The organism is Kribbella sp. NPDC003557, from assembly GCF_040610805.1.
GTDB lineage: Bacteria > Actinomycetota > Actinomycetes > Propionibacteriales > Kribbellaceae > Kribbella.
The window spans coordinates 165870-222217 of record NZ_JBEXMY010000003.1 but is presented as its reverse complement, the minus strand read 5'-3'; the positions used below and the strand labels follow the sequence as shown (position 1 = coordinate 222217).

At 70.3% G+C, this 56348-nt stretch carries 53 protein-coding genes (2 of these 53 cut by a window edge); 29 read left to right on the top strand and 24 right to left on the bottom strand.

Annotation, left to right across the window (positions count from 1 at the left end; translation table 11 throughout):
- The 4 genes from ABZW60_RS12950 to ABZW60_RS12935 all read left to right on the top strand — a co-directional run.
- On the top strand, window positions 1-381 hold the final stretch of the coding sequence (locus ABZW60_RS12950; RefSeq protein WP_355476291.1) for a ricin-type beta-trefoil lectin domain protein. The gene continues 990 nt to the left of window position 1, outside the view; only the last 381 of its 1371 coding nucleotides appear in the window; its start codon lies off the left edge, out of view; the stop codon is at window positions 379-381.
- Window positions 382-512: 131 nt separating this feature from the next.
- Window positions 513-1361 (top strand): MerR family transcriptional regulator, encoded by an 849-nt coding sequence (locus ABZW60_RS12945; RefSeq protein ID WP_355476289.1) that lies wholly within the window; start codon window positions 513-515, stop codon window positions 1359-1361.
- Between the two features lie 3 nt (window positions 1362-1364).
- A complete protein-coding gene (locus tag ABZW60_RS12940; RefSeq protein ID WP_355476287.1) occupies window positions 1365-1715 on the top strand; it encodes a VOC family protein in 351 nt (116 codons plus the stop codon).
- 104 nt (window positions 1716-1819) lie between these two features.
- The gene (locus tag ABZW60_RS12935) at window positions 1820-2443 is read left to right on the top strand and encodes a hypothetical protein (protein WP_355476285.1); all 624 of its coding nucleotides are present in this window, start codon (window positions 1820-1822) and stop codon (window positions 2441-2443) included.
- Between the two features lie 4 nt (window positions 2444-2447).
- Here ABZW60_RS12935 and ABZW60_RS12930 read toward each other — a convergent pair whose 3' ends face one another.
- Complete coding sequence (locus ABZW60_RS12930; RefSeq protein WP_355476284.1) at window positions 2448-3008, bottom strand: helix-turn-helix domain-containing protein; 561 nt, start codon at window positions 3006-3008, stop codon at window positions 2448-2450.
- A 33-nt stretch (window positions 3009-3041) separates the two neighbouring features.
- On the opposite strand from ABZW60_RS12930, the gene ABZW60_RS12925 reads away from it, so the two are divergent.
- Window positions 3042-3785: an SDR family oxidoreductase gene (locus ABZW60_RS12925; RefSeq protein ID WP_355476283.1), complete on the top strand. Its 744-nt coding sequence runs from the start codon at window positions 3042-3044 to the stop codon at window positions 3783-3785.
- On the opposite strand, the gene ABZW60_RS12920 is transcribed toward ABZW60_RS12925, so the two are convergent.
- Window positions 3765-4502 carry a 6-phosphogluconolactonase gene (locus ABZW60_RS12920; RefSeq protein ID WP_355476282.1) on the bottom strand — a complete coding sequence of 246 codons (738 nt, stop codon included), beginning with the start codon at window positions 4500-4502 and terminating at the stop codon, window positions 3765-3767. The genes ABZW60_RS12925 and ABZW60_RS12920 overlap by 21 nt on opposite strands.
- Before the next feature lie 142 nt (window positions 4503-4644).
- Here ABZW60_RS12920 and ABZW60_RS12915 point away from each other — a divergent pair, with 142 nt between their 5' ends.
- The 3 genes from ABZW60_RS12915 (at window position 4645) to ABZW60_RS12905 (ending at window position 6871) form a co-directional block, all read left to right on the top strand.
- A complete protein-coding gene (locus tag ABZW60_RS12915) occupies window positions 4645-5325 on the top strand; it encodes a DedA family protein (RefSeq protein WP_355476281.1) in 681 nt (226 codons plus the stop codon).
- Window positions 5326-5396: 71 nt separating this feature from the next.
- Window positions 5397-6035, top strand: a complete 639-nt coding sequence (locus ABZW60_RS12910) for an NAD(P)H-dependent oxidoreductase (protein ID WP_355476279.1) — start codon at window positions 5397-5399, stop codon at window positions 6033-6035.
- A gap of 47 nt (window positions 6036-6082) precedes the next feature.
- Window positions 6083-6871 carry a class I SAM-dependent methyltransferase gene (locus ABZW60_RS12905; RefSeq protein WP_355476278.1) on the top strand — a complete coding sequence of 263 codons (789 nt, stop codon included), beginning with the start codon at window positions 6083-6085 and terminating at the stop codon, window positions 6869-6871.
- Here ABZW60_RS12905 and ABZW60_RS12900 read toward each other — a convergent pair whose 3' ends face one another.
- From ABZW60_RS12900 to ABZW60_RS12885, 4 genes are all read right to left on the bottom strand, one after another.
- Window positions 6872-7807 (bottom strand): aminoglycoside phosphotransferase family protein, encoded by a 936-nt coding sequence (locus tag ABZW60_RS12900; RefSeq protein ID WP_355476277.1) that lies wholly within the window; start codon window positions 7805-7807, stop codon window positions 6872-6874.
- A gap of 96 nt (window positions 7808-7903) precedes the next feature.
- Complete coding sequence (locus tag ABZW60_RS12895; protein WP_355476275.1) at window positions 7904-10405, bottom strand: ABC transporter permease; 2502 nt, start codon at window positions 10403-10405, stop codon at window positions 7904-7906.
- On the bottom strand, window positions 10402-11187 hold the full coding sequence (locus ABZW60_RS12890) for an ABC transporter ATP-binding protein (RefSeq protein WP_355476273.1): 786 nt from the start codon (window positions 11185-11187) through the stop codon (window positions 10402-10404). Before ABZW60_RS12890 ends, ABZW60_RS12895 begins: the two co-directional genes overlap by 4 nt.
- Before the next feature lie 83 nt (window positions 11188-11270).
- The gene (locus ABZW60_RS12885; RefSeq protein WP_355476271.1) at window positions 11271-11873 is read right to left on the bottom strand and encodes a TetR/AcrR family transcriptional regulator; all 603 of its coding nucleotides are present in this window, start codon (window positions 11871-11873) and stop codon (window positions 11271-11273) included.
- Window positions 11874-11981: 108 nt separating this feature from the next.
- Here ABZW60_RS12885 and ABZW60_RS12880 point away from each other — a divergent pair, with 108 nt between their 5' ends.
- The 5 genes from ABZW60_RS12880 (at window position 11982) to ABZW60_RS12860 (ending at window position 19271) form a co-directional block, all read left to right on the top strand.
- Window positions 11982-12983, top strand: a complete 1002-nt coding sequence (locus tag ABZW60_RS12880) for a hypothetical protein (protein ID WP_355476270.1) — start codon at window positions 11982-11984, stop codon at window positions 12981-12983.
- Between the two features lie 224 nt (window positions 12984-13207).
- The gene (locus ABZW60_RS12875) at window positions 13208-14563 is read left to right on the top strand and encodes an extracellular solute-binding protein (RefSeq protein ID WP_355476268.1); all 1356 of its coding nucleotides are present in this window, start codon (window positions 13208-13210) and stop codon (window positions 14561-14563) included.
- A gap of 22 nt (window positions 14564-14585) precedes the next feature.
- On the top strand, window positions 14586-15527 hold the full coding sequence (locus ABZW60_RS12870; protein WP_355476266.1) for a sugar ABC transporter permease: 942 nt from the start codon (window positions 14586-14588) through the stop codon (window positions 15525-15527).
- Window positions 15524-16351, top strand: a complete 828-nt coding sequence (locus ABZW60_RS12865; protein ID WP_355476265.1) for a carbohydrate ABC transporter permease — start codon at window positions 15524-15526, stop codon at window positions 16349-16351. The genes ABZW60_RS12870 and ABZW60_RS12865 overlap by 4 nt, the downstream gene beginning before the upstream one ends.
- Window positions 16352-17678: 1327 nt before the next feature.
- Window positions 17679-19271, top strand: a complete 1593-nt coding sequence (locus ABZW60_RS12860; protein WP_355476263.1) for a DUF222 domain-containing protein — start codon at window positions 17679-17681, stop codon at window positions 19269-19271.
- Between the two features lie 159 nt (window positions 19272-19430).
- Here ABZW60_RS12860 and ABZW60_RS12855 read toward each other — a convergent pair whose 3' ends face one another.
- The 4 genes from ABZW60_RS12855 to ABZW60_RS12840 form a co-directional block, all read right to left on the bottom strand.
- Window positions 19431-19973, bottom strand: coding sequence for a family 1 glycosylhydrolase (locus ABZW60_RS12855; protein ID WP_355476261.1), 543 nt, complete (start codon window positions 19971-19973; stop codon window positions 19431-19433).
- 612 nt (window positions 19974-20585) lie between these two features.
- On the bottom strand, window positions 20586-21257 hold the full coding sequence (locus ABZW60_RS12850) for a hypothetical protein (protein WP_355476259.1): 672 nt from the start codon (window positions 21255-21257) through the stop codon (window positions 20586-20588).
- Window positions 21258-21359: 102 nt separating this feature from the next.
- Window positions 21360-22571, bottom strand: coding sequence for an MFS transporter (locus tag ABZW60_RS12845; protein ID WP_355476257.1), 1212 nt, complete (start codon window positions 22569-22571; stop codon window positions 21360-21362).
- Window positions 22572-22638: 67 nt separating this feature from the next.
- Window positions 22639-23133 carry a GyrI-like domain-containing protein gene (locus tag ABZW60_RS12840; RefSeq protein ID WP_355476256.1) on the bottom strand — a complete coding sequence of 165 codons (495 nt, stop codon included), beginning with the start codon at window positions 23131-23133 and terminating at the stop codon, window positions 22639-22641.
- An 81-nt stretch (window positions 23134-23214) separates the two neighbouring features.
- On the opposite strand from ABZW60_RS12840, the gene ABZW60_RS12835 reads away from it, so the two are divergent.
- The 3 genes from ABZW60_RS12835 to ABZW60_RS12825 all read left to right on the top strand — a co-directional run bounded on the left by ABZW60_RS12835 (window position 23215) and on the right by ABZW60_RS12825 (window position 25977).
- Window positions 23215-24549 carry a sensor histidine kinase gene (locus tag ABZW60_RS12835; protein WP_355476254.1) on the top strand — a complete coding sequence of 445 codons (1335 nt, stop codon included), beginning with the start codon at window positions 23215-23217 and terminating at the stop codon, window positions 24547-24549.
- Between the two features lie 7 nt (window positions 24550-24556).
- Entirely contained in the window at window positions 24557-25207 is a 651-nt protein-coding gene (locus ABZW60_RS12830; RefSeq protein WP_355476252.1) for a response regulator transcription factor, read from the top strand.
- A gap of 344 nt (window positions 25208-25551) precedes the next feature.
- Complete coding sequence (locus ABZW60_RS12825) at window positions 25552-25977, top strand: CBS domain-containing protein (RefSeq protein ID WP_355476250.1); 426 nt, start codon at window positions 25552-25554, stop codon at window positions 25975-25977.
- A 73-nt stretch (window positions 25978-26050) separates the two neighbouring features.
- Here ABZW60_RS12825 and ABZW60_RS12820 read toward each other — a convergent pair whose 3' ends face one another.
- Window positions 26051-27400: a pitrilysin family protein gene (locus tag ABZW60_RS12820; RefSeq protein ID WP_355476248.1), complete on the bottom strand. Its 1350-nt coding sequence runs from the start codon at window positions 27398-27400 to the stop codon at window positions 26051-26053.
- Window positions 27397-28692 (bottom strand): pitrilysin family protein, encoded by a 1296-nt coding sequence (locus ABZW60_RS12815; protein ID WP_355476246.1) that lies wholly within the window; start codon window positions 28690-28692, stop codon window positions 27397-27399. Before ABZW60_RS12815 ends, ABZW60_RS12820 begins: the two co-directional genes overlap by 4 nt.
- Before the next feature lie 116 nt (window positions 28693-28808).
- Between ABZW60_RS12815 and ABZW60_RS12810 the strand changes: the two genes are divergently transcribed.
- Both ABZW60_RS12810 and ABZW60_RS12805 read left to right on the top strand, forming a co-directional pair.
- Entirely contained in the window at window positions 28809-29156 is a 348-nt protein-coding gene (locus ABZW60_RS12810) for a YciI family protein (protein WP_355476244.1), read from the top strand.
- Window positions 29149-30348: a DUF6596 domain-containing protein gene (locus ABZW60_RS12805; protein WP_355476242.1), complete on the top strand. Its 1200-nt coding sequence runs from the start codon at window positions 29149-29151 to the stop codon at window positions 30346-30348. Before ABZW60_RS12810 ends, ABZW60_RS12805 begins: the two co-directional genes overlap by 8 nt.
- On the opposite strand, the gene hisN is transcribed toward ABZW60_RS12805, so the two are convergent.
- Window positions 30332-31111 (bottom strand): histidinol-phosphatase, encoded by a 780-nt coding sequence (gene hisN / locus ABZW60_RS12800; RefSeq protein WP_355476240.1) that lies wholly within the window; start codon window positions 31109-31111, stop codon window positions 30332-30334. The genes ABZW60_RS12805 and hisN overlap by 17 nt on opposite strands.
- 144 nt (window positions 31112-31255) lie before the next feature.
- On the opposite strand from hisN, the gene ABZW60_RS12795 reads away from it, so the two are divergent.
- Complete coding sequence (locus ABZW60_RS12795) at window positions 31256-31726, top strand: DUF2231 domain-containing protein (RefSeq protein WP_355476238.1); 471 nt, start codon at window positions 31256-31258, stop codon at window positions 31724-31726.
- 14 nt (window positions 31727-31740) lie between these two features.
- Here ABZW60_RS12795 and rsgA read toward each other — a convergent pair whose 3' ends face one another.
- Genes rsgA through ABZW60_RS12775 form a run of 4 tightly spaced genes read right to left on the bottom strand, consistent with a single transcriptional unit; the run spans window position 31741 to window position 35400 of the window.
- Window positions 31741-32718 carry a ribosome small subunit-dependent GTPase A gene (gene rsgA, locus ABZW60_RS12790; protein WP_355476237.1) on the bottom strand — a complete coding sequence of 326 codons (978 nt, stop codon included), beginning with the start codon at window positions 32716-32718 and terminating at the stop codon, window positions 31741-31743.
- A complete protein-coding gene (gene aroA / locus ABZW60_RS12785; RefSeq protein WP_355476235.1) occupies window positions 32718-33986 on the bottom strand; it encodes a 3-phosphoshikimate 1-carboxyvinyltransferase in 1269 nt (422 codons plus the stop codon). The genes rsgA and aroA overlap by 1 nt, the downstream gene beginning before the upstream one ends.
- A 53-nt stretch (window positions 33987-34039) precedes the next feature.
- A complete protein-coding gene (locus ABZW60_RS12780; RefSeq protein ID WP_355476234.1) occupies window positions 34040-34618 on the bottom strand; it encodes a DoxX family membrane protein in 579 nt (192 codons plus the stop codon).
- Window positions 34619-34674: 56 nt separating this feature from the next.
- On the bottom strand, window positions 34675-35400 hold the full coding sequence (locus ABZW60_RS12775; RefSeq protein WP_355476232.1) for a DsbA family oxidoreductase: 726 nt from the start codon (window positions 35398-35400) through the stop codon (window positions 34675-34677).
- A gap of 70 nt (window positions 35401-35470) precedes the next feature.
- On the opposite strand from ABZW60_RS12775, the gene ABZW60_RS12770 reads away from it, so the two are divergent.
- The 5 genes from ABZW60_RS12770 (at window position 35471) to ABZW60_RS12750 (ending at window position 41274) form a co-directional block, all read left to right on the top strand.
- The gene (locus ABZW60_RS12770; RefSeq protein WP_355476230.1) at window positions 35471-36307 is read left to right on the top strand and encodes an aminoglycoside phosphotransferase family protein; all 837 of its coding nucleotides are present in this window, start codon (window positions 35471-35473) and stop codon (window positions 36305-36307) included.
- A gap of 31 nt (window positions 36308-36338) precedes the next feature.
- Complete coding sequence (locus ABZW60_RS12765; protein WP_355476228.1) at window positions 36339-38621, top strand: tetratricopeptide repeat protein; 2283 nt, start codon at window positions 36339-36341, stop codon at window positions 38619-38621.
- Between the two features lie 148 nt (window positions 38622-38769).
- The gene (locus tag ABZW60_RS12760; RefSeq protein ID WP_355476227.1) at window positions 38770-39237 is read left to right on the top strand and encodes a hypothetical protein; all 468 of its coding nucleotides are present in this window, start codon (window positions 38770-38772) and stop codon (window positions 39235-39237) included.
- Window positions 39238-39341: 104 nt separating this feature from the next.
- The gene (locus ABZW60_RS12755; RefSeq protein ID WP_355476226.1) at window positions 39342-40010 is read left to right on the top strand and encodes a DUF4097 family beta strand repeat-containing protein; all 669 of its coding nucleotides are present in this window, start codon (window positions 39342-39344) and stop codon (window positions 40008-40010) included.
- A gap of 31 nt (window positions 40011-40041) precedes the next feature.
- The gene (locus tag ABZW60_RS12750; protein ID WP_355476225.1) at window positions 40042-41274 is read left to right on the top strand and encodes a serine hydrolase domain-containing protein; all 1233 of its coding nucleotides are present in this window, start codon (window positions 40042-40044) and stop codon (window positions 41272-41274) included.
- Window positions 41275-41323: 49 nt separating this feature from the next.
- Here ABZW60_RS12750 and ABZW60_RS12745 read toward each other — a convergent pair whose 3' ends face one another.
- From ABZW60_RS12745 to ABZW60_RS12730, 4 genes are all read right to left on the bottom strand, one after another.
- Window positions 41324-42103 (bottom strand): alpha/beta hydrolase, encoded by a 780-nt coding sequence (locus ABZW60_RS12745; protein ID WP_355476223.1) that lies wholly within the window; start codon window positions 42101-42103, stop codon window positions 41324-41326.
- Window positions 42100-42819 carry an alpha/beta hydrolase gene (locus tag ABZW60_RS12740; protein WP_355476221.1) on the bottom strand — a complete coding sequence of 240 codons (720 nt, stop codon included), beginning with the start codon at window positions 42817-42819 and terminating at the stop codon, window positions 42100-42102. Before ABZW60_RS12740 ends, ABZW60_RS12745 begins: the two co-directional genes overlap by 4 nt.
- A 128-nt stretch (window positions 42820-42947) precedes the next feature.
- Window positions 42948-45494 (bottom strand): BREX system ATP-binding domain-containing protein, encoded by a 2547-nt coding sequence (locus tag ABZW60_RS12735; protein WP_355476219.1) that lies wholly within the window; start codon window positions 45492-45494, stop codon window positions 42948-42950.
- Window positions 45495-45506: 12 nt separating this feature from the next.
- Window positions 45507-46736: a M20/M25/M40 family metallo-hydrolase gene (locus ABZW60_RS12730; protein WP_355476217.1), complete on the bottom strand. Its 1230-nt coding sequence runs from the start codon at window positions 46734-46736 to the stop codon at window positions 45507-45509.
- Window positions 46737-46860: 124 nt separating this feature from the next.
- On the opposite strand from ABZW60_RS12730, the gene ABZW60_RS12725 reads away from it, so the two are divergent.
- The 4 genes from ABZW60_RS12725 to ABZW60_RS12710 all read left to right on the top strand — a co-directional run bounded on the left by ABZW60_RS12725 (window position 46861) and on the right by ABZW60_RS12710 (window position 50673).
- Window positions 46861-47325, top strand: a complete 465-nt coding sequence (locus ABZW60_RS12725; protein WP_355476215.1) for a hypothetical protein — start codon at window positions 46861-46863, stop codon at window positions 47323-47325.
- An 86-nt stretch (window positions 47326-47411) separates the two neighbouring features.
- A complete protein-coding gene (locus ABZW60_RS12720) occupies window positions 47412-48536 on the top strand; it encodes a hypothetical protein (RefSeq protein ID WP_355476213.1) in 1125 nt (374 codons plus the stop codon).
- Window positions 48533-49618 carry a hypothetical protein gene (locus ABZW60_RS12715; protein ID WP_355476211.1) on the top strand — a complete coding sequence of 362 codons (1086 nt, stop codon included), beginning with the start codon at window positions 48533-48535 and terminating at the stop codon, window positions 49616-49618. Before ABZW60_RS12720 ends, ABZW60_RS12715 begins: the two co-directional genes overlap by 4 nt.
- Complete coding sequence (locus tag ABZW60_RS12710; RefSeq protein WP_355476209.1) at window positions 49618-50673, top strand: hypothetical protein; 1056 nt, start codon at window positions 49618-49620, stop codon at window positions 50671-50673. The genes ABZW60_RS12715 and ABZW60_RS12710 overlap by 1 nt, the downstream gene beginning before the upstream one ends.
- 114 nt (window positions 50674-50787) lie before the next feature.
- Here the strand turns inward: ABZW60_RS12710 and ABZW60_RS12705 are convergent, their stop codons facing one another.
- From ABZW60_RS12705 to ABZW60_RS12695, 3 genes are all read right to left on the bottom strand, one after another.
- Window positions 50788-51639: an aminoglycoside phosphotransferase family protein gene (locus ABZW60_RS12705; protein WP_355476208.1), complete on the bottom strand. Its 852-nt coding sequence runs from the start codon at window positions 51637-51639 to the stop codon at window positions 50788-50790.
- A complete protein-coding gene (gene aspS / locus ABZW60_RS12700) occupies window positions 51639-52928 on the bottom strand; it encodes an aspartate--tRNA(Asn) ligase (RefSeq protein WP_355476206.1) in 1290 nt (429 codons plus the stop codon). Before aspS ends, ABZW60_RS12705 begins: the two co-directional genes overlap by 1 nt.
- A 260-nt stretch (window positions 52929-53188) precedes the next feature.
- Window positions 53189-55495 (bottom strand): sigma-70 family RNA polymerase sigma factor, encoded by a 2307-nt coding sequence (locus tag ABZW60_RS12695; protein ID WP_355476204.1) that lies wholly within the window; start codon window positions 55493-55495, stop codon window positions 53189-53191.
- A 282-nt stretch (window positions 55496-55777) separates the two neighbouring features.
- On the opposite strand from ABZW60_RS12695, the gene ABZW60_RS12690 reads away from it, so the two are divergent.
- Window positions 55778-56348, top strand: the 5' portion of a protein-coding gene (locus ABZW60_RS12690) for a hypothetical protein (RefSeq protein ID WP_355476203.1). Its footprint extends 254 nt past the window's final position; the window shows 571 of its 825 coding nt (coding positions 1-571); it begins with the start codon at window positions 55778-55780; its stop codon lies off the right edge, out of view.

The window sequence follows — 56348 nt, the reverse complement described above, 5'->3', positions numbered from 1 at the left end:
TCCGGGCTGAACCTGGACGGCTGGGTGATCATGCCGTTCGACTTCGGTGGCGGGTCGACCAACATGGGCACGCTCACCCGCCAGGCGGCCGACGGGCTGAAGAACCAGGTGAAGGCGGCGTACGGGCTGACCGACGACGCGGCGTACCGCAAGATCGGCATCTCCTCGATGAACGGCATCACCGACGTCGCCGGCGAGCGCGTCAACCTGTCCGACTTCGAGTCGATGCTGTCCTACGCCTCCGAACACCACCTGGCCCGCTTCACCTTCTGGTCGGTCAACCGCGACCGCCCCTGCACCGGCGGCAGCGCCGACAGCTGCTCCGGCATCTCCCAGAACCCCTGGGACTTCACCAAGGTCATCGGCCGCTACCGGGGGTAGCGGATCGCCAGGCCATCACAATCGGCCCGCGACGACGCCCCAGCACGGGCGCTCGTCGCGGGCCGGCGATTGTGATGGCCTGGGCATCCGGGTTTGACCCTCCGGTTACCGGAGGGTGGAAGCTTGGGGACATGACGGCGACGGTGACTGTGGGGGAGTTCTCCCGCTTGACCCATCTCAGCGTGAAAACGCTGCACCACTACCACGACATCGGCCTGCTCGCGCCGGTCTCGATCGACTCCTCCTCGGGGTATCGGCGCTACGGGACGGACCAGGTCGACACCGCACTGCTCATCCGGCGGCTGCGCGAGCTGCGGATGCCGTTGCCGGACGTGCGGGCAGTGGTCGAGGCTTCCGACGGACCGGCGCGCGAGGAAACGCTGCGGGCGCATCTCGAGCGGATGGAGCAGGAGCTCGCCCACACCCGCGAAGTCGTCTCGTCACTGCGTGAGCTGCTCACGCCGGGTCGACCGCTCCTCGACGTGCAGTACCGGTTCATCCCGCCGTTCCGCGCGTACGGCGTGTCCGGGCACGTCGTGCGGGACGAGATCGGGCCCTGGTGCGAGTACGCCTTCGGCCGGCTCGACACGGTCGGCGAGCACATCCGCGCGACCTCCGGCGCGACGTACAGCGACGAGTTCTTCACCGAGGACGCCGGCCAGGTGACCGCGTTCCTGCCGGTCGCGCTCGATCAGCCGCCGGCCGACGGCGTGGAGTTGGTCGACCTCCCCGGCGGGTACTTCGCGATCGCCGTGCACGCCGGGCACATGACCGACTTCGACCGGACGTACGGCGCGCTCGGCAGCCACGTCGCGGAGTTCTGCGAGGTCGCGCCGGGCCCGATCCGTGAGCTGTATCCCATCGGCCCGGGGGACGTCCCCGATCCGGCCGACTACCGAACCGAGGTCTGCTGGCCGATCCAGCGGATCCCTGTGACCGGGCCGGTGGGGCGGGGAAAGAATCCAATACTGAAAGGCTGAATCATGTCTGTATCGCTTGAAAGTATCGCCTTCGACTGTTCCGACGCGGCCGCGCTGGCCGGCTTCTGGGCCGGCGTGTTCTCGACCGACGTCGATGCGGACGGCAACGAGTTCTTCGCAACCGTGAACCGGAACGCCGACGGGCCGACGCTGATGTTCCTGCAGGTCCCGGAGCCGCGCAACGGCAAGAACCGGCTGCACGTCGACCTGGCCGCGACCGACTGGGCCGCGGAGGTCGACCGCCTGGTCGGCCTGGGCGCGAAGCGCGTCGACGAGCACAACGAGTACGGCACGCACTGGATCACGCTCGCCGACCCGGAGGGCAACGTCTTCGACGTCGCCGAGCACGGCTAGGCCCCGGCCCGGCAGGGCATTGCCAGCGCCCTGATCGGGGAGGAGGGTGAGAAGTGTCCGGCGGCGCCGCCGGGGCGCTGCCCTGAGCGTAAGGGGGGTGGATCGTGTACGCGCGTTCCACCACGATCAATGCCGCGCCGGCGTCGGTCGATGCCGGCATCGCGCAGGTGCGTGACGAAGTGATGCCGCGACTGATGGACATGGACGGCTGTATCGGCCTGTCCATGCTCGTCGACCGGGGATCCGGCCGGTGCATCGCGACCAGTGCCTGGCAGTCGGAGGAGAAGATGCGGGCCTCCGACGAGGAGCTCCGGCCGATCCGGGAGCGGATCGCGGAGACGATGGGGGGCGACAGCCCGTCGGTGCAGGAGTGGGAGATCGCCGTTCTGCACCGTGACCACCGGTCGGTCGCCGGTGCGTGCGTCCGGGCGACCTGGGTGAAGATCGATCCGGCGACCATGGAGCGGGCGATCGACGTCTACAAGCTGGCCTCGCTGCCGCGGCTCGAGGACCTGGCCGGGTTCTGCAGCGCGAGCCTGCTGGTCGACCGGGCCTCGGGTGGCGCGGTGTCCTCGGTGACGTACGACAGTCAGGAGGCGATGGACAGTAACCGGGAGGCTGCTGCCTCGATGCGCGCCTCGACCACCAAGGACGCCGGCGCGGAAGTGCTGGACGTCCGCGAGTTCGAGCTCGCGATCGCGCACCTGCGGGTCCCTGAGCTCACCTGACGGTTCAGGGGGCGTGACCGAAGGTGGCGGTGAACGCCTCCCGGAAGAGGTCGGCCAGGTCGGGCTCGCCGTCGTCGGCGGCCCAGCGCAGCAGGGCGGTGTGAGTCACTCCGAGCACGGCGCTCGCGGCGGCGCGGGCGCCGTACTCCTGGCCGGGGCCGATCGCGGTCACGAAGGCCTCCTGCAGCCGGAACTGGCTGTCCAGGTGGCGGGCCTGGAGTGCCGCTGTCGAGATCATCAGCCGCAGACGTGCGAGCAGCAGGTCGTGTTCGTTCGTCGCCACCAGGTCGAGGATGGTCACGACGGTGCGGCCGATCCGGTCGGTGAGTGACCCGGTGGCCGGGAGAGCCGCGATCGTGGCCGCGGTCAGCTGGTCGAAGTCGTCGTACAGGACCAGGTCTTCCTTGGTGGGGAAGTTCCGGTAGACCGTCATCGCCGAGACGCCGGCCGCGTCGGCGACGTCGTTCACCGTGGTCGCGTCGTACCCGCGGTCGGTGAACAGGCGGAGCGCCTGCCGCTGGATGCGTTGCCGGGTGTCGGCGCGCTGGCGGTCCCTCAAGCTCATGTGGTAGATACTAACAACATGATAGTTTCTAACATGAGTGACAGGGTGGCCTTGGTGACCGGGGCGTCGCGCGGCATCGGGCGCGCGATCGCGGAGCGGCTGGCAGCGGCAGGCGCCGAGGTGGCCGTGCACTATCACCGGGACAAGGCCGGTGCGGAGGAGACGCTGGAGCGGATCGGCGGACACGGGTTCGTGATCGGCGCCGAGCTCGGTGTGCCGGGTGATGCGGAGGCCGTCGTCGATCAGTTGACCGCGGGGCTGGCCGGCCGCCGGCTGGACGTGCTGGTGAACAACGCGGCGGCACAGCCCGCGGGTCCGATCGACACCGACACGGAGGCGGCCTTCGACCGGCTGATGGCGGTCAACGTGCGGGCGCCGTACTTCCTGATCCAGCGGCTGCTGCCGACGATGTCGGACGAAGGCCGGATCGTGTCGATCTCGTCGGTCGCCACCCGGATGGCGAACCCGGCTCAGACCTCGTTCGCGATGACCAAGGGTGCGCTCGAGACGATGACGCGCACCTTGGCGCAGCAGCTCGGCGCGCGGGGGATCACGGTGAACGCCGTCGCGCCCGGCGCGACCCGGACCGAGGCGAACGGCGCGTTCTTCGAGGTGCCGGGGCTGACGGAGCTGATCGTCGCCCGGACGGCGCTCGGCCGCCTGGGCGGCGGTGACGATGTCGCCGAGGTGGTCGCGTTCCTCGCTTCGCCCGCCGCGCGCTGGATCACCGGGCAGGTCGTGGACGCGTCCGGAGGGCTACACCTCGGGGTCGGCTGATTCGATGTCGAGGAAGAGCTGTACGTCGGGGTGTGTGCGCAGCGCCGTCCCGGGGTAGTTCGGGTCGATCGGCTGCGTGAGCGTGTCGCGGACGGCTTGGCGTTTGACCGATCCGGGGACCGAGCCGATCAGCGCGTCGGCGTCGAGCAGGCGGGGAATGGTCACGGTGACCGCGTGGGTCGGGACGTCGGCCAGGTCCGCGAAGTTGCCCTCGTCGACCTGCTGGCGGCGGCTGGTCTCGTCCAGTGCGACCAGCCGGACCGCCTCGGCGGCGGTGAAGTCGGCCGGCGGGTCGTTGAACGCCAGGTGGCCGTTCACACCGAGGCCGAACAGGACGAGATCGAACGGCTCGTCACCCATCAGCTGCGCGTAGGCGTCCGGGCCGTCCTCGGGGTCCAGCGGGCGGAATGTTGCCTGCGGCACCTTGTCGAGGAAGTTCCGGCGCAGCCAGTTCCGGAACGACTGCGGCGCGGCGGGGTCGAGTCCGACGTACTCGTCCATGTGGAAGCACTCGACCAGGCTCCAGTCGAGGTCCGGCTCGGCGGCGAGCGCGGTCAGCGTCGCGGTCTGGCTGGGGGCGGCGGCGAGCATGATCCGGGCCCGTCCGTGCGCCGCCGTGGCCTTGCGGATCTGCTCGGCGGCGGCGGTCGCGGCAGCGCGGCCGAGCTCCTCGCGGCTCGGGTGCGTGCTGGTGCGCGGAGCGTGCTCGACGGTCATGGACCCTCCTGGCGGCGTAGGTGCTGGGGAAAGCCTCGCACAACCGGGGGTTTTCCCCCGGTCGGTACGGTGGATGACCAGACCCGAAGACGGCGGCTGGCTCCACTGTGTGGACAGTGTTCACGGACCTAGCGTCGTCCGCATGCTGACGACGACGAATCAGGTGATGATGACCGCGCTGCAGGCGACCCAGGAACCGGCCGGCGGTGTGGCCGGGTGGGCGACCGATCTGATGGAGAAGCTGGGTCCCGTCGGTGCGGGGGCCGCGGTGGCCCTGGAGAACCTGTTTCCGCCGTTGCCGAGTGAGGTGATCCTGCCGCTGGCCGGGTTCGCGGCGGCGCGCGGCGACTTCGGGCTGGTCGCCGCGATCGTTTGCACCACGCTCGGGTCGGTGGTCGGCGCGCTCGCGCTGTACGGCGTGGGCGCGGTGCTGGGCCGCGACCGGATGCGCGCGCTCGCCGGGAAGTTGCCGCTGGTCAAGGTGCGCGACGTCGACAAGGCCGAGGAGTGGTTCCTGCGGCACGGGGCCAAGGCGGTGCTGATCGGGCGGCTGGTTCCGGTGGTGCGCAGCCTGATCTCGGTGCCCGCCGGGGTGGAGCGGATGCGGGTCGCGCTGTTCCTGCCGCTGACCGCGATCGGCAGCCTGCTGTGGAACTCGTTGCTGATCCTGGCCGGGTATCAGCTCGGTGAGCGGTGGCACCTGGTGGAGTCGTCGGTCGGCGTGTTCCAGAAGCTGGTGATCGTGGCCGCGGTGGCGGCGGTCGGGTGGTTCGTCGTGGTGAAGATCCGGGCCCGGCGTTCGGATACTGAGAAAGTGCAGTAGACGGCTCGACTTTGACTACTCTCGGGACTGTTGCCGCACAGTTGCCGCCGAGGTTCCGGGAGATGGGTCAGATGCCGTCAGTCGCGTTCGAGTCGCAGGTCGAGTCGCAGGTCGGGGCCCAGGGTGCCCAGGAGCGGCCGGTCTGGCCGCAGTCGGTGGTCACGGTGGTGGGCAATCCACGGGCCGGGTCGCGGACGGCGGCCGCGGCGGCGTCCGTCGCGGAGCTGCTCGCCTCCGAGCTCGGTACGCCGTACCGGATCGACGAGCTGATCGACCTGGTGACGCTCGCGCCGGCGATCTTCCAGGGTGACGGCGCCGGTGCCGAGGCGCAGTCCGCGCTGGAGAGCGCCATCGAGCTGGTGTCGTCCGCGTCGGTGATCGTCGTCGCGACGCCCGTGTACAAGGGCAGCTACACCGGCCTGCTGAAGAGTTTCCTGGACGTTCTGCGCCCCTCGGCGCTGGCGGGATCCGTGGTCGTACCGGTCACGGTGTCGGCCGCGCCCAGCCACAAACTGCTGGCCGACCACCACCTGCGACCGGTCCTGGCGGAGCTGGGCGCGAGTGTCCCGGTCCCGGGCGTGATCCTGGAAGAACGCGATCTCGAGGACCTACAGATCGTCCTCTCCAGCTGGATCCGCACCAACGCCGGCATCATCCAAGCCACCACCATCGCCCTCCAGCCGATCGCCGAGCCAACACCTGCCCGATAATCCAAAACCCGGCGCGGGCCGGGAGGTCCTGGACCTATCGTCGGCCTATGGACGATCGGGCGCGGATCGAGCGAAACCGGGCGGCCTGGGACCTGCGGGCCGCGGCGCACCTGTCGTCCGGGTTCTACGACGTGGACGGGTTTCGGGCGGGCGGCAGTTCACTGCGGGCGTTCGAGGTCGAGGCGGTGGGGGACGTTCGCGGGAAGCGCCTGCTGCATCTGATGTGTCACTTCGGTTTGGACACGTTGTCGTGGGCGCGGCTGGGGGCAGACGTCACCGGCGTGGACTTCTCCGGGGCTGCGGTCGACGCTGCGCTGGAGTTGGCCGGCGAGGTCGGGTTGGCGGCGCGGTTCGTGCAGGCGGATGTGTACGACGTGGCGGACGTACTGGAGCCGGCGTCGTACGACGTGGTGGTGGCGACGTACGGCGTGCTGGTGTGGCTGCCGGACCTGGACGAGTTCGCGCGGGTGGTGGCGCGGATGCTGCGCCCGGGCGGGACGGTCTTCCTGGCGGAGTTCCATCCGCTGCAGGCGATGGTGGACGAGGAGCTTCGGGTGCGTACGTCGTACTTCCGCACCGATGCTGTGGATCGCGAGGTGACGACCAGCTACACCGGGCAGGACGTGCCGGGGCATGTGCAGAGCACCTGGCCCTGGACTGTCAGCGGATTGGTGAACGCGTTGGCCGGAGCGGGGTTGCGCGTTGACCGTCTCGACGAGCTGCCGGTGGACCTGCGGCAGCGGAGTCCGGCGATGGTGCAGGACGCTGACGGGTTGTGGCGACTGCCCGGCGATCCGCTACCACTGCTGCTGACGTGCCGAGCCGTGAAAGCCTGATCATCGACCCGGCGCGAGGCTGATGCCCAGGGCGGTGAAGCGTGCGGTCAGGTCGTCGACCCAGGCGACAGGTGTGCGGTGGTCCGGCAGTGGGACGCCGGCCTCGCTTCGCCACAGGGCGTCGCCGAGGGTGGTGCGAATGTGCCAGGCCATGACGCGCTCGGGGGAGAGGGTGCGGCCGGTCAGGTGCTGGTAGTGGCGTGAGGTGGTCTGCAGCAGGTCGACGCCTGGCCCGGTGCCCGGGAACGCGCGAAGGTCGTACTCGGCGTCGGCCGTTCCCGCGGTCTCGAAGTCGACCACCGCGCGGAGCTGGTCGCCGTCCCAGACCTGATTTCCGCCGTGAAGATCACCGTGGACGAGGACGTGCGACGCCGGCGGGGCGAGGACCTCATGGGCCCAGTCGCACCACCGCACCACGGACTCGACCTGATCCGGCCGGACCCACCGACCGAACCCGTCGCGGATCGTGTCCGTGGTCGCGGGCGGCAACAGGGCCGGGGGAACACCGCTGGTCAGGTGCTCGACCCGCTCGAGGGTCGTGGAGTCATGCAGAGCGGCAAGAAAGGTGGCCAGTTGCCGGCCGGCGTGATCGCGGTCGATGGAGTCGACCACGTCGAACAACGTCTGACCGGGCACCCGCCTCGTCACCAGCAGCACCGGGTCGGTGCTGCTGGCGACAACCTCGGGGAGGAACGGGACGCCGGATCCCAGCGCTGTCAGGACGCTGATCTCGTGCGCCACTCGGAGCGCCGCGGGGCGCGACCACGCGAACTTCGCGACGAACTCCTCCCCGACCATCGCGCTCGCCGCCCACCACTGCGGATCCGGCTCGCCGAACGTCTCCCGTACGACGACCCTCAACCCGCCCAGCTCCGGAGCGACATCCCGCAGCGCGTCCGCGACCGCGCCCGGCGAACACTCGTCCAGCCACCTCATACCCCCATCCCACCAGCCGCAGCCCGACCTTGAACACCCGGCGGTGGGTGTGGACAGGTCGTGCGCTGTCCACATCCACCAGCAGGTGTTCAAGGTTCAGTCGTTGTGGGTGGGTTGGGTCGGGGCGTGGCGGAGGGTTGCGGTTGCGGGGATGAGTGTGGAGCCGAAAGTGAGTGCGGCGGCTGCTCCTACGATCACCAGGTAGATCCAGAGCGGGCCTGTCGGGAGGACGTCGTTCGCGACCTTGGCGGAGAAGGGGAGGAGGCAGGCCAACGCCACCACGGTGCCTAGCGTTACTCCCGTGAGGGTGACCAAGGTGCTTTCGGTGGTCAGCATGCGGAGCACCTGGAAGCGGGTCGAGCCGGTCAGCCGTTGCAGGGCGAACTCGCGACGGCGGCGCAGGGTGGTGGAGACCAGCGTGTTGACCACCGAGACGGCGGTGTACGCGATCAGCATGCCGACGAGCATGTAGTTGATCCACGCCTGCGTCTGCAGGTCCTCGACGTTCGAGGCGACCAGCGTGCTGCGGTCGGCGACCTGCACACCCGGGTGCGCGGCGGCGACCTTGGCCAGCCCCGGTCGTACGTCGGTACCGGGCTCGGCGCGGACCAGGAGCTGCTTCGTCAGCCCGTCGGTGGTGTGAGCGGCGACCAGGGCCGCGGGCAGGATGATCGACTCGTACCCACGCTCTGCCGCGAACGTCGCCACCACCCGGAGCTTCACGGTGGTCCCGTCGCCCAAGGTCATCGTGATCTCGGACCCGACCCCACGACCGGTCTTGGTGGCCATGTACTCCGGGACCGCCGCGGTCGAGCCGCTCAGCCCGGCGAGCGACCCGCTCGTCAGCCGGACCGGCGCCGTACCGTTCGCCCCCTGCGCGTCCACGCCGATCACCGGCGCACCGTCCTCGTCGAACGGAGCCTTGCGAGGATCGTCGACCGCGCCCATGCTGCGGACGAACGCCGAGGCACTCGCCACGCCGGGGACAGCGCGCACCTGCGAGACCAGGGCCGGCGAGAGACCGGCGTCCGACACCAGTACGGCGTCCGCTCGCAGGTCTCGCGTGAACGCCTCCGAGGAAGCGTGGACCTGGGTGGTCTGCATGTACAGGTTGGCGGTGGAGATGCCGACGGCAAGCATCACCGGCATCGCCGCGGCCGACAACGCCACCGAGCGCGCGGACAGGTTGCGGATCGCGAGCCGGCCGTTCACCCGGGTCAGCGCCTGGACCGGCCAGCGCCAGATCCCCAGCACCAGCTTGGTCCAGAACGGGCCGAGCAGTGCGACCCCGATCGCCCAGCAGAGGATCGACGGGCCGGCGGTCGACGCGGCCAGCGGGCCGGACATCACCGTCGCGGTGACGATCAGCAGCGCCAGGCCGCCGCCGAGGAACAGCAAGCCGAACAGGAGCCGGATCCAGCTGAACCACTTCCGCTGCAGCGACGCCTCGACCAGTGCCTCGACCGGCTTGATCTTCGCCGACCTGCGCGCCGCGATCAACGCGGCGCCGATCGCTGCCAGGACCGCCGCGCCGGCGCCGGCCGCGAACGGGATCCAGCCCTGCGCGAACTCGATCACCGGCGACGCGACGCCGTGCGAGCTGAGCTGGTCGAAGAGGAACCGGCCGAGGAAGATCCCCGGCAGGCACCCGAGAACGACCGCGGGCAGCGAGACCATCAGGGCCTCGCCCAGGATCATCCGGCGCACCTGGCCGGGCGTCGTACCGATGCCGCGGAGCAGCGCGAACTCCCGCTCGCGGTGCTGGGCCGCGAGCGCCAGAGTGGAGGCGACCACGAACATCATCGTCATCGCGGCGATCCCGCCGAACGAGCCGGCGACCGCGATCAGCGCCGTACGGCGCGACTCGGCGTCCGGGTGCTCGGCCAGACCGCGGTCGACGCCGGCGCGGACGGTCAGGTCGCCGATCTCCTCGAGACGGTCCCGCACGTCGCCGAGGTTGGTGCCCGGGGCAACTTGTACGCCGACGTCGGCGAAGCGCGACGGGTTGCGGACGAGGCTCGCGGCGTCCTGGTCGGAGAAGAACGCGTGACCGGACGCCTGCGGGGCGATGCCGCTGATCGTGAAGGTCTTCGGCTCACCGTTGATCAGCAGGGTCAGCTGTTCTCCTACGGTCCCCGACGAAACAACCACCTGTGCGGAGCGGGGCGCGTGCCCCGCACTGAGGGGGTAGGGCGCCAGCCCGGCGCTGGACCAGTTGTGGCCTTCGGCAACTACGGCCCTGCTCGCATCGGCGGCCGAGCCGCCCGCAGAGGGCGGGGTGAAGGCCGGGAAGGTGTAATCCCCGGTGGCGGAGGTTACGCCTTCGACTGCGCGGATCTCGGGCAGGAGGTCTGCTGGTACGCCGACGCGTTCCGTCAGGGGAGTGGCGTCCTCGACGCCGGGGCGGTGGTGGGACTGGTTGCCGGTGACGACCAGCGAGGTCCCGGCCAGGCGCTGGGGTTCGACGTTCGAGCGGATGCCGGTTTCCATCAGCCCGCCGCAGGCCATCACGATCGCCGTACCGAAGACGACCGCGACGAAGGTCGCGATGAATCCGCTCTTGCGGTGCCGCAAGGTGCGGACGGCGAGGCGCATCATCCCGCCACCGCCCGCAGGCTCGAACGCGCACCGAGGTGAGTCATCCGGTCGGCGACCTCTTCGGCCGTCGGAGCGGTCAGGCGGCCGGCCAGCGCGCCGTCGGCGAGGAAGACCACCTGGTCGGCGTACGACGCGGCGACCGGGTCGTGGGTGACCATCACGACCGTCTGGCCCTGGGACCGCACGGGTTCGCGCAGCAGTTCGAGGACGTCGGCGGCCGTCTGGGTGTCGAGCGCACCGGTCGGCTCGTCGGCGAAGATCACCGCGGGCCGGGCGACCAGCGCGCGGGCGATCGCGACCCGCTGCTGCTGACCGCCGGACAGCTCGCCCGGGCGGTGCTTGTGCCGGTCGCCGAGACCGACGCGCTCCAGGACCTGGCGTACGGCGGCCTTGTTCGGGCGGCGGCCGTCGAGCTCCTGCGGCAGGCAGACGTTCTGCCAGACCGTCAGCGCGGGCAGCAGGTTGAAGGACTGGAACACGAATCCGATCCGCTCCCGCCGGAGCTCGGTCAGCCTGCGCTCGCTCAGCCCCGCGAGCGGCTGCCCGTCGATGAACACGCTGCCGGACGTCGGCCGGTCGAGGCCGGCGGCACAGTGCAGGAAGGTGCTCTTGCCCGACCCGGACGGCCCCATCACCGCGGTGAACGTCCCGGGGGCGAACTTCATCGAGATCCCGTCGAGGGCGGTGACGGCGTTTCCGCCACGGCCGTAGACCCGTCGTACATCCTGCAGGACGACCGAGTATCCGGCCCCGTCGACTGCTTCCTGCGTCCGTTTCTTCATGCCGCCGACGCTACGGAGCGGCGGCGCCGCGCCCCATGGTGCTGAACCGACGACGGTGGTGGACGAAAGTCCACCCTCTCCGGCTACGTCCGGGCGCCGAACAAGGCCCGCAGGCCGTCGAGGTAGGTGTCCGGCGTGACGTCGCCGATCAGCAGCCGCTGGATGATGAACCCCGGCAGCAGGCCGAACATGGCCTGCGCGATGTGCCCCGGGTCGGCGTCCGGGTCGACCGTCCCGTCGGCCTGGGCGCGGCGGGCGACCGCCTCGAAATGGTCGCGGAGCTGGCTGTACTTGCCGAGCGCGGTGGCCTTGATCGTGGGGTTGCGCAGCGACTCGGCCCAGGCCTGCACGGCGACCCGGGTGACATCGCCGCCGGGCCGCTCCGCGATCGCCACCACGTGCCGGATCGCGGCGTCGAGCGCGGCGAGCGGGGTCAGCGGCTGCTCGGAGGCGAGGATCTTGCCGAACAGCTCGTCGATCGTGCCGAGCGCGTCCTCGGCGATCGCCGCGACGATCTCCTCCTTGCTCTTGAAGTAGCCGTAGACGGCGCCCGCGGACAGCCCGGACTCGCGGATCACGTCCGCCATCGTCGTCTTGTGGAAGCCCTCCTCGATCACGCAGGTGCGGGCCGCCGCGACGATCTGCGCACGGCGCGCCAGCCGGTGTTCCTCGGTGACCTTGGGCACGTCCGCAACTTAAAACGAATGTCCGTTCTTGACAAGTCGGCGGGCCGTTGCCAGGCTCGGACTCATAAAGAACGATCATTCGGTTTTATTGCCCGAGGGAGTACCACCATGACCACTGAGGCGCACGCGGCCGACCGTCGCCGGCCGCCCCTGATCGCCGTCGTCACGCTGCTGACCGCGGTCCTCACGGTGTTCCTGATCGCGTTCGCCTGGCCGGCCGCGCGCTCCGAACCGCGCGACGTCCCGCTCGCGGTGTCCGGCCCGCCGGCGGCGGTCCAGCAGATCGAGGCCCGCCTCGATCAGGCGATGCCCGGCGGCTTCGAGATCACCGCCGTACCGGACCGGCAGGCCGCGGTGCAGCGGATCCAGGACCGGGACGCGTACGGCGCGATCGTGCTGGACGCGGCCCAGCCCGAAGTACTGACCGCGTCCGCGGGTGGACCCGCCGTCGCGCAGGTGCTGACCCAGCTGTCCACCCGGATGTCGCCGGAGAGTCCGGCGAAGGTGACCGACATCGTGCCGCTGCCGAAGGACGATCCGCGCGGCGCCGGGCTGGCGGCCGGTGCGCTGCCGCTCGTGCTCGGCGGGATCATCGCGGCCGGCGCACTCACCCAGCTGGTCCGGTCCGGCGCGAAGCGGATGGTCGGCGCGCTCACCTTCGCGGTCACCGGCGGGCTCGCGCTGGCCGCCGTACTGCAGTACTGGCTCGGCTCGTTCGAGGGCAGCTACCTGGGCAACGCGGGTGTGATCGCGCTGTCGATCGCGGCGATCAGCCTGACCCTGCTCGGCCTCGAGTGGCTGCTCGGTACGGCGGGACTCGCGCTCGGCGGCGCCGTGATGATGCTGCTCGGCAACCCCCTGTCCGGGATGACGAGCGCGCCCGAGATGCTGCCGGACGGGTGGGGCACGCTCGGTCAGCTGCTGCCGCCCGGCGCCGCGGGCACGGCGTTGCGCTCGGTGAGCTTCTTCGACGGTGCCGGGGCCGCGCGGCCACTCGCAGTACTGGGCTGCTGGCTGCTCGCCGGACTACTCATCTGCGGACTCGGTGCGCTCCGTGGCCGGGGACGCGCCGTCCGTGCTCGACACGAGGCGCAGGCGGTCGCCGCCTGACAAAGTAGGGGTATGACAACGCGGTGACCGGATCGTTACGTCCCGGTCGCCGCGTTGGCGTGCTGCTGAGGCGACAACGTTGTCTGTCAAGCATTGACTTCGGCCGTTCGAGGCTCCTACGGTCGCGGGAAAGCCCGCAGGGTTTGGGTCGTGGTACCGGCATGACAACGATTGCCCGAAGGTGGACCTGAATGATGTCTAGGAAACGTTTCAAAGTAGCGGCCGTGACCAGCGCGCTGCTGCTGGCGGTGACGGCCTGCAGCCAGGGCTCGACGACCAAGCAGCCGGACGCCGGCAGCTCGCAGAGCTCGGGCCCGGCGCACATCAAGATCGCGTACCAGCAGTGGGGCCCGGGCGTGGTGATGAAGAACTTCCTCACCGGCGTGAAGTCCGAGTACGAAGCGGCGAACCCCGGGTCGACGGTCGAGATCCTGCCGATCGTGGCGTCGGAGAACGACTACTACACCAAGCTGCAGCTGATGATGCGGTCGCCGAACACCGCGCCGGACGTGGTCTACGAGGACACCTTCCTGATCAACTCCGACATCACCGCGGGCTACCTGAAGCCGCTGGACGACTACATCAACAAGTGGGGCCAGTGGGGCCAGTTCGAGGACACCGCCAAGGGCGCCGCGAAGGCGCTCGACGGCAAGACCTACGGCGTACCGGACGGCACCGACACCCGCGCGCTCTGGTACAACAAGCAGATCTTCGCCAAGGCCGGCCTGCCCGCCGACTGGCAGCCGAAGAACTGGGACGACGTGCTCAGCGCCGCCCGGACCATCAAGCAGAAGGTCCCCGGCGTCATCCCGATGAACGTGTACTCCGGCAAGCCGATGGGTGAAGCCTCCGCGATGCAGGGCTTCGAGATGCTGCTGTACGGCACGAAGGACACGCTGTACAACAACGACCAGCAGAAGTGGGTCGTCGGCAGCCAGGGCTTCAAGGACTCGCTGAACTTCATCAAGACCGTCTACACCGAGGGCCTCGGCCCGTCGCCGAAGCAGGCGCTCGACCCGAACATGGGCAGCAAGGTCGGCACCGAACTGCTGCCCGGCGGGAAACTGGCGATCGCGCTGGACGGCTCCTGGATCTACGGCAACTGGCAGAAGACCGGCGCGAAGCCGTGGCCGCAGTGGTCCGAGGTCCTCGGCCAGACCGCGATGCCGTCCCAGGACGGCGGCGGCAAGGGCAAGGTCAGCCTCTCCGGCGGCTGGACCTGGGCGATCCCGGCCAAGTCGAAGAACCCGGACGCGGCCTGGAACCTGATCAAGACCCTGCAGACCCAGAAGAACGCGGCCAAGTACGCGACCGAGGGCGCGCAGATCGCGGTCCGCAAGGACGTCGCCTCCGACGCCACGTACAAGAGCTCCTCGAAGAGCACGCAGTTCTTCACCGACCTGGTCTCCGTCACGGTCTACCGGCCGGCGTACGCGGAGTACCCGAAGGTCTCCAACGAGATCATCACCGCGATGGAGGCGGTGATGACCGGACAGTCCTCGATCGACGAGGCCGCGAAGAACTACGACGAAGCGGTCGAAGGCATCGTCGGCAAGGACAAGACCACAGCGGGCCAGTAGCCCGGGCGAAGGAACCTCCCCTGTGACGACGACTGTCGCCCCCACGGCCTCGGCTCCCACTCCCTCCGGCAAGACGTCCGGAGGGAGCGGGAAGCCGCGGGCCGCCAAGTTGCTCAAGATGCTGCCGCTGTCGCCGGCCATCGGACTCATGCTGGTCTTCCTGGCCGGTCCGATCATCTACTGCGTGTACGCCGCGTTCACGAACATGGCGCTCACCGGTACGGGTGCGGCGAACGTCAAGTTCGTCGGGCTGGACAACTTCCGCAAGGCCTTCGGCAGCGGTGCGTTCACCAACGCGATCTGGCTGACGCTGCTGTTCACGCTGATCTCCGCGATCATCGGGCAGAACACGCTCGGCCTCGGCCTCGCGCTGCTGATGCGCAGGTCCACGAAGGTGATCCGCAACTTCGTCGGCACCGCGGTGATCGGCGCGTGGGTGCTGCCCGAGGTGGTCGCGGCGTACCTGCTGAGCGCGTTCTTCAACGACGAGGGCACCCTCAACGTGATGCTGCACGCGGTCGGCCTGCCCGGGCAGGACTGGTTGTACGCGGCACCCATCATCGCGGTGTCGCTGGCCAACATCTGGCGCGGTACGGCGTTCTCGATGCTGGTGTACTCGGCCGCGCTGAGCGAGATCCCCAAGGAGATCGAGGAGTCCGCCGAGATGGACGGCGCGGGCGGCTGGCGGCGGCTGGCGTTCGTGACGCTGCCGATGATCACCCGCGCGATCATGACCAACCTGATGCTGATCACGCTGCAGACGCTGAGCGTGTTCGGCCTCATCTACGCGATGACCCGCGGCGGCCCCGGGACGAAGAGCCAGACGCTGCCGCTGTACATGTACGAGCAGGCGTTCAGCTTCTCCCAGATCGGCTACGGTACGGCGATCGCGCTGGTGATGCTGGCGATCGGCGCAGTCTTCTCGCTGATCTACCTGCGTGGACTCAACTCGGAGGCAGCGTGATTGCGCGCGACCGTCTTAGCAAGGTGACGTCGAACCTGATCCTGCTGGCCATCGGTGTGCTGTTCGTGCTGCCGCTGCTCTGGGTGCTGTTCGCGTCGATCAACCGGACCGCGGGGCTGCGCGTCGAGTTCCCGACGCACCCCACGCTCGGGAACTTCAAGGCCGTGCTCAACACCAACACGACGTACCGCCCGGTGCTCAACGGCATCGTGCTGTGCGGCGGGGCCGCGCTGCTGACGATGGTGTGCGCGGTGCTCGCGGCGTACCCGCTGTCGCGGTTCAAGACCCGGTTCAACCGGCCGTTCCTGCTGACCGTGCTGTTCTGCACCGGGCTGCCGATCACCGCGGTGATGGTGCCGGTGTACGGGCTGTTCGTGCAGCTGAACCTGGTCGACACGCTCGGCGGCACGATCATGTTCATGGCGACGTCGGCGCTGCCCTTCGCGATCTGGCTGACCAAGACGTTCATGGACGGCGTACCGCTGTCACTGGAGGAAGCGGCCTGGGTCGACGGCGCCGGCAACATGCGCGCGCTGTGGGCGATCGTGCTGCCGCTGATGTGGCCCGGGATCGCGGTCGTGCTGATCTTCACCTTCATCGGCATGTGGGGCAACTTCTTCGTCCCCTTCATGCTGCTGCTGTCACCCGAGCGACTGCCGGCCTCGGTCAGCATCTTCACGTTCTTCGGCCAGTACGGCGAACCGAACTACGGCCAGCTCGCGGCGTACTCCCTCATCTACACCACCCCCGTCCTCCTCCTCTACCTCCTCCTCAGCCGCAAACTAGGCGGCGCCTTCGCCTTGGGCGGAGCCATCAAGGGCTGACCCCATCCAAAGGACACCGCGCCGCGGCGACTAACCTTCGGCCGGCTTCGCCTGCGTGCGTGGTAGCTGGTCTGTGTCTGAGGTGGCTGCCGCCGGGTGCGGCTGGCGTGGTGGGACCGGCTAAAGGACACCGCTTCGCGGCGGCTGCCCTTTCGGCCGGCTCCGCCGGCGTGCGCGCTAGCTGGAATGCGACTGAGGTGGTTGGCACGGCCGCTACTGATGTGGCTGGCGGCCCCAACGGCCGACTTCGCGGCGAAGCCAGCCAACAAGACAGCAGTCGGCGCACGCGGGCGACCAGAGCGGGCCTGAGGTGGTTGGCGCTGGGTGCAGGTGGTGCGGCGGTGGATGGACACCGCTTCGCGGCGGCTGTCTTGTTAGCCGGCTCCGCCGGCGTGCGCGGCAGCTGGAACGCGCATGAGGTGGTTGGCGCTGAATGCTGCTGGTCAGGTGCGCCAGCAACAGACCTTGCTGCGCGACGGTCAGCGGCACGGCGGAATCGTCGACGGTGAGAGGACACTGCTTCGCGGCGGCTGTCTTGTAAGCCTGCATTGCTCCCAGGGACATGGATCAGCGTTTGAGGTTGTTGGCATCGGCTGCTGCAGGCGTGGTGGGACGGGTCAACGGGCACCGCTTCGCGGCGATCGTCCGTTGGCTGCCTCCGGCGGCAGGCGCGGATCGTGCTCCGGGTTGCGTACAGGCCCATGGACTGCTGCGGTGAAGGTGATCGCTAGTGGCCGCCGGGTCCCTCGAAGGACGTCGCTTGCCGGCGGTTGCTATTGCAGTCGGCTCACCGGGGCGCGACAGTCCTTCGTGGTCTTGCCTGCGAGTGGCTCCCGATCGCAAGACGAGCACCCGGGCGGCCGCTGGCTGGTCGGGTCGTGAGTCGTGTGGATCGACCGTCCGTGGCAGCCCCGATTCACGACTCGCTGCCTGGAGTCCACCAATCGCCGTGACTGGGAGGGATAGCCGACGAACAATCCGGCCGGCGAACTGCTCTCCCCGACGCGCCTCAGCTCGGCCGTCCACCTCCGCTTCATCACCAGTCCGCGCACGCGCGAAGCCAACCAACAAGGCAGCGCCATGTAGCGGCGTCCGTTGGTGTCCGCAGCCACGCCGCTGCAGCCGACGCCGGCATCCAGATGCTCTGCGCGTGTCGCGCGGAGACGTCCAGAAGACCAGTCGCGGCGTCGCGGCGCACGGGTGCCCGCCGCCGAAGATGCGACATGAGCGCCCGGGTGGTGTTTGCTGGTGTGGGCCCCCGAATTGCCCACAAAATAAGGGGATTCCGGCTCGGAAACTGTCGGTGCCGCCGTCTAGAGTCGATGCCATGGAACTCCTAGGCGAACGGCCGGCGTGGTCGATGAGTGGCAGCCAACTGCTGTCCACTCTCGACGCGCTGGAGACCGAGCTCGCCCGCCTGGAGACCTACCGGCTGACCGTGATCGCCGCCATGGAGACCACCGGGTACGCCGCCGAGCTCGGCGCCCGCGACACCGCCGAGCTCCTGCGCTTCCGACACCGGATCGACGCCCCGGTAGCCCGCCGCACCCTCCGCCTCGCCCAGGCCACGACGAAGTACCCAGCCGTATCCGCCGCGCTCAAGGACACCGCCTCTTGCGAGGAGCCCGGCGACGACGCTGACAGCGGATGGCGGCTGCGACCGGCACAGGCGGCCGCGATCGTGTTCGGACTCGACCGGGTCCGGTCCCGGGTCCCGGTGGAACACCTGGACGCGGCAGCGGAACAACTGGTCAGGCTGGCCGGCCACCTGTCGCCCGGCGAACTGCGCACCGCCGCCAAGGAGATCGCCGACCTCCTCGACTCCGACGGCCCCGAACCCGAAGAACACAAGGCCTACGCCCGCGAGTCCCTGACACTGTCGGCCGCCGACAACGGGGTAAAGCTCACCGGGTTCCTGGCCAACGAGAACGCCGAACTCCTGCGCGCCGTCGTGCACGCCGGTGCCCGCCCGCACAAGACCGTCGACGGCGAACCCGATCCCCGCCCCCGCGACAAGCGCCAGGCCGACGCCTTATCCACCGCCCTCAGCATCGCCGCCGCCGCATGGGACACCACGGCGCCCATCACAACCACCGCAGCAACCGCAGCGCCCACCGGACCTACGGCTGCTGCCACGACCGCCCCGGGCAACGTGGGCAGTACGGGTAACACGGGCAGTGCTGGCAGTGCTGGCAGTACAGGCAGCGCTGCCAGTGCTGGCAAGACAGGCGGAGCGGGCAGCGCAGGCACCGCGGGCAGTGCCGGCAGCGTGGCGAGGAATGGTCAGGTGGCGGGGTACGGGGCGAAGGCGACCATCACCGTGACGATCGACTTCGAGGACCTGAAGGCCGCGACCGCGGACGCGATCGGGCGGACCGTGTACAGCGGTGGGCTGTCGGCGGCCACGATCCGGCGGCTGGCCTGTGACGCGAACATCATCCCGCTGGTGCTGGGCTCGAACTCCGAGCCCCTCGACGTCGGGCGCCGCGAGCGCCTGGTCACCAAGGCGATGCGGCGCGCCCTGGACGCCCGCGACCGCGGCTGCGTGGTCTGCGGAGCGCCGCCGATCATGTGCGACGCCCATCACCTGATCTCCTGGATCGACGGCGGCGACACCAAAATCTCCAACCTGGCCCTGCTGTGCCGCCGCCACCACACCGACGTCCACGCCGGCCACTGGCACATCACCATCCGCGACGGCGTCGTCCACGTCACCCGCCCCACCTGGGCCGACGCACGGCCCGAACACCACTACCACTTCCGCCGACGGGCTGTCGAGCACCCGCCGCCGCCCGTCCCCTCCCCGCCGACCGTCCCACCGGCCGACGGTGATCCGGACGTGCCCAGCTTCCGCCATTCGAAGTGGCGCGCTGACGGGGCGGTCCTTCAACAGGCGGCCGCCTTCGCGCTGAGCGGCTAGATCAAGCAAGCCAGCACCCCAGCCGCGGGCATGCGGAGCGGGAAGGCTGTCGTGTCAAAGGATCACAAGCAGGCGGAGCCTGCCGCCCAAGCGGCCGCAGGTGCCACTCGCCGGACACCAGCGCAGCCGACGCCGACATGTGCCGCCGTCGGTGCGCCCTCACGCCAGCGAAGCTGACCGACAAGACAATCGCCAGGCGGTGCCCGCCCTCGTTCGCCCTACACCACCCGGACGGATCGCCTGGCCGGACTGCCTGGCTGGACTGCCTGGCTGCACCGCACCGCACCGCCCATCGCACCGCTGGGCGCGGCGCTCGGTGGCGGTGAGGCGATCCGGCCGGATCGCCTGGCCGGACTGCCTGGCCCGAGTGCCTGGCCGGACTGCTCGGCTGCACCCGCACCGCCCATCGCACTGCTGGGCGTGGCGCTCGGTGGTGGCGAGGTTGTGCCCGTTGGTCGGCGTTCGAGGTGGCAGGCTGATGGCGCCGCGCTCCGGGAGGCTGCTGACTTCGGGCTGGTCGGAGCGTTGACCGGCTAGGTCACCGGGCGTTGCCGCGCGGCTGGACCGGCGGCCAGGCCACGAGAAGCGGTACGTGTCGAGGCCGAGGTCCTTGATCAGCGCCACGTCGGCCGGCATCCGGTGGTAGTGGTCGCAGGCGATGTCGCCAGTCAGACCACACAACAGCCTTCCGGCCGCGGACATGCGCGCGGAGAGCCCGTGTTGTCAGAGGGGCAGAAGGGCGGAGCCTGCCTTGTCGGCGGCCCGGGCGTCGTCCGCAGGACGCCGGTGTAGGCCGACGCTGGTAGCAGATGCTGTGCCTGTGCCGCGCACGCGCCGCAACGTGGCCGAGAACTGCTGCCGCGGAGTGGAGTGAGTCCGTTGGCGTCGGCGCCACGCCAGAGCAGCCGACGCGAGCACCAGATGCTCGTCACCTGCTGCGCTCGCCGGCGGAGCCGGCCGATACGACAGTCGCCGCGAAGCGGTGTCCGCTGACCGCTGGCATCACACAGCAGTTGATGCCAGCATCAAATGCTCAGCGCGTGCTGAGCCCGCCGATGGAGCTGGTCGATGAGGTGGCCGCGGAGCGTGTCCGTTCGGGTGTGCAGCAGACCCGAGCAGTCGGCGCCAACACCGCAGATGCTCAGCACCTCACCTGCTCGCCGGCGGAGCCGGACGATACGACAGTCGCCGCGAGGCGGTGTCGCTGACCGCTCGCACCGCACAGCAGGCCGATGCCAACACCAGATGCTCAGCACCTCACCTACTCGCCGGCGGAGCCGGCTGACAAGACAGTCGCTGCGGAGCGGTGTGCTTTCAGGAGTTGGTGAGGGTGTGGCGGGTGTTCTGCCAGGTGGTTAGTTTTTCGGGGAAGGTGGCGGTCCACTGGGGGTCGGGGAGGCCTTGGGTGTAGCGGGAGAGGGCTGTGGGGGCCAGTGTGGGGGCGGAGGGTGGGGCGGCGTCCAGGACTACGGCCAGGCGGATGATGAAGGTTGTCAGGCGTGTTAGGCGGGAGTGGTCGGGGGTTGCTTCCAGGTCCTTCAGTTGGGTGCGGAGCTGTTTGAGGGTGCGTAGGGCCGTGCGGTGTTCGCCGCGGCCGGTGGCGTCCTCGAGGGCGTCGGACGGGATGCCGAGGTGGGCCGCAATTTCGGGTGACGGCTCGACGGGAGTCGCCTTGCCGAAGAGGCGGGGCTTGCCGGCTTGGAGTTGGTCGGTGATCTCGGTCAGGAGAGTGTCGAGGGCGGCGACGAGCTCACCCACAGCGCTGTCGGCGGTCTTGCGGCGGTTGGAGTCCAGCGCCGTGACACGGGCGTACTCGGCCTCGACCGCGGCGCGCAAAGTCTCCGGCCAGTCGTCGAGGCCGGTCAGCTCCTCGACGCGGGGTGCCGACGCGTTGAGGTCACCCGCGTTCAACGGCTTCGCGCCGGAGCGGGCGGCGTCGATCTCCTCGCCGATCTTCTTCTGCGGTCCCGGAACGATTGAGCTCACGTCTCCACCCTACGCATTTGACGGCTGGACGTCCGAGATCCCGGGTGTGCGCCCGAGATCCGCGGCGCCGGCCCAGCATCCCGGACGCTGACCCACCAGAGTTCAGACGTCCAGACGGCGCAGGTTCCACACCGACGGGACGACCAGCGTCACCACCGTGATCAGCACGAACAGCGCGGCACCGTACAGCTCGACCGCCCGAGCGCTGATCGCGACCGCGACGTACCCGACGGTGAGCTGGCCGACGGGACCGGCGATGAACGAGCCCAGCATGTCGTACGACGACACGCGTGACAGCTTGTCGATGGGGACGTGCTGGCCGATCGCGGTCTCCCAGCTGATCCCGAAGATGTCGAAGCCGACGCCGAGGACGAAGGCCGCGATCGCCATCGCCCAGAGCTGCGGCACCAGCGCCAGGCAGAGCATCACCGGGACGGTGAGCAGCATCCCGAGCATCCCGGTGCGCAGCGGGCGGCGTGGTTTCAACCGGAGCATGATGATGCCGCTGGCAACGAGTCCGGCGCCGAAGCAGGCGCTCACGACACCCCAGCCGGCCCGGCCGAAGGTGCGGTCGGCGATCACCGGGCCGAGGACCTGGTAGCAGGCCGTGTAGATCAGGTTGAGCAACGCGAACGCGAGCACGATCACCCAGACCCACTGCCGGGACACGAATTCGTGCCAGCCCTCGCGCAGGTCGGTCAGCAGCGAGCTCGCCTGCCGCTCGAGCCGCGGGATCCGCAGCCGGAGCAGCAACAGCGCGCCGATCAGGAACGTGACGCCGTCGACCGCGAGCCCGACGCCGGGGCCGGTCAGGCCGACGATCACGCCCGCGACCGCGCCGCCGCCGATCATCGCCGCGGAGCGCGCGAAACCCGAGATCGCGTTCGCCTGCGGGAGTTCCGCGCGGTCCACGATCGACGGCAGGATGCCGGTCATCGCCGGCATCACGAACGCCGCCGCGACCCCGTTCACGGCCTCGATCGCCGCGAGCTGCCAGATCGTCGCGTGCCCGGTGAGGACGAGGGTCGCGGCCAGCCCCTGGGTGAGGCCGCTGATCGTGTTGGCCGCGACCAGGACCAGGTGCCGGGGGAGCCGGTCGGCGATCACGCGGCCGATCAGCAGGAACACGATATTCGGAATGCTCCGCGCGGCCAGGACGATGCCGACCGCGCCGGCCGAGTCCGACACGTCCAGGACCGCGAACACCAGCGCCACCGGTGCGATCGCGGATCCGAGGATCGAGATGAACCGCGCCGACACGAAGATCCGCACGTCCTGGTGCCGCAGCACGGCCAGATCCTGCCGAAACCCCACGCCGCCCCCTCCGCGACTCACCGAATCCGCAGATCCTACGGTCAGGCCAGGGGCGCCTGACGCTGGATCAGTCGGCCAGCCGGATGCTGAGCTCGACCTCCCACTTCGTCTTGCGGGGTTCGGTGCGCGGATCGGTGCGGTAGGCCTCGTACCGGCAGCCGAAGGCGTCACCGTCCTCGATCTCCTGGCGATCGAGGACGAGCCCTTCGCCGGCCGCCCAGTCGAGCAGGGCGCGGTTGGCCCGGAGCGAGTGGTTGCGGTACGTCAGCGTCGCGTACCGCCCGGCGGGCAGCGTGCTCGGTCGCACCCGCTCGTCACCGGGCAGAGCCGTCGGTGTCACCACCCCGACCTCGAGATCCATCGGCCCGCTCATGTCGATCACGTGCAACCGCAGGAAGAACGGCCCCACGCCGTCGATTCCCTGATCGGTCAGCCATCTGGTCAGTTCGTCGAGCAACGCGTTGCGTTGCGCAAGCATGCCCCGGAAGGGCGTCACCACCCGGATTCCCAGGCAGTCCCGCGTCGCCAGCTCGACGACCCGGGTCGGTTCCAGCACGTCCATCGGCCTACCTCCGTTCCGGAACACCATGCCACCGATTCGGGTGCTTCCGGAGAGTGTGGGTTCGGCGTACGGTCGGTGATTGTGAGAGGCCGGGTCTGGGGGATGCGGGGGAGCTTCGCACTGGGGATCCTGGTGCTCGGGATGGCCGCGGCGGTCGGTGTGGGGCGGTGGGAGCGGGAGTTCGGCGAGCAGAGCGCGGCCGCGCATCTTGTCCTCGAGACCGTCAACGCGTGCGTGGCGCTGCTGCTCGCGTACCTGGTGTACGGGCGCTTCCGGCGTACGTACAAGCGTCAGGATCTCCTGCTGCTCCAGGGACTCGCCGTTCTCGGTATGGCGAACGCACTGCTCAGTGTCACGCTGATCAAGAACGACCCACCCGGTGCGTTCGGCAACTGGCTGCCGCCGGCGTTGCGGATCGTCGGGACCTTGCTGATCGCAGCGGCGGCTCTCGTCCCGGACCGCCTGGCCCGTCGGCGTGGCTGGCGGCACTGGGCGTTGGCGCCCGCTGTCGTCGCGATGCTCGTAGTCGGCGCCGTCCTGTACTGGCGGAGGGACTCGCTGCCGTCGGACACCACCAGCAACGCGCTCCTGATCCCGCAGATCCTCACACTCGTCTGCTTCGCGGTGGCCGCGGTGGCCTTCACGGTGCAGGCGCGCAGCCGGGACGACGTACTGCTGCGTTGGCTCGGCCCTGCCTGCGCGCTGGGAGCACTCGCACGTTTGAGCTACCTGTTGTTTCCACCGGAACGCGCCGACCTGCTGTACTCGGGCAGCCTGCTAAGGACCGGCTCGTACCTGCTGCTGCTCGTCGCCGCGGGCCGAGAGATCAGCCGGCACTGGGCATTGCAAGCGGAGGCCGCTGTGGTCGAGGACCGGCGACGGCTCGCCCGCGAGATGCACGACGGCGTACTGCAGGAGCTCAGCTACATCCGTTCCGAGATCTCCACGTTCGAGGGCCCGCGGGTCGAGCGGATCCTCGCCGCCAGCGACCGCGCGCAGGACGAGGTGCGGCAGATGCTCGAGGCGCTCGGCCGTTCCGACGACGAGCCGCTCGGTCTCGTACTGCATCGGGCGGTCGAACAACTCGCCCAGCGGTACGGCGTGGCGCTCGATCTCGAGCTGGACGAGTCCATCGTCGTGGACCGCGCGCAACGGCACGCGCTGGTGCGAATCGCCCGGGAAGCCGTCCTGAACGCGGTCCGTCATGGCAGGGTGGAACGTGTCAGGGTCGAGCTGGCGCGTGACACCGAGGGGAGTCGCCTGCTCGTCGCCGACGACGGGCCGGGGTTCGACGCGGCGGCCCGGCACACGGGGTTCGGGCTGGTCAGCATGCGGGAACGCGCGGCGGCGCTGCCGGGGACCTTCACGATCGAGTCGCGGCCGGGCGCGGGGACGAGGGTGACGATCAGATGGTGACGAGCCGATGAGCGCGGATCCGCGCCGGGTGGTGATGGCCGACGACCACCCGCAGCTGCGGTCGCACATCCGGCACGCGCTGGAGGCGGGCGGGTTCGAGGTCTGCGCCGAGGCGGGCAGCGGTCCGGAGGCGGTCCGGCTCACCCAGGAGCATCAGCCGGACGTCGTCCTGCTCGACATCCACATGCCCGGCGGCGGGATCCGCGCCGCCGCGGAGATCTCCCGGCTGCTGCCGGCGATCGCGATCGTGATGCTGACCGTGTCGCGCGACGACAACGACCTGTTCGACTCGCTGCGCGCCGGCGCCTCCGGCTACCTGCTGAAGGACACCGATCCGGACCGGCTGCCGGCGGCGCTGCGCGGGGTGCTGTCCGGCGAGGCGGCGATCCCGCGCTCGCTGGTGGCGCGCATCCTGGACGAGTTCCGGGACCCGGGCAAACGGCGGCTCGGTCGCCGCTCCAAACCCGCGAGCCTGCTCAGCTCCCGCGAGTGGGAGGTGATGGCCCTGCTCGCCGAGGGCCTGGCCACGGACGAGGTCGCCCAGCGACTGTTCCTGTCCCCGACGACGGTCCGGGTGCACATCTCCTCGGTCCTGCGCAAACTCCGCGTCAAGGACCGGCAGGCGGCGATCGACCTGCTCCGGGACGACCAGACCTGACGTAGCAATGGACCGATCGCGAGAGCGGTCTCCCTCCCTACCGCCCTCGCGATTCGGTCTACCCCCCGGACCCCTACATCCCCCGTGAGTACCGCATGTGGTAACGCTATGTAACAGCTGGGGGTGCTGACCAGGGACCAAGGTCCTTTTGAGCGTTCAAACACCTAAACGCCCGCCGGCCCCCGCTGAGCGCGGGAGAGGGGCCTGGCGGGTTGAAGTCGATGCCAACAGCAACCAGTTCGCGGTTGTCTTTCGTTGTCACCGGTTGTGACAGGCGAGGGCCTGCCGCTCGGGGCCGGATTTCGCTACCTTTGGGTATTGGTCCTCGATCTGCAGGAGGCTCCGTGAAGATCAACGACGTACTGCGCGGCAAAGGCAACGAGGTCGTCACCATCTCCCCAGAGGCCACTGTCACCGAGCTGCTCGCACTGCTGGCCGACCGCAACATCGGCGCGGTGGTGGTCAGTCCGGACGGGTCGACCGTGGCGGGCATCGTGTCCGAGCGCGACATCGTCCGGCTCTGGAACGGTACGCCGGACGCGGGTGACGTCCGGGTCAGCGCGATCATGACGCCGGAGGTGCACACCTGCACCCCGGACGACCTGATCGACAACCTCATGCGGCTGATGACGGACCGCCGGATCCGGCACGTCCCGGTCGTTGTCGACGGCAACCTTGCGGGCCTGGTCAGCATCGGTGACGTGGTCAAGTCACGGATCGGCGAGCTCGAGTTCGAGAAGGAACAGCTGTCCAACTACATCAGCAGCTGACGGTGCGCTGCCCCCGGCGGAACCGGGGGCACCGGAATCAGCACCGGAATCAGCAGCCGAATCAGCAGCGGAGTCAGCTCACCTCGATCAGTTCACCGAGATCGAGGCCTTCGAGTTGCGGCCGCACGTCCTTGGCCTCGCCGACGACGACCACGAGCAGCCCGTCGGTCCCGACGTAGCGCCGGTAGGCCTCCGTCGCCTCGGCGGCGGTGGTGGCCGCGATGTTCGTCAGGTACGTGTCGGCGAAGTCGATCGGTACGCCGTTGGCGATGTTGCTGCCGACCTGCTGCGCCACCGAGTCGGCCTGCTCGTACCGCAGCGGGGCGGTGCGGATCAGGCTGTCCTTCGCCTCCTGCACCTCCTGCTCGGTGAGCCCGTCGCGCGCCTGCAGCAGGATCCGCAACGCGTCCCCGATCGCGGCGCCGGTCACCTCGGTGCGGACCGCGCCGCCGAGGCTGAAGGTCCCGCCCTTGCGGGGCGCCGCGAAGCTGGTCCGCGTCCCGTACGTGTACCCCTTCTCCTCGCGGAGCACGGTGTCCACGCGGGACGTGATGGTCCCGCCGACCACGTGGTTCGCGACCGCGGCCGCACCCCACGCCGGGTCCCGCCGGTCCGGGCCGGCGCAGCCGATCAGCAGCTGGCTCTGCACCGAACCAGGCCGGTCGACGAGCACGAGCCGGTTGCCCGGGAGGTAGATCGGCTCGGGCGTGTCCAGCGCCGTACCGGCCGACGACGTCCAGCTGCCGAAGGCCTCGTCGACGATGCCGGCCACGTCCACGCCGGTCGCGTCGCCGGCGAACAGGATCTCCGCCCGCTCCGGGCCGATGTTCTTGCGGTAGAAGTCGGCGACCTCGACGTTCGTCAGCGGCTTGATCGTGTCCGGCCGGCCCGCGGTCGGCCGGGACCGCCGCGTCGACGAGTCGAACAGGTGCGCCGCGAAGGCCTCGCGCGCCCGGTACCCGGCGTTCGCCCGCTCCTGGTTGATCTCGCCGAGCCGGATCGTCACGTGCCGCCCGACGTCGGCCTGGTTGAACGCGGGCCGGGTGATCGCCTCGGCCAGCAGCCGCACCGCCGGGGCCAGGTGCGACACCGGCACCGAGATCTCGACGTGCAGCGCGTCCGAGCTGACGTCCACGCCGTACGCCGCGCCGTGCCGCTCCAGCGCGGCGGCGAACTCGTTGGCCGAATGCAGCTCGGTGCCCTCGTCGAGGGTCCGCGACATGATCGTGGCGACGCCCTCGAGCTCGCGCGGTTCGGCGATCAGCGGCATCGCGATCGTGACCCGGACGGTGGCGACGTACTGCCCCGGGCGGTCGAAGACGTGCACCGGCGTCCCGGCGCCGGTCCGGGTGGTGACCGCCTCCGGGAACTTCCACGGACGCGGCGCGCCGACGGCCGGCGGGGTGGTCAGAACCTGGTTCATGCCTGCTCTCCCGACTCCGGTGCGGACTCCTGGCGGCGGTAGGTCACCTGGACACGGCCGGTCGCGCGGATCCACTTCTGCGCGGCGGCCTGCACCTGGTCGACGGTCACGGCCTGGATCTGGTCGATCCGGGTGTTGATCCGGTTCGCGTCGCCGAACAGCAACGCGTGGTGCGAGATCTCGTCGGCCCGGCCGGCGCAGGAGGCCAGCTGCTCGAGCCAGTCCCGCTCGGCCTGCGCCTGCACGGTGGCGAGCTCGTCCTCGGTGACACCGTCGAGCGCCAGCTTCTCGATCTCCTCGAGCAGCGCGTCCTCGACCTGCTGCAGCTCGATACCGTCCGACGCGATCCCGGTCAGCGTCCCGAACGAGACGCCGCCGATCAGCGGCAGCGCACCGCCGGAGACCGACTGCGCGATCTGCTCGTCGCGGACCAGCCGCCGGTTCAGCCGGCCGCTCTGCCCCGCGGCGAGGATGTCGAGCGCGAGCCCGGCGGCGTCCAGCTCCGGCGTCCCGTCGACGGGCAGCCGGAACATCATCGTGACCAGGTCGGACGGGACATCGGACACCACGTCGTCACGCTGCACGCCGGTCATCGGGCCGATCGTCCCGTCCGGCGCCGGCGGCGGCGCGGGGATCGCGGGCAGGTGCCCGAAGTACCGCTTCGCGGCGTCGAACGCGTCGTCCTCGGACACGTCGCCGACGATCGTCAGGACCGCGTTGTTCGGTCCGTAGTACTTGCGGAAGAACGCGTGCACGTCCTCCACCGAGGCCGCGTCCAGGTCGGCCATCGACCCGATCGTCATATGCGCGTACGGATGGCCCTCGGGGAACGCGAGCCGGACGAGCCGCTCGTACGAGTCGCCGTACGGGCGGTTGTCGTACGACTGCCGCTTCTCCTCCTTGACCACGTCCCGCTGGTTGTCGAGGTTCTCCTGGTTGACCGCGTCGAGCAGGTAGCCCATCCGGTCCGCCTCGAGCCAGAGCGCGAGGTCCAGGCCGCCGCTGGGCAGCGACTCGAAGTAGTTGGTGCGGTCGAAGAACGTGCTCGCGTTCAGGCTGGCGCCGGCGGTCTCCAGCAGGCTGAAGTGCTGACCGGAGGCGACGTTGCGCGACCCCTGGAACATCAGGTGCTCGAAGAGGTGCGCGAACCCGGTCAGCCCCGGTGGTTCGTGGCGCGACCCGACGTCGTACCAGAGGTTGACGGCGACGATGGGGACGGCGCGGTCCGAGCTGACGACGACCCGGAGGCCGTTGTCGAGCGTCTGCTCCGCGATGGGGTACGTCAAGGGCATACCGGCCACCATACGTGGTCGGGAAACTTCCTCGCGGCGGTTGTCGATTCCCGGCCGGCCCGCGCATCGGGATGGTGAATGCTGGAATCGGAGCACGACGAGAGAGGTGACCCGGAGTGGGCAAGTACCTGGTGATGATCTACGACGACGAGGCGAAGTGGGCGGCCGCGGACCCGTCGGTCCCGGAGCAGAACCACAAGAACCACCAGGCGTTCGTGGCGGCCAACGCGGCGGCGGTGCGCGGGGGCGGACAGCTCGACGAGAGCGCCACCGCGACGTCGATCCGTTCCGACGGCAACGGCGGGTTCGTCGTCACCGACGGCGTCTTCGCCGAGACCAAGGAAGTGATGGGCGGGTACTACGTGATCGAGGCCGCCGACCTGGACGAGGCGCTCGCGATCGCCAAGCAGGTCCCGTCGCCGATGGGTGGTGTCGAGGTCCGGCCGCTGGTCAACGGTGGCTGATCCGGTCGTACAGGCCGTGGCGGAGGCTCACGTCGGTGAGTGGGCCTCCGTCCTGGCCGCGACGGCCCGGGTCGCGGCGGATCTCGAGTTGGCCGAGGACTGCGTGCAGGACGCGTACGCGAAGGCGCTCGTGCACTGGCGGGAACAGGGCGTGCCGGCGCGCCCGGGTGCATGGCTGACGACGGTCGCGACGCGGCGTGCGCTCGAGCACCGGCGGCGGGCCGACGTCGCGCGCCGGAAGCTTCCGCTGCTGGTCCCTGATGAGGACGTTGCCGACGAGACGTTCCCGGACGACCGGCTGCGCCTCGTGTTCACCTGCTGCCACCCGGCGCTGTCCCAGGAGGCCCGGATCGCGCTCACGCTGCGGCTGGTGTGCGGCCTGTCGTCGGCGGAGATCGCCAGGGCGTTCCTGGTCAAGGAAGCCACCATGCAGGCCCGGATCACCCGCGCCAAGCAGAAGATCTCCCGCTCGGGTATCCCGTACCGCATCCCCCGCGCGACCGACCTCCCGGAGCGCATCGGCGCGGTCCTCGACGTCGTGCATCTCGTGTACGCCGCCGGCCACACAGCCGCCGACGGCGATCGCCTCACCCGAACGGATCTGGGGCGCCGAGGCGTCGACCTCGCACGGATGATGCGGCTGCTGTTACCGGACACTCCGGAAGCTGCCGGGTTGCTCGCCCTGCTGTTGCTCACCCAGGCCCGCGAGGCCGCACGGGTGGCCGACGGCCGGTTGGTGTTGATGGAGGACCAGGACCGGTCGCTGTGGGACCAGGTGCTGATCGCCGAGGGCCTGGCACTCGTACCGCAAGCACTCCTGCGGCCCGGACGGTTCGGGCTGATGGCCGCGATTGCTGCTGTGCATGCCGCGGCCGGACGCTGGGAGGACACGGACTGGGCCGAGATCCTCGGACTGTACGACGTGCTGCTCAGCCGATGGCCCTCGCCGGTGGTGGCGTTGAACCGGGTGGTCGCGCTCAGCTACGTGGAAGGTCCCGAAGCGGCGCTCCAGCAGTTGCCGGACGACCCGGCCCTGGCGACCTACCCGTACCTGGCGTCCGTACGCGGTGAGTTGCTGTGGCGGTGCGGGTACGTGGCCGAGGCGCGAGCGGCGTACGAGGAAGCGCTCGCCTTCACCACGAACGCGGTGGAGGCCGAGTTCCTGCAGCGGCGGATCACTCGAGGCGCTTGAGGACCTCGTCGTGCAGGCGGCCGTTGGTGGCGACGGCGTTCGGGCCGTTCGGGCCGGGGGTGCCGTCGACGGAGGTGAACTTGCCGCCGGCCTCGTCGACGATGATCGCGAGGGCGGCCATGTCGTAGAGGTTGAGCTCCGGCTCGGCGGCGATGTCGACGGCGCCTTCGGCGACCAGCATGTACGACCAGAAGTCGCCGTACGCCCGGGTCCGCCAGACCGAGTCCATCAGGTCCGCCCACTGGTTCTTCTTGCCGAGCTTCTCCCAGCCCTTGAGCGAGGCGTAGGACAGCGACGCGTCCTCGATCCGGCTCACGTCGCTGACCCGGCACGGCTGCGACGAGTGCAGCGCGCGGCCGGTCCAGGCGCCGTCGCCGTACGACGCCCACCAGCGCTTGCCGAGGGCCGGCGCGGAGACGACGCCGACGACGACCTGGTCCTCGATCATCAGGCTGATCAGCGTGGCCCAGACCGGCACGCCGCGGATGTAGTTCTTGGTGCCGTCGATCGGGTCGACCACCCAGCGCCGCACGCCCCAGCCGCTGGTGCCGTCCTCCTCGCCCACGAACGCGTCCCGCGGCCGCGCCCGGGCGAGCGTCTTGCGCATCACGTCCTCGACCTTCTTGTCCGACTCGCTCACCGGGGTGAGGTCGGGCTTGGTGGCCACGTGCAGGTCGAGCGCCTTGTAGCGGTCCATCGTGGTCGAGTCCGCGTCGTCGGCCAGGATGTGGGCGAGCCGCAGGTCATCCGTGTGCGAAGGCATGCCGGAAGGCTAGCCTGAACGGCAGGTGTTCGCTGCGGCCATCCGGGGAACGTTGCGGATCGGTTGCGGCGCCGATTGAACCGAATGCGGTCGTTGAACGTGCCATTAGTGTCTGACCACGTCCACGACCGCCGGGAGGCGTCAATGTTCGAGCGCTTCGGGGATCTGCCACTGCATGTGCTCGTGATCCACCTGACCGTGGTGCTGCTGCCGGTGGCCGCGCTCACCGCGATCGCGTTCGTCCTGGTACGACGGTGGCGGCCGCTGCTGCGCTGGCCGCTGCTGGTGCTCGGCCTCGGCACGGTGGTGTGCGCGTTCGTGGCGAAGAAGAGCGGCGAGGCGTTCGTGACCGCCGTACCGACGCTGGCGAAGGCCGTCGAGCTGCACGAGAAGCGCGGCAACCTGCTGTTCTGGTACTGCCTGATCTTCGCGGTCGTTGCCGTGGCCGCCTTCCTGCTGCTGCGCGACGGGCGCGGTCAGGCCGCCACGAGTCGCCCGCTCGAGGTGCTGATGCAGGCCGCCGTCGTCGTGATCGGCGTCCTCGTGATCTGGCAGACCGTCCGCACCGGGGACGCCGGCGCCAGGGCGGTCTGGGAAGGCCAGCTCCCCAAGTAGCGCGCGGTACGCCGTCAGTAACTGGTCGTCGCGCGGCTGGCCAGCAGCCGTCGGAACGAGGCGACCCGGTCGGCGTCGGTGCGGCCGTCCGCGACGGCCTCGTCCAGCGCACACTCGGGGGCGTCGGCGGCGTGGGTACAGCCGCGCGGGCAGTCCGCGGCCAGCTCCGCCAGGTCCGGGAACGCGTGGATCAACTTGTCAGGGTCCACGTGTGCCAGCCCGAACGAGCGGATGCCAGGCGTGTCGATCAGCCAGCCGCCGTCCGGCAGTCGGAGGACGACCGTGCTCGTCGACGTATGGCGCCCGCGGCCGGTGACCTCGTTGACGATGCCGACGGCCCGGGCGGCGCCGGGGATGATGCCGTTCACCAGGGTGGACTTGCCGACGCCGGAATGGCCGACCAGCACGCTGGTCCGGTCGGCGAGCTGTTCGCGGAGCTCGGTCAGGTCGCCGCCCTGGTGCGTGGCTACCGACTCGACGCCGAGCGGCCGGTAGATCGAGAGCAGCGGGTCCGGGTCGGCGAGGTCGGTCTTGGTCAGGCAGAGCAGCGGCCGCATGCCCGCCTCGTACGCGGCCACCAGGAACCGGTCGATGAGCCCGGTCCGGGGCTCCGGGTTGGCGACCGCGACGACGATCACCAGTTGGTCGGCGTTCGCCACCAGCGGGCGCTCGACCGGGTCGTCGTCATCGGCCGAGCGGCGCAGCAGCGTCGTCCGGGGGAGCACCTCGACGATCCGCGCGAGCGTGCCCTCGTCGCCGCTCGCGTCGCCGTCGAGCTTCACCCGGTCGCCGACGATCACGCCCTGCCGGCCGAGCTGACGGGCCTTCATCGCCATCACCTGACGGTTGTCGACCCAGCAGGTGTACCGGCCGCGGTCGCGGGTGATGACGAAGCCTTCGGCCGCGTCGTCGTACGAGGGGCGGTCCTTGGTCCGCGGCCGCGTGCGGCGCTTGGGCCGGTCGTACCGGGCCTCCTCGTCGTACCGCGACATCAGCGCGCGAGCTCCGACCACAGGTCGGGGAACTCGGGCAGGGTTTTGGCCGTGGTGCCGATGTTCTCGATCCGCAGGTCGTCGACGAGCAGGCCGAGGACGGCGGCGGCGTGCGCCATCCGGTGGTCGGCGTAGGTGCGGAAGAGCCCGCCGTGCAAGGATTTCGGCCGGATCGCCAGGCCGTCGTCGAGCTGCGTGACGTCGCCGCCGAGCGCGTTGAACTCGGTCTCGAGCGCCGCCAGCCGGTCGGTCTCGTGGTTGCGCAGGTGCGCGATCCCGCGCAGGTACGACGGTCCGTCGGCGAACGCGGCCACCGCTGCGATCACCGGCGACAGTTCGCCGACCTCGCTCAGGTCGAGGTCACAGCCCCGGACCCGGCCGGTCCCGCGGACCGTCAGGCCGTCGTCGGTCCGGGTGACGGACGCGCCGAACCGCGTGAAGATCTCGGGCAGCTGTCCGCCGGGCTGGGTGGTCTCGGCCGGCCAACCGGTCACCGTGACCGAGCCGCCGGTGATGACGGCCGCGGCCAGGAACGGCGCCGCGTTCGACAGGTCCGGCTCGATCGCCGTGTCCAGCGCGCGAATGGGGCCGGGGGCAACCACCCACCGGTTCGGCTCCGCGTCGTCGACCTGGACGCCGCGCTCGCGCAGCATCGCCACCGACATGTCCAGGTGCGGCTGCGAGGGCACCGGCTTGCCGTCGTGGCGGATGTCGACGCCCTCGTCGTACCGCGCGCCCGCCAGCAGCAGCGCGGACACGAACTGGCTCGACCCGGAGGCGTCCAGCGTCACCGTGCCGCCGCGCACCGACCCCATGCCCGACACCGTGTACGGCATCCGGCCGGTGCCGCCGTCGTCGATCTGTACGCCCAAGTCGCGCAGTGCGCCCAGGATCACGCCCATCGGACGCTCCCGCGCGTATGCGTCGCCGTCGAAGGAGACCAGGCCGTCGGCCAGCGCGGCCACCGGCGGGACGAACCGCATCACCGTGCCGGCCAGACCGCAGTCCACGCTCGCCGGGCCCTTGAGCGAGCCCGGGGTGACGGTCACCGTCGCACCGCTCTCGGTGATGCCAATGCCGAGGGAGACCAGAGCGGACCGCATCAGCTCGGTGTCGCGGGCCGCGAGCAGGCCGGTCAGGTGCGACGGGCCGTCGGAGATGGCGGCGAGAACGAGCGCACGGTTGCTGATCGACTTCGATCCGGGCACCGTGACGGTACCGGTCACCGCTCCTTCAGCCCGCGGTGCCGGCCAGCCCTGCTCGCTCATGCCACTCCTTCAGCTCAGTACGTAGGTCCTGCCCTGAGCCTAGGGCATCGCGATCAGCCGAGGTGGAGCTCCGCCTTCGCGAGACGGGCGGCCTGCTTGGTCTCGCGGGCCAGCTGCTTGGCTTCCCGCTTGGCAGCCTTCGCCCCGCGTTTGGTCTCGCGCTTGGCCGCCTTCGCACCGTGGCTGGCCCGCCAGGCCACGCCCGGCTTGCCCTCGGTGTCGACGGCGGCGAGCAGCAGACCGCCCAGCAGCCCCAGGTTCTTCATGAACTGGACCCGCTGCGCCTGCCGGGACTCCTTGTCCTTGAACTGCCAGAACGGGTGCCCTGCGACCGTCACCGGGACCAGCGTGGCCGCGAGCGCGGCCGCGCCCAGCCGCCGGCCCTTGCCGCTCGCGAGCGCGAGGCCGCCGACCACCTGGACGGCCCCGTTCAGCCGGACCAGGTTGACCGTGGTCTCGGGGATCCGGTCGCTGACCTGCGGCGGCGCGACCTTCTTCACCATCGGCACGAGCCGGTCCGTCACCGGCTGGGCCTTGGGCACGAGCGGCTCCGGGTTGCGGATCGAGTTCGCACCCTGGACGACGAAAATCATGGACAGCAACGGCCTGGCCAGTGCGCGCACGACAGTCATGCCTCCTTCATACACCAGACATCACGGGGAGTTGTGTAACTCCCGGTACCCAACTGTCAGAGCGCGCAGCCGTCCGGACCGCAGGTCGGGTCGTCGGTGGCGCCCGGGGCGGTGATCAGCGTGACCGGCTGACGGTCGGCGTTCGCGCGGCGCAGGGCCTCGGCGAAGACCTCGACGGGCTGGGCGCCGCTCACGCCGTACTTCTCGTCGATGACGAAGAACGGCACCCCGTTGGCGCCGTACGCCACGGCCTGCGCCTGGTCGGCGGCGACCTCCTCGGTGTACGCCGTACCGGCCAGGACCTCACGCACCTGGTCGGCGGGCAGGCCGACCTCGGTGGCCAGCTCGGTCAGGGTGGCGTGGTCACCGACCGGGAGGCCGTCGGTGAAGTACGCCTTGAGCAGGCGCTCCTTGAGGCGGCCCTGCGTGTCAGCAGGCACCTCACCGGTCTCGCCGAGCTCGTGGGCGAGGTGGAGGAGGCGGTGCGCGTCGACGGTGTTGACCGGCTTCGCCTGGTCGAGGTGGTACTCCAGTCCGACCTCTGCCGCGACCTCGGTGACATGGGCGTTCGCCTGCAGTCCCCACTCGCGGCCGCGGCCGTACTTCTCACCCAGCCGGGTCGCCAGGTCCCGCGGGTCGTCGTTCGTCGACGAGGGATCCAACTGGAAGCTGTGCCAGACGATCGTCGCTTCGTCACCACTGGCCATCAGCGCCTCTTCGAGGCGCCGCTTACCGATGTAGCACCACGGGCAGACGACGTCGGACCACACATCAATGCGCATAACTGTCCGCAACTGACCGCTCTGTGGACCTATTCCCAACCAGCCGCCGATGTGACGCGTCTGACGGGCCATGGACGAAGAGCTGGTGCGGACCCTGTTGAGTGAGCAGTACCCCGACCTGGCGGATCTGCCGCTCAAGGAGGTCATCGGCGGCTGGGGAAACCAGATGTGGCGCCTGGGTGACGACCTGGCCGTCAGGCTGCCCCGCCACGCCGGCGCCCCCGAGGTCCTCCGCAGAGAACACCAGCTGCTCCCCGGCCTCGCGGCTCAACTGCCCCTGCCGATCCCGGTCCCGCGCCACCTCGGCGAGCCGTCGGAGCGCTTCCCGCGGACCTGGCTGGTCACCACCTGGGTGCACGGGGAGCCCGCGGACCACGCACCGGTCACCGATCCGGCGGCGGCCGACGTACTGGCGGGCTTCCTGCACGCGCTGCACACCGAACCGCCGGCAGACGCGCCGATGAGCGAGCGGTCGACGCTCCCGCCGAGCCCTGGCTTCGACGAGGTCCGGACGTCCGTAGGCCGCGCCGAGGAGATCCGTGCGGTCTGGGAGGACGCGCTCGCGGCGCCGCAGTGGGACCGGGCGCCGGTCTGGCTGCACGGTGACCTGCACCCGGCGAACGTGGTCGTTGCCGACGGCACGCTCGCTGGTGTCGTGGACTTCGAGGAGCTCGGTGCCGGAGACCCCGCGAACGACCTCGCGGCCGCCTGGATCCTGCTGCCGGAGCCCGACCGTTTCCTCGCCGCCTACGGTGCCGACGAGGCGACCGTACGGCGGGCGCGCGGCTGGGCTGTGACGCGCGCGCTGTTCCTGATCGCGATGGGCATCAACGGCGAGCAGGGCATCCCCGGCGGCAAGACTCACTGGGGCCCGATCGGGCGCGAGGCTCTCGACCGCCTTCTCTAAGCGTCGTTGACGGGCACTTAGAATCGGCAGGGTGCGTGACGAGTTGGCGGGGCAGCTGTCACAGCTGCGCGACCTGACCGGCAGGAGCCTGCGCGAACTCGCCCGTGACATCAACGCCAGTAGCTCCTCACTGTCCCGGTACTTCGCGGGGCAGGCCGTTCCGCCCTGGCCGACCGTCGTGGCGCTCTGCAAGGCGGCCGGTCGCGACCCCAGGCCACTGCGCGAGGTGTGGGAGCGCGCCAAGGACGCGCCGCAGACAGGTGCGGTGGCTGCTCAGCCGGTACGCAACGACCTGCCGCACGACGTCACAGCATTCACTGGTCGCAGCGCCGAGCTGAGCACCCTCATGGACGCGGCCCGGTCCACGTCCGTTGTGGCGATCGACGGTATGGGCGGCGTGGGCAAGTCCGCGCTGGCGGTCCATGCAGCACACCTGCTGACCGCGGACTTCCCGGACGGGCAGCTGTACCTCGACCTGCACGGTTTTACGCCGGGCCGCGAGCGGATCGAGCCGACGGAGGCCCTGCGGGTGCTGCTGACGGCTCTCGGGCTGGCAGCCGGACGGGTCCCGGACGGGCTCGCCGAGCGGGCCGCGCTGTGGCGGTCGGAGCTGGCGACGCGCCGCGCGATCGTCTTGCTGGACAACGCTGCCGGAGCGGAGCATGTGCGCGACCTGCTGCCCGGCGCGGGCCGGACCTTCGTCATGATCACCAGCCGCCGCCGGATGGTCGAGCTGGACGGCGTACTGCCGATCTCGCTGGACGTCCTGCCGGGCGAGGACGCGGCACGGCTGTTCGTCGAGTCCGCGGGCGGAACCCGGCCGGGCGACGTCGAGGAGGTGCTGCGGCGGTGCGGGAACCTGCCGCTCGCGATCCGGGTCGCGGCCGCGCGGCTCCGGCACCGGCCGGCGTGGACACTCGACACCCTGGTCGAGCGGCTGCGGGACGGCGATCTGGCCGTCTCGGACGTATTCGAAATGTCGCTGCGGCAGCTCGACCCCGCCCAGCGCCGGATGTTCCAGCTGCTCGGGCTGCTCCCGGGCGAGGACATCGACGCGTACGGCGCGGCCGCGCTCGCCGGGATCCCGCTGGCGAACGCGCGCTCGTTGCTGGAGGACCTGGTGGATGTGCACCTGGTCCAGGAGCCCGCGGCGGGCCGCTACCGGATGCACGACCTGCTGCGGCAGGTGGCCCGCGCGGACGATCCGACCGCGGATCCGGTTCCCGCGATCACGCGGCTGGGCGACTTCTACCTGAGCGGCATGCTGGCCGTGAAGCAGCAGATCCAGATCCTGATCCCGATTCCGGTCACCGTGTCGCAGCCACCGTCCGCACTGCCGGACCTGTCCGACCACGACACGGCGGTCAGCTGGATGGACACCGAATGGGTCAACCTCACGGCCACCTTCGCGCTGGCCGTCCAGCTGCGCCTCGACGCACTGGCGGTGGGGCTGGGGCAGCTGGCGACGATGGCTCACGCGAGACGCGGTGGGTCCGCACAGCTGCGGGAAGCGTTGGAGGCCAGCCTGCCGGCCGCTGAAAGGCTCGGCGACCGGCACGTGCTCGGCGTCCACCGGTACCTGACCGGCGCCCTGTACCTGCGCATGGGCCGGCTGGCGGAGGCCACGCCCGAGCTCGAGGCCGCACGGGCGCTGATGGCAGCCGAGGGCGAGCGGGTCGGCGAGGCCATGGCGCTCTTCCAACTGGGGGAGGTCCAGGAGTACCTCGGCGACCCTGCGGCGGCCGTCGAGCTCCTGGAGCAGGCGATCGCCGTACTGCCTCCGGGAGAGCCCGCCGTGCGCGCACGGCTGCGCAGTACCCTCAGCCAGGCGCTGATGCGGCTCGGGAACTACGCTGCCGCTCGCGACGTCGCCGCAGAGGTCCTGGAGGCCGTTCGGGTGGCTGACCGTCAGACGGCGCGGATGTGCCTCGACGTGCTCGGTCGGGCAGCACTGGGCCTTGGTGACCTGGAAGGCGCGCTGGACTTCGCCGAGCAGTCCGTCGCCGTCAGCCAGGCCACCCGCCACGCGATCTTCGAGGCGAACAGCCTGACCGACGTGGCTGTCGCGCTGCTCCACCTCGGCCGTGCCGACGAGGCAGCCGCCCGGCAGCTCGAGGCGGTCCAGATCCTCGAACGCGCGGGGGAGCCGGGGCGGTTGATGCGCGCGTACCTGCCGTACGCGGAGGCATGCCTGGCCACCGGCCGACGGGAGACCGCGGCGCGGCATTTCCGGGAGGCGCTGGAGATCGCCTCCGGGCACGGACTCGACCACATGGCCGCGGAGGCGCGGGACGGTCTGTCCCGGGCGTCCTGACTGTCCCGTCCCGTCCCGGGACACGTGTACCGCGCACGTCCCGCCAGACTGATCGCGCAGGTCAGCGCGTGATCCGAGGGACATCCCGTGTCCCAGCACGCTCGCACTCCGTTGTGCCGGGACAGCCGTGGCGACCAGGCTTCCGGTCATGCCAACGATGCCCCTGCTCGCCGAACTGGACGCGCTACCCGCCCGATGGGAAGTGCAGGCGACAGTCGCCGCGCCGGTCGCAGCGGTCGCCGGACTCCTGTTCGCGGTCACCGAGGGCCGGGTCGGCCACGACAACCTCCTGGTTCTGGCGAGGGCCTCCGCGGCCCGGCAGGGCGCGATGACTGTCGTGGGTGCGGCGGGCCGCTACCGCGCAGAGCTCGCCGGACCGCTGGAGCCGGTCGACATCCAGGTCGACGGCTGCAAACTCGCGGTGCAGAGCTGGTACGCCGGAGTACACACGGCCACTGCCTGTCCCGAAGGGACTCTGGTGACCCATCGCGTGCGTCGCGTTCTTCCCGACCATCCCGGGTTCGCAGCGGGGATCGCCGAGCTCGGTCTGCGGGCCCGCATGGCGCGCGACCTGCGGCGAGTACTGGAGGTCGTCGCCGACCGGCTCGGCTGCTGACAACCCCGCTCCCGGCCATGTCAGCACGATGGCTGCCCGGTGTCAGGGCCGCCGGAGATTGTTGTTCCAGTCAACCAGTCGAAACACCTCAGGAAGGCACCACAATGTCTACGTTCACCACCCCCGAGCCGATCTCCGCAGTGCTGGACATCCCGGCCGGAAGCATCACGTTCGTCGCCGGCGACGCGGCCGAGACCGCGGTCGAGGTGCTGCCCGCCAACGCCTCCAAGAGCCGTGACGTGAAGGCCGCCGAGGCCACCAGGGTCGAGTACGCCGAGGGCGTCCTGCGCGTCGAGGTCGTCACCAAGAACCAGTACTTCGGGCCGTCGGGCGCCGTCGCGGTGACGGTCCGGCTGCCGGCCGGTTCCCAGGCCGAGGTGAAGGCGGCCAGCGCCGAGCTCCGCGCGACCGGGCGCCTGGGCGACGTCGTCATCGACAGCGCGCAGGGCCCGATCGACCTCGAGGACGTCGCGAGCGCCCGGATCACCAGCTCGGCGAGCGACGTCTCCATCGGCCGCCTCAACGGCAACGCGGAGATCCGCACCAGCAAGGGCGACATCCGGATCGCCGAGGCCGTCCGCGGCAACCTCGTCCTGCGCACCGACGTCGGCGAGGTGGAGATCGGCGCCGCGGCCGGCGTCTCGGCCACCCTGGACGCCGGCACCACCACCGGCCGGATCGACAACGCCCTGAAGAACAGCGAGGGCGCGGGCGCCGAGCTCGCCATCCACGCGACCAGCACCGTCGGCGACATCGTCGCGCGCAGCCTCTGACAGCTCTTTCCGATCGAAGGGAAACACCGCTATGGCAACCACTCCGTCCGGCTTCACCGAGACCGGGCTGCGCCGGCTGCACGACGTGCTGGCCCGGCACGTCGACTCCGGGAAGATCCCCGGCGTCGTCGCCCTGGTCAGCCGCGGCGACGGTGAGCCGCACGTCGAGACGCTCGGCACCATGCGTCACGAGGGCGGCGCACCGGTCCGGCGGGACACGATCTTCCGGATGGCGTCGACGTCGAAGCCGGTCTCGATCGCGGCGGCGATGGTGCTGCTCGACGAGTGCCGGCTGCGGCTGGACGACACCGTCGAGGAGTGGCTGCCCGAACTCGCCGGCCGCCAGGTGCTGAAGCGGATCGACAGCCAGGTCGACGACACCGTGCCCGCCAAGCGGCCGATCACCGTCCGGGACGTGCTGACCTCCACGTTCGGGCTCGGCATGGACATGACGATGATCGGTACGCCGATCATGGGCGCCCTGTTCGAGCAGGGCATCACGCCGAACGGCCCGGTGCCGATGCCGGAGCCGGACGAGTGGATGCGCCGCCTCGGCACCCTCCCGCTGATGTACCAGCCGGGCGAGCGCTGGCAGTACCAGATCAGCAGCGACCTGGTCGGCGTCCTCGTCGCCCGGGTCACCGGCCAGTCGTACGACGAGTTCCTGCGCGAGCGGATCTTCGGGCCGCTGGGCATGAAGGACACCGGGTTCTCCGTGCCCGCCGACCAGATCCACCGCCTGCCACCGCTGTACGCGCCGGACCCCGCGACCGGCGAGTTCCAGGTGTGGGACGAGGCCGAGGGGGGCCGGCACAGCGCTCCGCCGGCCTTCCCGGGCGGTGGCGGCGGGCTGAACTCGACCGCCGACGACTACCACGCCTACTTCCGGATGCTGCTCAACCACGGTGTGCACCAGGGCGAGCGGATCCTCTCCCGCCCGGCGGTGCAGCTGATGACCAGCAACAGCCTCACCCCCGAGCAGTTGGCGGCCCGGGAGGCTCTGGCGCGGGACAACGTGCACATCTCGTTCGGTCAGGGGCAGCAGGGCGGCTGGGGCTTCGGGATGGCCGTGCGCACCTACCGGGGCGACTACGCGCCGATCGGGCAGTTCGGCTGGGACGGCGGCGCCGGTACGTCGACGTACGCCGACCCGGTCAACCAGGTCGTCGGCATCCTGCTCACCCAGGTCGGGACGACCGTGCCGTCCTCGGTGCAACTCATGAACGACTTCTGGACGACGCTCTACCAGGCGCTGGAGGACTGACAGCAGACGTCGGCCGGACCGCTCACCGCGGTCCGGCCGACGTCGTGTTTCAGCGGGCGGCCTGCTCGATCACGCGGGTGACCGTGCCCGGGTGGGACAGGGCGACCAGATGGGACGCTCCCGCGACCTCGACCGTGGTGGCGTGCGCGCGGTCGGCCATGAAGCGCTCGGCGGCCGGTGCGATCGCATGGTCACCGGTCGGGATCACGGCGTACTTCGGGAGCGCGGCCGGAGCGCCTGCCGGGATCTTCTCGTCGAAGACCGCGGCGTTGACCGGGCGCTGCGACGCTCCGAGTACGGCGGCCTGCCGCGCGGGGAGGTCAGCGGCGAACACCCGGCGGAACGACTCCGGCTTCATCACCAGGTCCACCCCACCGGGGTAGCTGATCGCGTTCGTGGTGTCCGCGCCGATCTCGCTGCCCGGGTACTTCGAGTTCAGCGCCCCGAGCGTCTCACCGGCCTGCGGGACGAACGCCGCGACGTACACGAGCGACTTCACGCCGGCGCTTCCGGCGAGCCGGCTCACCAGCGCACCGCCGTACGAGTGGCCGACGAGCACCTTCGGGCCGGGCACGGCGTCGAGCACGCCCTGCAGGTACGCCGTGTCGGACGCGACCCCGCGCAGCGGTACGGCGGGGGCGACCACGGTGTACCCGTCCCGCTGGAGCCGGCTGGTCACCTCGGACCAGCTGGCCCCGTCGGCGAAGGCGCCGTGCAGCAGGACGATCGTGGGCTTCGGCTTGTGCTCGGTCTGGGCGCTGGCCGTGGTGACACCGGTGAGAGTGAGGACGGCCGCGGCGGCGACCGTCGCCAGGTGCTTGAGCTTCATCGGTTCGCACCTGCCTCGACGGCGCTCGCGATGAAGTCGGCGACGGCCTTCGGCTGCGAGACGGCGACCGCGTGCGAGCCGTCGACCTCGATCGTGGTGGCGTTCGCGCGGGCGGCCATCGTGCGCTGGCCGTCCGGGTGGATCGCCTCGTCACCGGTGGCGACCAGGTCGTAGACCGGGAGCCGCTTCCAGCTCGCCGTACCGGACTTCTCGTCGAAGGCGATCGCGGCGATCGGCCGCTGGGTCCGGCCGAGCAGCTCGGCGTCCTCGACGTCGGCCGCGAACAGCGCCCGGAACTTGGACCGGTCGATGCTCAGCCAGGTCTCCTCGCCGCCGTCACCGGTGGGCAGCGCGTGCGGGACGAGGCCGGACGCGAAGTCGTTGGCGGGGAAGCTCGCGAGCAGGTCCTGCAGGCTCTCGCCCTCCTCGGGGACGAACGCGGCCACGTACACCAGCGCGGAGACGTTGCCGGCCTGGTTCGCGGCCGCGGTGATGACCGCGCCGCCGTACGAGTGCCCGACCAGGACGACCGGGCCGTCGATCTCCCGGACCTGGGCGGCGACCCGGCTGCCGTCGAGGGCGGGGCCGCGCAGTTCGTTGGCGACCGCGATCGCCGGGATGCCGCGGCCAGTGAGCTCGGCGATCACACCGTCCCAGCTGGCGTTCTCGGCGAACGCGCCGTGGACCAGGACGACGGTGGGGGTCTTGTCAGTCATCTTCCTCGATCTCCTTCTGTGGTTGCTTGGTAGAAGGAAACCGCCGGAGGCCGCTCCCGCGAATCGAGCGAACACGTGAACCTGTCAGCGCCGTCCCGTCCGGGCGGGCCGGTCCCTGCACCCGAATCTCATGCGTTCGGGGGAGGGGCGAACCGCTCCAGCACCAGCCGGGTGAGCTGGACCCGCGAATTCACCCCGAGCTTGCCGAACACAGCCCGCAGATGGGTGCCGACGGTGCTGGCCGACACCACCAGCTCGTCGGCCGCCGACCGGTTCGTGTGGCCCTCGGCGACAAGCAGCGCGACCCGCCGCTCCATCGGCGTGAGCGCCTCCCACCCCTCCTGAGCCCTTGCCGGTACCGCGGCCCAGCGCCTTCGTCTTACGCCGGCTGCCTGCAGCACCGCCTGGATCCGCCCGGCCGGTGCTGTGGCGCCAAGAGCCGTCAGACTGTCCAGGGCTCGCTCCAGCGCCGGTACGCCGGTCTCGCGATCACCTGCGTCCAGAGCGGCCCGCCCGTACCGCTCCTCGGCCTGAGCGAGCAGCAGCGGCCGCTGCGCCGTACGGACGATCTCGACCGCCTTTGCTAGCTGGTCCACGTCGCTGCCGGCAGCCACGACAGCGAGTGCGCCATGGCTTGCGGCTGACTGCGATAGCTCCTGCACGGCGTTGGCCTGCAGCAGTACGCCGATGCGCTCCGGGAAGTCCTGCGGTACGTCGGCCAGCCGGGCGACCGCCTTCGCGTCTCCGTCGGCGATGGCCAGGAGCGCGCTGATCGTCGGGTCATGGCCGGCCAGCTTCCGCGCCTGACTGAGTTGACCGCGGAGCAGAGCGACGAGCGCGAGCACCTGGTCCGCTGCCGGGGCGAGCGACCGGTCGTGCAGCTGATCCATCCAGCGCAGACCGGCGTGGGCGGCGTCCTCTGCCTCCTGCAGGTTGCCGGACGCATACTCCAGCCGCGCACGCAGCACAGCGAGCTGCGGAGCGGCCCAGGACGACCCTGCAGTCATCAGCTCCCGTACGCGTTCCAGAGCCCTGGACAGCTCGTCCGTCTCCGCCCGGCAGTACAGCTCGCCTACCTCGACCAGCGTGGGCGGCAAGCTGCCCAGTCCGGGCTCCACCTCACGCGCGGCGGCATAGAGGTCGCGGGCGTCGGCGTACCTGCCTTCAGCTTGTGCCTGCTCGGCTGCGGCCACCTGATGTAGCGACTGGGCGATCGGGTCGGCTGCGGCTCCAGGAGCCTCGACACCAGCCAGTGCGCGGTAGCCCGCGAGCCGCTCCGCCAAGTGCGGTGCAGCGCCGGGGACGCTGAGCTCTCGGACGTCGAGACGCCGGAACGGGGCCAGGTGCAGCCGGATCGTCGCCTGCAGGTCCGGGGTGATCGGTCCGTGGTAGAGCGCCGTACCGCGGAGCAGGTCGTCGGCGAAGGCCTTGGCGCGGTCGTACTGGTACGCGGCCACCAGGACGCTCACCACATCCACGCCGACCTCAGCGCGCAGCGGATCGTCGACACGGGTCAGGTCGAACGCCTCCTGGATCACCTCCGCGGCAGTGGTCGACATGGTCGCCAGCAGGTCCCGCGCCGCCTCCCGCAGCGTCGCGACGGCCGTGGTGTCACCGGACTGGGCGACGGCGAGGACGTGCGGTGCGGCAGCGGCCGCACCGCGCCCCGCTGACATCAGCTGGTTCGCGATCGCGCCATGCAGCGCTCGCTGGGCAGACGGCGGTACGTCGGCCAGCGCCGCGGAGCGCAGGAGCTCGTGGCGGAAACGCAGCACGGCCCCTGCATCTGCGAGCAGGCCGGCCTGGATCGTCTCCTCCAACGGTGCGGCCAGCCTCGCGACCGGCGCGGCCATCAGTACGGCGACGTCCTCCAGGCGGAACTCGCTGCCGAAGACAGCTGCCGTGCGGACCAGGTCCCGGGCAGCCTCGGACAGCTCGCTGGTCCGTCGGCGTACACCCTCGATCAGGCCGGCGGACAGGTCGCTGTCGCTCAGGTACAGACCCGCGATGAGCTGCTCGGCCAGGAACGGGATGCCCTGGACACCGGCGAGTTGCACCGCGAGCGACGGGTCGACCGCGCGGTTCAGGCGGTCCGCGGCGAGGTCCTGGATCGCGTCGACGGTCAGGGGCGCGAGCGGGATGGTGTGCACCGGGACGCTCACGGCCTCGACGAGCTGGTCGGCCGGACCGCCGGGGTTCGGGCGGGTGGCGAGCAGCCAGAGGAGGTTCGCTGCTGGAAGACGGGCGACGGCGACCTGCAGTACGAAGGCTGTCAGCGGGTCTGACCACTGAGCGTCGTCCACCACGATCAGGGCGCGCACACCGGCCAGACGACGGCCGATGAGGTCAGCCAGCCGCTCGGCGAGCCAGAGCGGCTGCGTGTTGAGCGCCGCCAACTCCATGAACTGGTCGGTGTCGATCAGCGGCTCTGGACCCGCCCTGAGCGCAGGAGCGAGCGACGCGAGCGGACTGATGTTGTCGGTCTGGTGCGCGACCGCACTCGCGACCAGGAAGCCCTGCCGCTCGGCCTGCTCCACAGCGGCCGCCAGCAGCGCTGACTTGCCGATCCCGGGCTCGCCACTGACGACCGCAAGCGAGGCCTGTCCGTTGGCGGCCGCTCGCAGAGCGTCCAGGAGCTTGCCCAGCTCCTCAGAGCGTCCCCGCAGCGGCACCATGGTGGATTTGTATCAACCGCAGCGACGGACAGCCAGCAGGGCATACGTCCGGGCGGCGTGCAGTACGTCGGCCAGCACGACGTGCTCGTCGGCAGCATGGGCGTGCCTGACGTCACCCGGCCCGTACTGGAGCGTGGGGATGCCCGCCGCGGCGTACTGCCGGAGGTCGGACCCGTACGGCGCTCCCTTGACCGCCGGGGCCGCGCGGCCCGCGTCGGAGGCCGCGGCGATCGTGTCCGCCAGGAGCGGGTCGCCCTCAGGCAGCAGACCGGACGCGAACTCACCACCAGGCCAGCTGACCCTGACCGGATGGTCGCGCAGCCACTCGTCCTTCGCACAGGCCGCCGCGACCGCGTCCTCGAAGGCGGCCCGCGCGTCGGCGACGGCCTCCCCGAGCCGTACGCCGTACCGGCCCTCGGCGACCAGGTGGTCGGGGACGGTGCTCGCCCAGTCGCCGGCCGCGACGGTGCCGACGGACAGCGGGTTGGCGAGGTCGAGGTGGGCGAGCAGCGGGTGCGGATCCCGGTTGCGCTCGCGTTCGAGCTCCTGCAGCGCGGTCTGGATCACGGTGAACTTCTCGATCGCGCTCACCCCGCGGCTCCGGGTCGAGCCGTGCGTAGCCAGCCCCGGCACTTCCAGACGGAAGGTCAGCGAGCCGGCGTTGGCCGGGATGACCGTCCCGGCGGTCGGCTCCGCGATCAGGCACGCCTCTCCGCGATGACCCCGGCGCAACGTCGCGAACGCGCCGACGCCTCCGTCCTCCTCGCCGATCACGGTGTGCACCGCGAGCGGCTTGCGCAACGTGATGCCCGCGGCAACGACGGCCGCCACCGCACCGAAGACCGCGGCGACACCGCCCTTCATGTCACAGGTCCCGCGCCCCCATATCACGCCGTCCTCGATCCGCGCGTCGAACACCTCACCCGGCACCACGTCGACATGCCCGTTGAGGATCAGCCCCGGCGTCGCGTCACCACCCAGCACCCCGACACAACCCCACGCCTCGTCCCGCGCGACCTCCATCCCGGGAAACCCCGGATCCGCCGCCAGCTCCGGCATCCCGAGCCGCCAGTGGTCGACCTCCAGCCCCAGATCCGCCAACCGCCCCGCACACCACGCCTGCACCTCAACCTCCGCCGAGGTCCCGTCCACACTCGGAATCCGCACCAGCTCCCGCAGCTCGTCGACGATCCGCCCGTCGTCGATCGCCCCCAGAACGGCCCGCTCAGTCTCGTAAGTCACGCCACTGGAATACCACCAATCGCCCGACAAAGTCTGACCGTTCAGCCGACAGACCGCCCGTCGCGACGCTGACAGCCTTTCCGGCAGACGGCCCACTCGGGGCCTGGGGGAAAGGGAAACCGCCATGCACCGCAAGAAGAAGATCCTCATCGCCGGCACCGCGATCGTCGCCATCGGCGCCGGTACGGCGTTCGCCTACTGGAGCACGACCGGCTCCGGCTCCGGCGCGGGCACCACGTCCGCCGGCGCCAGCAACCTGGTCATCACGCAGACCAGCACGATCGCGAACATGTACCCCGGCGACTCCGCGCAGACGATCAGCGGCACCGTCAAGAACAACGCGTCGAACTCCGCGTACGTCAACGCAGTGACCGTGAGCATCGCCTCGGTGACCAAGGCCGCGGGTGTGACTGACGACTGTGACGCCTCGGACTACACGCTGGCTACCCCGGTCATGAACGTCGCCACCGACGTGGCCGCCGGCGCCACCGTTCCGTTCACCGGCGCGACGATCAAGTTCAACAACAAGGCCGCCAACCAGGACGGCTGCAAGGGCGCGACGGTCAACCTGGCCTACGCCAGCAACTAGTTCGCCGCCGCGGTTTCCCAGGCCTGGACGGGTCAGCACCCGTCCAGGCCGGGACCGCGAACGTCCTTGGGGGGAGTGAGCGGTAGATGCGACACACGCCAACAGCCCGGCGCCGGCTGATCAGGTTCCTGATCGCCGGTCTGTGCCTGCTGCTCGGTGCGGCCGGCCTGGCGTACGCCGCCCAGCCGGCGAAACCCGGCATCACGCTCGGCATCACACCGACCAGCCAGTCGGTGACGCGCGGCCAGACCGCGACGTACACGGTCAGCGTGACCTCGACCGGCGGCTTCACCGGCGCAGTCGCGCTCAGCGCCGGCGGCGTACCCGCGAATGCGTCAGCGACCTTCAGCCCGGCTTCGGTGACACTCGCCTCCGGCGGTACGGCGAGCACGACGCTGACCGTGAGCACGACCACGAGCACACCGACCGGATCGGCCACGGTCACCGTCCAGGGCACGGGCACGAAGGTCAGTGGCACCATCACCGCCGGCCTCACCGTCAACGCCCCGCTGTCCAGCGCTATCGCGTTGACCGTGACCCCGGCCTCGGTCACTCTCGCGCCCGGGTCCACCGCGGTGTTCACCGCGCAACTGGCCCGCACGAACTTCCCCGGCGCGGTCACCTTCGAGACTGTCGGCGGGCTGCCGCCCGGAACGACCGCGACCTTCACGCCGAACCCGACGACCGGCAACTCCTCGACGCTGCAGGTCACCACGCCCGCGACCGCCGACGACGGCACCTTCACGCTCTACCTGGTCGCCTACGGCAAGAACCCGGCCGGCGTCACCCAGTACGCCTACGCGACCGTCCAACTGGTCCTGGCCACCACAGGCAAGCCTTTCGCGATCAGCGGCAACCTGTCCGGCACCCTTGCACCCGGCATCTCGCGCCCGCTCGACCTGACACTCACCAACCCGAACAAGAAACCCATCTCCGTGACGAACCTGACCGTCACCGTCCAATCGGTCACCCGCACGCCCTACGCAACCACCCACAACCAGCCGTGCACCCCGACCGACTACAAAGTCACCCAGTACGCCGGCACCTACCCCCTAACAGTCCCCGGCAACACCAGCCGAGCCCTGTCCACCCTCACCACACCACAGTCCTCCTGGCCAACCATCACCATGCTCAACACCCCAACAAACCAGGACGGCTGCAAGGGCGCCACCATCACACTCGCTTACTCAGGCGCGGGGAGTGGATCATGACTCGACGCGTGCTGCTGGTACTCGGTCTCGTCGTCCTCGCGATGACCGGCGCCGGTACCGCCTGGGCGTTCTGGACCGGAGCCGGCTCCGGCGCGGGCACCGCATCGACCGGCACGCTCGCCCCGCCTGCCACAGTCACCGCCACGGCACCACCCGGCGGCGGAACGGTCAACCTCGCCTGGTCCGCCTCGGCCCGCGCGACTGGTTACGTCGTGACCCGGGTCCTCAACAGCGACGGTACGACGGCAGCCGCCTGCGGGACGACGCAAGCGTCGCCGACGACCGAGACCTCTTGCAACGACTTGGCCGTGCCGGACGGGACGTACCACTACGTCGTCACCGCACTCTCAGCCAGCTGGACCGCATCGGCCTCGAGCGCCAACGTAACGGTGCACAACTCACGCCCGTCCGTGACGATCAACCAGGCCGCTGGCCAGGCCGATCCGGCCGCTTCGTCGCCCGTCAACTTCACCGCGGTCTTCAGCGAGGCGGTCACCGACTTCACCAGCTCGGACGTCACCGTCAGCCCTGCGACCGCGACAGTTGTGGTGAGTGGCAGCGGCCCGACGTACAACCTGGCGGTCAGCGGATTGACCAGCAGCAGCTTGATTACCGTGTCGATCGCGGCGAGCACTGTGCACGACTCGTTCGGGGCGGGGAACACCGCATCGACGAGCACCGACAACACAGTGACCTACGACGCGACCGGTCCGACCGCATCGGCTCCGGCGGCCACGTCTTCCCTCGCCTACGGCAGCTTCGTCGGCAACGCGACGGTCACCCTCATGGACTCGGCCACCGATGATCTGACCGGAGTTGCATCGGTCGCCTACTACCGCTGCGCCGGTACGACTGGCAACTGCACCGCTGCGAGCTGGACAGCGATCGGATCCTCCACCTCGTCGGGGACCTCCTTCGCCGTCACCACAGGCGCGCCCTTCGCCGCGGACGGCTCCTACCGGATCGTGGCGGTCGCCACCGATGCCGCCGGCAACACGGGCGTCCCGGGCACGGCCACGGTGGTCACGGTGGACACCACGCCGCCGACCGTCGCCCGACCGACAGTGAACGGACACCAGTGATGAGCATCAAACGCACCTGCCTGACGGCTTTCGTCGCCGTACTGGTCGCCGTCGGCATCGCCGAGGCACCGGCAGCCTCCGCAGCCCCGGTTTCGAACGTCACCTTCACGACGACGAACCCGGTCGCGGGAACGACCGCCGACTGGAGCATCAGGTTCACGCCCAGCAATGGCGCGGGCGGTGAGCTGAAGGCAGCGGACAAGATCACGGCGACCTTCAACTCCTCCTTCGGCGTGCCCAGCAGCCCGGCCGTGACACCCGTCAGCGGGTTCACCGGCAACTGCACGGCTACTGCCTCCGCAAGTGGCACTGTCGTGACGATCACGCTGGTCGGCAGCACCTGTGGCCTGAAGAACGCGGCCGGTACGCTCATGATCGCGGGCATCACGAACCCGGCTGCCGGGAGCTACGCCGCGAACACCTTCTCCGTCTCAACCACGAAGGACAGCGCGGCCTCACCAACCGGTCCGGTCGTCATCACCGGTGGCAAGCTCGCCTTCGTCCAGGGCCCGTCCAGCGGATACGCCGGCACGCCGCTCACCCCCGCGATCACCGTCCAGGTCCAGGACCAGGCCGGCAATCCCGTCGCCGCTTCCGGTGTTCCCGTCGCGCTCACACCGTCGGTGGGAGGCATTGCCTCCGGTGCGTCCGCGAACACCGACGCCACCGGCAAGGCCACCTTCAACGCCGTGGTCATCAACGCGACCGCGCTCGGTATCACACTCATCGCATCGTCGTCTGGTCTCACCTCGACCGCACCGTCCACAAGTTTCAACGTCACCGTCGCGGTCAGCAGTGGTGCGACGCTGGCCAACGCGCCGTCGGACGGCGGGTCTGGTGTGAAGTCCGTGGCGTATTACTACTGCGCCGGCTACTCCGGAGCATGCACGAGCGCCAACTGGACTCTCATCGGCTCCGCGACTGCCGCCAACTACCAAGTGACCTGGACCGGTCAGCCGGCGAATGGTGCCTACCGGGTTGTTGCTGTCAGCACCGACAACGTCAGTAATGTCAGTCAGCCCAGTGGTTCTACTCCGGTGACGGTCGTCAACTAGACCTGTCCTCTGCAGCTCGACAGTACGTATACGGCCACTGGCGCGAGATCCAGCCGGTCGCCAGGCTCCCGGCTCGGTGTAGTACATGTACACGTACTGTCCAGCTGCAGATACCTAGGCGCCTAGCAGGTCCAAGATGCGGCGGCCGCCGTGGTTGACCATTTCCTGGGCGTAGGTCGGGCGGTCGTGGACGAACTCTGCGACGCTGGCGAATGCGGCTGCGGCGCAGATGGCGGTTGCGGCTCGGCCGTTGGCTTGTAGGGCTGCTTCGAGGAAGAGTTCGTCGACGCCGGCTGCGGCTCCGTCGCGGGCGGCGGAGGCCGACAGGGATACGAGGTCGTAGGCCCGTGCTCCGCTGCCGGCCGCCTCGATGTCGATGATGCCGGTGATTTGGCCGTCGGCGACGAGCAGGTTGCCCATGTTGAGGTCGCCGTGCACGAAGTCGTGGTGCGGCAGCGCGTGATCGCGATAAGGCCCGCACAGCTCGCCGTAGCGGCGCAAAAGTTCCGTGGCCTCGTCGTCGTACCCGGCCACGCGCTCCCACACCCCGTCCCAGCCGTCGAAGACCACGCCGTGCGACCAGCCCGACCACGTGACCTCGTGGTCCTCGGGGATCAGGTCGCGCTGGAGTTCGCAGACGTCGATCACCTGCCGGGCCAAACCGGCATCCAGTGTCGGCGCGCTGCCGGGCACGAACTCCTGCAGCTGGTACGGCGACCCGGCCGCGGTCGTGCCGACGGCCAGCCACGCCGGCGTGGGGTAGCCGACGGCGCGGGCCCGGCGGACGAGCTCGGCAGCCTTGCGCACCCGTGGCGCCCACGCCGGGTTGCCGGTCCACTTGAGCACGACGCCGCCGGTCAGCTCGTACGCCGTGGACTGCAGACCACCGGTCAGTTGCCGCACGACCCGATAACTGGTGCCGAGGGCAACGTTCAGCTCGGCGACAACCGACGCGGTGGTGTCCATCAGGGGGTCAACCGGTGCAGGTCGCGCGGGAACAGCGTGACCTCGCGGACGTTCTCCGCCCCGGTCAGCCGGGCCACGAACCGCTCCAGCCCGATCGCGAACCCGCCGTGCGGCGGCATCCCGTGCTTGAACGCCTGCAGGTACGAGCTGTACGCCGGGGCGTCGGCCGACTCACCCTGCGCCGCCAGCGCCGCGACGTAGTCGGAGTACCGGTGCAGACGCTGGCCGCCGGTGACCAGCTCGACCCCGCGGAACAACAGGTCGAACGAGTTCGACCACCGCGGGTCCGACGGCTGCGGATGCGTGTAGAACGGCCGCTTCACCATCGGGTAGCCCTCGACCGCGACGAAGTCGCTGCCGTGCTCGCGCAGCGCCCACTCGCCGACCGCACGCTCGTCCGCGGGCGCCAGGTCCGGCTCGTCGGGGTTCGCCCCGGCGATCTTCAGCGCCTCGGTGAAGTGCACCACCGGGACGTCGACCGGGATCTCCGGCACCGTCACGCCGAGCCGCTCGAGCGCACCGCCGGCCCGCGAAGCCACCGCGGCCAGCATCCCGGCGATCGTCGACCGCAGCATCGCCAGTACGTCGCGATGGTCGGTGATGAATCCGAACTCAGCGTCGAGCGAGACGTACTCGGCCAGGTGCCGGACGGTGTCGTGCGGCTCGGCCCGGAACACCGGCCCGACCTCGAAGACCCGCTCGAACACGCCGACCATCGTCTGCTTGTAGAACTGCGGCGACTGCGCCAGGTACGCCGGCCGGCCGAAGTAGTCCAGCGCGAACACGTTCGCCCCGGACTCGGTCGCCGCACCGACGATCTTCGGCGTCTGGATCTCGGTGAAGCCCTGCCCGCTCAAGGACTCGCGGAACCCGTGCATCGCGGCCGCCGCGACCTCCCACCCGGCCCGCACCGAGGGATGCCGCAGCGCGACCGGTGCGTTGTCCAGTACGACGGGCAGGCCGGCGCCGACCGCCGGACGCCACAGCTCGATCGGCGGTGTCGCGGCCGGCTCGGTCAGCGGCTCGATCACCGGGTCGACGATCTCCGCACCGCCGGGAGCCTGCGGGTTGGCGGCGACCGTACCGGTCACCTGGACCACGGTCTCCTCACCGAGCTCGTCCAGCTGTGCCTGGGTTTCCGCGGCCTTGACCACGATCTGCGCCAGGCCGGACCGGTCGCGCAGGATCAGGAAACTGACGGCGGCCAGCCGTCGTCTTCGGTGCACCCAGCCGGCCACCGTCACGGTCTGGCCCACTGCTGGGGGGATCTCATGGCTGAGAATTCGCATCGCTGTTGTCACCTCCAGGTCTGTCTCGAACCCCGGAGGTGTGGGCGAAGGGGAATCTCGCGGTGCCACCACACCTTCACCGGACGCTGCTAGGTCACAGCTGGTCCGGCCTCTTGCACAACAGTCGCTCAGGAGTGTCTTCGCCACCGCTCCACGTGCCGCCTTCACAGCTACCGGCGACTCTCTCGGACGTGGGGTACGGCGCTACTCGGTTCCCTCAACGCGAACAGAACCAGGATAGGCGACCCGGCAACCCGTTTTCACCGCCGCGTGGTGGACGGCGGGATCTGCGCGGTGTCGGTGTCCTCGCGGCCGCCGACCCGGGCGTGGACGGTGAAGGTGTTGCTGGAGCCGTTTCCGGGCAGCCACGCGTTCCACTCGGAGTTCAGCGGCTTCTTGTAGCTCTTCGTCGTACAGGTCGCGCGACGGATGTCACTGGTCCGCTCACAGGTCCAGCCGAGGTCGAACGACGGCAGGAAGGTCAGGTTGCGTCCCCAGGAGATGTCCAGGGTCACCGTGCGGCCCTGTGCGCCGTTCACCTTCAGGAACCGGTTGTAGACGAACGGGTTGGGGTCGTCGTGCGGCGTCGGCGTCAGGATCTGCAGCAGCGACTCGTCCTGCTGCACCGCAGGCAGCACCTCGGAGTCGGTGTCACTGACCAGGTCGGCCTTCGCCGTCACCGTGAACGTCCGGGCCGCGTCGGACGACTTGTCCGGTACGTCGAAGTCCGCCGCGAGCGGAGCCGGCTCGGCGGGGTTGGCCGCCGTACAGGTCGAGGTCTTCGCGGAGCACTTCCAGCCGGCCGGGTTCGCCGCGATCGGCCACTCGAGCGCGGCGCCGTAGGTGATCTGCAGCGTGACGCTCTTGCGGCCGGTGCGCGGGGCAACGGTCAGGACCCGGTGGTGGACGTCCGGGTCGACGCGGCCGTCGAGGATCTTCAGCAGGTTCTCGTCGGTGCTGGGCTTGGCCTGCACGACCGCCGAGTCGTCGTCGTACAGCCGTCCGGTCTTGGCCGAGACGGTGAAGGTCCGGTCAGCGTTCGAGCCGCCGGTCGGCGAGTCGAACGTGACCGCGAGCGGCTTCGGATCGGCCGGGTCGTCGGCGGCGCACGAGCCGGACGCCTGGCTGCACACCCAGCCCGGCGGCGTGGTGGTCAGCGGCCATTCGAGCTCGGCGCCGTACTTGAGGCCGACCACCACCGGGTCGGTGTTGCCGGCCGGGGTCTTGATCGTGATCACGAACCGGACGCCGGAGGCCGCCGCGTCGGCGCGTGCCGACCGCGGAGTCGCCGCCGGGGTCTCCTGGAGGACCGGGCTGCCGCCGCCCTGCGGGATGCTGATCGTCACCAGGCCCTCGTCGAGCACCGGGGTGGTCGGGGTCGGCTTGGGCGGCGTCGGCGTGCTCGGCGGCGGTGTCGGGACCGGCGTGGTCGCGGTCGGCGTCGCGCTGGGCTGTGTGGGCGCGCTGGTCGGCGCCGAGGTCGGTGCGGTCGTCGGCGCTGTCGTGGGAGCCTGCGTCGGCTTGGACGCCGGCGGTTTGGCCGACGGCGGTTTCGCGGTCGGCTTCGGCGGCACCGTCGGCTTCTGCCCGGGAGGCTGGGTCGCCTGGGTCGGGGCCGGCTGGTCGATCGCAGCCGGGGGAGTGTCGTTGCCGGTCAGCGCCATCGCCGCGAGCGCGGCGGCGACCGCGACGACCACTACGGCACCGGCGCCGACCGCGGTCCGGGTGCTGTTCTCGGTGGCCTTCTTCCAGCCGGTGACGACGAAGCCGACCAGTCCGACCTTCGCACCCGAGGCGGCGGCCAGGTAGCCGAGGCCCGCGGTGCCCAGCAGGGCCGGGGCGAGCAGCGCCGGCAGCGCGCTGTTGACCTCGACGAGCTCGAGGTACACCGCGGTGCACTTCGCGCACTCGTCGAGGTGCTCGCGGACGTTCCGGTTCTCGCGCTTGGTCAGGCCGCCACGGACGTACGCGCCGAGGCGCTCGGTCGTCCAGCGGCACCGGTCCCCGCCGACGTCGGCGAGATGCTGCTGCAGGTACGCCTGCCGCAGGCCTTCACGGGCCCGGTAGGCCAGCGCGGACACGCCGTTCGCGGTCAGGCCGAGCAGGGGAGCGATCGCGGCCGGCTTCTCACCCTCGACCTCGGTGTGCCACAGCACCGCCTGCCAGCGCTCCGGGAGGCTGGCGAACGCCTTGGCCGCCGCGCCGCTCTCGAACCCGGTGACGGTCGGGTCGTCGAAGGTCTCCGGCTCCCGCTCGTACGACGCGATGTCGTCGGTGGTCTGGACCTTCTTCCCGGAGCGGATCCGGTCGACGTGCACCCGGCGCACCGTCGTCAGCAGGTAGGCACGGAAGGAGACGTCCGGACCGCCGCCGCCGCGCAGCGCGTCCAGGACCTTCGCGAACGCGTCACTGGCCAGGTCGTCGGCGTCGTTGGCCGGGACCAGCTGGCGGGCCATCCGCTCGGCGGCGTGGTGATGCCGCGCGTACAGCTCGCCGTACGCCTCCAGGTCGCCGTTGCGGACGCGCGCGATCAGCTCCGCGTCGCTCGGTGCGTCCGGCGTCTCCATTCAGCTCCCCCGTGGGTTCTCTCTGACGACTCTCAGTGCGGCAACGTGACGGTGCGTCACTTTTAGTTGCCGAGGACAAGGCTCCCACGTGTGACGGCGGAACGCACCATCTCTGACGCGGAACTGTGCCTCTTTCCTGACGAGATCACCAGCCCGGAAGTTACGCCCGAAAAAAGTTCTGGGAATCCGCGTCATGAACCGCGACCGGCTCTGTCTCATCGGCGTACGACGCTTCCGGCCGCCCGGTCGGGAGACTGACGGGGCTGTTTTTCGAGGAGGGCCATGTCGCTGTTCGCGGACATCCGCAGACGGTTCGACCTGCGTCCGGCCAAGTCCCTGAACCTGGCGGGGTCGCCCGCCCGGACCCGGCCGGAAGCGTCGTCCACCACAAGCTCGGGGGAGCAACCGTGCGGGCGGAGGGAACCGCACGGCACAGCTGGTACCGACCACAGCGCCTATCTCGCGATCGCCGAGGCGCTCCAGGACGGTGCCGATGTCGTGCCTGCGTCGGACGAGACCGGACGCCGCCTGGCGGCCGATGGAGTCTCGCTGGTGGAGGCACTTGATGGGCTGAGTGCGTTGTACCGCTCGATCGCCGGGGGCGAGCCGGCTTTCGCCGCGGTACGCGCACTCAGTTCCAGCTGGGCCGAGGCCTCCCTCGTCTACCTGCACTCGCTGTCGTGCGAGGACCCGCTGACCGGGCTGTCCAGCCTGGCGCACCTGCGGTCCCGGCTCGGCGAGCTCTACCGAGAGGCGGAATTCCGTGGAACTTCCGTACCGCAAACCCACGCACTGGTGGTTGTCGAACCGCTCAATCCCCCGGGTACGTCGCCGTTCGACCGCGAACTCCGGC

Excerpts from the sequence above, each read along its gene's own strand:
- ABZW60_RS12945 (WP_355476289.1), top strand. The coding sequence starts at position 513 with ATGACGGCGACGGTGACTGTGGGGGAGTTCTCCCGCTTGACCCATCTC.
- ABZW60_RS12940 (WP_355476287.1), top strand. The coding sequence starts at position 1,365 with ATGTCTGTATCGCTTGAAAGTATCGCCTTCGACTGTTCCGACGCGGCC.
- ABZW60_RS12930 (WP_355476284.1), bottom strand. The coding sequence starts at position 3,008 with ATGAGCTTGAGGGACCGCCAGCGCGCCGACACCCGGCAACGCATCCAG.
- ABZW60_RS12925 (WP_355476283.1), top strand. The coding sequence starts at position 3,042 with ATGAGTGACAGGGTGGCCTTGGTGACCGGGGCGTCGCGCGGCATCGGG.
- ABZW60_RS12920 (WP_355476282.1), bottom strand. The coding sequence starts at position 4,502 with ATGACCGTCGAGCACGCTCCGCGCACCAGCACGCACCCGAGCCGCGAG.
- ABZW60_RS12915 (WP_355476281.1), top strand. The coding sequence starts at position 4,645 with ATGCTGACGACGACGAATCAGGTGATGATGACCGCGCTGCAGGCGACC.
- ABZW60_RS12910 (WP_355476279.1), top strand. The coding sequence starts at position 5,397 with ATGCCGTCAGTCGCGTTCGAGTCGCAGGTCGAGTCGCAGGTCGGGGCC.
- ABZW60_RS12905 (WP_355476278.1), top strand. The coding sequence starts at position 6,083 with ATGGACGATCGGGCGCGGATCGAGCGAAACCGGGCGGCCTGGGACCTG.
- ABZW60_RS12900 (WP_355476277.1), bottom strand. The coding sequence starts at position 7,807 with ATGAGGTGGCTGGACGAGTGTTCGCCGGGCGCGGTCGCGGACGCGCTG.
- ABZW60_RS12895 (WP_355476275.1), bottom strand. The coding sequence starts at position 10,405 with ATGATGCGCCTCGCCGTCCGCACCTTGCGGCACCGCAAGAGCGGATTC.
- ABZW60_RS12890 (WP_355476273.1), bottom strand. The coding sequence starts at position 11,187 with ATGAAGAAACGGACGCAGGAAGCAGTCGACGGGGCCGGATACTCGGTC.
- ABZW60_RS12880 (WP_355476270.1), top strand. The coding sequence starts at position 11,982 with ATGACCACTGAGGCGCACGCGGCCGACCGTCGCCGGCCGCCCCTGATC.
- ABZW60_RS12860 (WP_355476263.1), top strand. The coding sequence starts at position 17,679 with ATGGAACTCCTAGGCGAACGGCCGGCGTGGTCGATGAGTGGCAGCCAA.
- ABZW60_RS12855 (WP_355476261.1), bottom strand. The coding sequence starts at position 19,973 with ATGTCCGCGGCCGGAAGGCTGTTGTGTGGTCTGACTGGCGACATCGCC.
- ABZW60_RS12840 (WP_355476256.1), bottom strand. The coding sequence starts at position 23,133 with ATGGACGTGCTGGAACCGACCCGGGTCGTCGAGCTGGCGACGCGGGAC.
- ABZW60_RS12830 (WP_355476252.1), top strand. The coding sequence starts at position 24,557 with ATGAGCGCGGATCCGCGCCGGGTGGTGATGGCCGACGACCACCCGCAG.
- ABZW60_RS12820 (WP_355476248.1), bottom strand. The coding sequence starts at position 27,400 with ATGAACCAGGTTCTGACCACCCCGCCGGCCGTCGGCGCGCCGCGTCCG.
- ABZW60_RS12815 (WP_355476246.1), bottom strand. The coding sequence starts at position 28,692 with ATGCCCTTGACGTACCCCATCGCGGAGCAGACGCTCGACAACGGCCTC.
- hisN (WP_355476240.1), bottom strand. The coding sequence starts at position 31,111 with ATGCCTTCGCACACGGATGACCTGCGGCTCGCCCACATCCTGGCCGAC.
- ABZW60_RS12795 (WP_355476238.1), top strand. The coding sequence starts at position 31,256 with ATGTTCGAGCGCTTCGGGGATCTGCCACTGCATGTGCTCGTGATCCAC.
- rsgA (WP_355476237.1), bottom strand. The coding sequence starts at position 32,718 with ATGTCGCGGTACGACGAGGAGGCCCGGTACGACCGGCCCAAGCGCCGC.
- aroA (WP_355476235.1), bottom strand. The coding sequence starts at position 33,986 with ATGAGCGAGCAGGGCTGGCCGGCACCGCGGGCTGAAGGAGCGGTGACC.
- ABZW60_RS12780 (WP_355476234.1), bottom strand. The coding sequence starts at position 34,618 with ATGACTGTCGTGCGCGCACTGGCCAGGCCGTTGCTGTCCATGATTTTC.
- ABZW60_RS12775 (WP_355476232.1), bottom strand. The coding sequence starts at position 35,400 with ATGCGCATTGATGTGTGGTCCGACGTCGTCTGCCCGTGGTGCTACATC.
- ABZW60_RS12770 (WP_355476230.1), top strand. The coding sequence starts at position 35,471 with ATGGACGAAGAGCTGGTGCGGACCCTGTTGAGTGAGCAGTACCCCGAC.
- ABZW60_RS12760 (WP_355476227.1), top strand. The coding sequence starts at position 38,770 with ATGCCAACGATGCCCCTGCTCGCCGAACTGGACGCGCTACCCGCCCGA.
- ABZW60_RS12755 (WP_355476226.1), top strand. The coding sequence starts at position 39,342 with ATGTCTACGTTCACCACCCCCGAGCCGATCTCCGCAGTGCTGGACATC.
- ABZW60_RS12750 (WP_355476225.1), top strand. The coding sequence starts at position 40,042 with ATGGCAACCACTCCGTCCGGCTTCACCGAGACCGGGCTGCGCCGGCTG.
- ABZW60_RS12745 (WP_355476223.1), bottom strand. The coding sequence starts at position 42,103 with ATGAAGCTCAAGCACCTGGCGACGGTCGCCGCCGCGGCCGTCCTCACT.
- ABZW60_RS12740 (WP_355476221.1), bottom strand. The coding sequence starts at position 42,819 with ATGACTGACAAGACCCCCACCGTCGTCCTGGTCCACGGCGCGTTCGCC.
- ABZW60_RS12735 (WP_355476219.1), bottom strand. The coding sequence starts at position 45,494 with ATGGTGCCGCTGCGGGGACGCTCTGAGGAGCTGGGCAAGCTCCTGGAC.
- ABZW60_RS12725 (WP_355476215.1), top strand. The coding sequence starts at position 46,861 with ATGCACCGCAAGAAGAAGATCCTCATCGCCGGCACCGCGATCGTCGCC.
- ABZW60_RS12720 (WP_355476213.1), top strand. The coding sequence starts at position 47,412 with ATGCGACACACGCCAACAGCCCGGCGCCGGCTGATCAGGTTCCTGATC.
- ABZW60_RS12715 (WP_355476211.1), top strand. The coding sequence starts at position 48,533 with ATGACTCGACGCGTGCTGCTGGTACTCGGTCTCGTCGTCCTCGCGATG.
- ABZW60_RS12710 (WP_355476209.1), top strand. The coding sequence starts at position 49,618 with ATGAGCATCAAACGCACCTGCCTGACGGCTTTCGTCGCCGTACTGGTC.
- ABZW60_RS12705 (WP_355476208.1), bottom strand. The coding sequence starts at position 51,639 with ATGGACACCACCGCGTCGGTTGTCGCCGAGCTGAACGTTGCCCTCGGC.
- aspS (WP_355476206.1), bottom strand. The coding sequence starts at position 52,928 with ATGCGAATTCTCAGCCATGAGATCCCCCCAGCAGTGGGCCAGACCGTG.
- ABZW60_RS12695 (WP_355476204.1), bottom strand. The coding sequence starts at position 55,495 with ATGGAGACGCCGGACGCACCGAGCGACGCGGAGCTGATCGCGCGCGTC.